Origin of the sequence: Microtetraspora sp. NBRC 13810 (assembly GCF_030268685.1) — a bacterium.
Lineage (GTDB): Bacteria > Actinomycetota > Actinomycetes > Streptosporangiales > Streptosporangiaceae > BSRQ01.
In genome coordinates this window covers 113,445-170,491 of record NZ_BSRQ01000001.1, presented here as the reverse complement: position 1 = coordinate 170,491, position 57,047 = coordinate 113,445, and the positions used below count along the sequence as shown (strand labels likewise).

Sequence of the window (57,047 nt, the reverse complement as noted above, 5' to 3'; positions counted from 1 at the left end):
ACCAGCTCCCCCACGAGTCGATCCTCTACGTGGCGGACACGGCGCGGCAGCCGTACGGGCCGCGCCGTATCGCCGAGGTCCGGGCCTTCGCGCTTGAGGTGATGGACCATCTCGTCGAGCACGACGTGAAGATGCTGGTCATCGCCTGCAACAGCGCGAGCGCGGCGGTGCTGCGGGACGCGCGGGAGCGTTACGGCGTGCCCGTGGTCGAGGTGATCCAGCCGGCCACCCGGCGGGCCGTGCAGGCCACCCGCAACGGGCGGGTGGGCGTCATCGCGACGCGCGCCACGATCGAGTCGATGGCCTACGACGACGCGTTCGCCGCCGCGCCGCACGTGAGCCTGACCGGGGTGGCGGCGCCGAGGCTGGTGGAGTTCGTCGAGCGGGGGGAGACCTCGGGCGACGAGCTCATCGAGGTGATCCGTGAGTATCTGCGGCCCGTCCAGGAGGCGGGCTGCGACACGCTCATCCTCGGCTGTACCCATTATCCCCTGCTGACCGCGGCCATCTCCTATGTGGCGGGCGACGCGCTGACCCTGGTGTCCAGCGCGGAGGAGACGGCCAAGGACGTTTATCGCGTCCTCCACGACCGCGGCCTGGAAGGCGACGGCGCGAACCCCCGCCATCGCTTCCGCGCCACCGGAGAGGCCACGCTCTTCCGGCGGCTGGGACGCAGGTTCCTGGGACCGGAGATCGAGGCGGTCGAGTTCGCCGAGCTCGGCCCGCTCGTCGTCCGGGAGGACGTTTCGGGTAACGGAGCGCTGCGCGCTCCCTCTTAGGAGGCCGCCTCATGAAACTGACGATCGTCGGGTGTTCCGGGAGCTACCCCGGCCCCGAAAGCCCCGCCTCCTGCTACCTGCTGGAGGCCGAGGGCTTCAGGCTCCTGCTCGACCTGGGCAACGGCGCCCTCGGTGCGCTGCAACGGCACGTCGACCTGGCCGAGGTGGACGCCGTCTGCCTGTCCCACCTGCACGCCGACCACTGCCTGGACCTGTGCCCCTACCACGTGGTCCGGACCTACTCCCCGCGGGCGCCCTTCCCACGCCTGCCCGTCCACGCGCCGAAGGACGCCCCGCGCAGGCTCGCCGCCGCCTACGGCATGCCGGAGGAGCCCGGCCTGGAGACCGCCTTCGAGTTCAACGCGCTCACCCCCGGCGTCCGGCGGATCGGCCCGTTCGAGGTGACGGCCGCGCTGATGAACCACCCGGTGGAGACGTACGGCTTCCGCGTCTCCTACGGCGGTCACTCCGTCGCCTACTCCGCCGACACCGGGGAGTCGGCCGAGTTGGTGAAACTCGCCGCCGACGCCGACCTGCTGCTGTGCGAGGCGTCCTTCCTGGACGAGCCCGGCCTGCCCACCGGGCTGCACCTGAACGGGCGGCAGGCGGCCGAGCACGCCGCCGGGGCGGGCGTGGGCACGCTGGTGCTCACCCATCTCGTGCCGTGGAACGCCCAGGACCGGATCCTGGAGGACGCCGGTCGGGGCGGTTTCGCCGGCCGTACCGAGCTGGCACGTAGCGGCGCGGTGTATCCCCTAGGGTGAACATCATGGCGCGTGCAGACGGACGTACTCCGGACCGGCTTCGGCCGGTGACCATCACCCGTAACTGGCTGGCCCACGCCGAGGGGTCCGTGCTGGTCGAATTCGGCGGCACGAAGGTGCTCTGCGCCGCCTCGGTACAGGACAGCGTGCCGCGCTGGCGCAAGGGCAGCGGGCTCGGCTGGGTCACCGCCGAGTACTCCATGCTGCCGCGCTCCACCAACACCCGTTCCGACCGCGAGTCGGTCCGGGGCAAGATCGGCGGCAGGACGCACGAGATCTCCCGGCTGATCGGCCGCTCGCTGCGCGCCTGCGTCGACTACAAGGCGCTCGGCGAGAATTCGATCATTCTCGACTGCGACGTGCTCCAGGCCGACGGCGGCACCCGCACGGCCGCGATCACCGGCGCCTACGTCGCGCTGGCCGACGCGATCGGCTGGATGCGCAAGCGGCGCATGTGCCCCGGCGACCCGCTGGTGGGCTCGGTCGCCGCCGTGTCGGTGGGCGTGGTCGGCACCACTCCCTTGCTCGACCTCTGCTACACCGAGGACGTCGCGGCCGAGACGGACATGAACGTGGTGATGACCGGGGGCGGCGAGTTCGTCGAGGTGCAGGGCACGGCGGAGGGCGCGCCGTTCGACCGGGCCCTGCTCAACCAGCTCCTCGACCTGGCCACCGCCGGCTGCGCCGAGCTGGCCGAGCTGCAGCGCAAGGCCCTGGCGTGAGCCGTCTCGTCCTCGCCACCCGCAACGCCGGGAAGATCGTCGAGCTGCGGCGCATCCTCGCCGCCGCCGGGCTGGCGGTGGAGCTCGCCGGCATGGAGGAGTTCCCGGAGATCGGCGACGTCCCCGAGACCGGCCTCACCTTCGCCGAGAACGCGCTGATCAAAGCACGGGCGATCGCCTCGGCGACCGGGCTGCCCGCCGTGGCCGACGACTCCGGGCTGTGCGTCGACGCGCTGAACGGCATGCCCGGCGTGTTCTCCGCCCGCTGGTCCGGCCGGCACGGCGACGACGAGGCCAACCTCAACCTGCTGCTCGCGCAGGTCGCCGACGTGCCCGCCGGGCACAGGGGAGCCCACTTCGCCTGCGCCGCCGCGCTCGCCCTGCCCTCCGGCGAGGAGCGGGTGGTGGAGGGCGCGCTGCACGGCGTGATCGTGGACAAGCCCCGGGGCGCCGGCGGGTTCGGCTACGACCCGATCTTCGTGCCGGAGGGCGGCATCCGCACCACGGCGGAGCTGACCTCCGCGGAGAAGGACGCGATCAGCCACCGCGGGCGGGCGTTCCGCGCGCTCGCGCCGGTCGTCGCGGAGCTGCTGTAACCATCGTGTAAGAAGTTCGCCACCCGTCCGGGCGTAAGGTCCAAGCGTGAGAGGCAACATGGCGCCGGCGCGCGTTCCCGGGCGGATCGTCCCGCCGGCAGGCGTCCCCGGCTGGGCGGCGGCGCTGGCGGGACTGGTCTCCGCGGCGGTGGCGCTGGGCATCGCCCAGCTGGTCGCGGGTGTCATCGACGGCGCGACGTTCCCGGTCATCGCGGTCGGCGAGTCGCTGATCGACCTGTCACCCGGCCCGCTCAAGGAGTGGGCGATCGCCACCTTCGGCACGAACGACAAGGCCGTCCTCGTCGGCGGCGTCTTCGTGGTCCTGGCCGTCGCCGCGGGCGCGCTCGGCGTGCTGGCCGTGCGAAGGCTCCGCCCCGCCGTCGCCGCGTTCGGCGCCATCGGCGTCGTCGGGCTGGTCGCGGTGCTGAGCCGCCCCGGCGCGCAGGCGGTCGACGTGCTGCCGACCGTGGTGGGCATCGGCGCGGGCGTGTGGACCCTGTCGTGGCTGACCCGCCGCATGCTGCGCGCCGTGCCGTACGAGTCGCCGCTTCCGGCGGACCCGGAGAGCGAGACCGAGACCGGCACCGGCACCGGCACCGGCACCGACACGGGCACGGGCACGGGCACCGGCGATGTGGAGCGGCCGGTGGTGATGCGGGCGGGCGCGGAGCTGCGTGCCTTCGACCGGCGGGCGCTGCTCACCGGCGTGGCCGGCGGAGTCGTCGTCGCCGGGGCCGGCGCGCTGGCCGGTCAGATGCTGGCCGGGCGCAAGGAGGTGGCGGCGGCCAGGAGCACGATCAAGCTGCCCGCCCCGAGGACGCCCGCGAAGCCGCTGCCCGCCGGGGTGGACCTGCGGATCAGGGGGCTGTCGCCGTTCGTCACCCCCAATGCCGACTTCTACCGGGTGGACACGGCGCTCATCGTCCCCCAGGTGGACCCCGCGAGCTGGACGCTGAAGATCCACGGCCTGGTGGACAGGCCGATCGAGATCTCCTACGCCGACCTGGTCAGGATGCCGCTGACCGAGGCCGACGTCACCCTGACCTGCGTGTCCAACGAGGTCGGCGGCCCCTACGTGGGCAACGCGCGCTGGCTGGGCGTGCGGATGGCCGACGTGCTGCGCGGCGCCGGCCTGCGGTCCGGTGCCGACATGCTGCTCAGCACCTCCGCCGACGGCTTCACCTGCGGCACGCCGATGGACGTCGTGATGGACGGCCGCGACGCGCTGTTCGCGATCGCGATGAACGGCGAGGCCCTCTCGCCGGACCACGGTTTCCCGGTGCGCCAGGTGGTGCCCGGCCTGTACGGGTACGTGTCGGCGACCAAGTGGGTCACGGACATCAAGGTGACCCGTTTCGACCAGGACATCGCCTACTGGACCCCGCGCGGCTGGGCGGAGCGGGGGCCGATCAAGACGCAGTCCCGGATCGACGTGCCGCAGTCCGGCGCCTCGCTGCCGCCCGGCCGTACCAAGATCGCCGGGGTGGCCTGGGCGCAACATCGCGGCGTCGACGCGGTCGAGGTGCGGGTCGGCGACGGCGACTGGCGGCTGGCCACCCTCGCCGAGACGCCCGGCCCGGACACCTGGCGCCAGTGGTCGATCGACTGGGACCTGCCGCGCGGCGAGCAGACGATCGAGGTCCGCGCCACGGACGCGACCGGCCACACGCAGACCGCCGCCCTCGCCCCGCCCGCGCCCGACGGCGCCACCGGCTATCACACGATCCTCGTCAAGGTCGGCTGACCGCCTGTCGGGCCGTCCCCCGTGTCAGGGTTTGGGGCGTAACGCAATTCCACGCGAACATGGCACGAATCTCTGATGCTAGTGTGACCGATTTGGTTAGATGGTGGTAGATCATTCTTTGATATGTGTTTGGGCGTGGAAGGAACGCGATGGGGGAGATCCACCCCTTGCTGCCGGATGATCTGAAGCGTGTAGGCGACTTCGAGATCATCGGCCGGGTGGGGGAGAGCGCACGTGGCGTCGTCCATCTCGGACAACGCTCCGGCGACGAGCAGGGTTATGCGGTCAAGCTGTTCCCGGCCGAGCCGGGAGCGACCCCGGAGAGACGGGAGGCGATCTCCCGCAGGTTCCTCGCGTCCAAACGCGTGTCGACCTCCTACGCGGTCCGCGTCCTGTCCGCCGGGTGGGAGGGCGATCGGCCCTACCTCGTGCGCGAGCACGTCGAAGGCCGGTCCTTGCACGAGGCGGTGGCCGCCGACGGGCCGCTGACCGGCGACCTGCTGGAACGCGTCGCGGTGGGCACCCTCACGGCGCTCACCTCGATCCGGCTCGCCGGGGTCACCCACCAGGGGTTCACCCCGCACAACGTGCTGCTCGGCCCCGGCGGCCCGAGGGTCAGCGACATCGGGCTCGGCATGGGCATGCTGCACCCCGAGTACCGCTCGCCGGAACAGGTCAGGGACGAACCCAGCGGCCCGGGCACCGACGTCTTCTCCTGGGCCGCCACGATGGTCTACGCCGCCACCGGCCGCGCCCCCTTCGGCGCGGACGCCACGGCGATCGTGGACGAGGCCCCCGACCTGGGCGCCATCGCCCCGCCGTTTCGCAAGGTCGTCGCCGCCTGCCTGGCCAAGGACATCTCCGAACGGCCCACCGCCCAGATGGCCATGCTTCGCCTCCTCGGCGAGGGCACCCCCGACAAACTCGTCGCCTCCTCCACCACCAAGAAGATCCGCACCACCCCCCGCACCCCCCCTCCTCCAGCCACCCCCGCCGCCTCGGCTGCTGACTCGGCCGCTGTCTCGGACGCCGAGGGTGTGGAGCCGTCGTCGGCCGCCGTTTCGGCCGGTGCCGGTAGGTCGTCTGCCGCTGGTGCGGCCGGCGGGGCTGCCGGTTCTGAGGCGGCGGGCACGACCGGGCTCGCCGCCGTGCCCGCTGTTTCTGAGGGGCAGGAGGTCGTGTCTGGGGAGCCGCAGGAGGTTGCCGCTGTGGAGCAAGAGCCGTCCGGCGATGAGGGCTCCGTGCCTGAGGGGTCGGTGCCTGAGGGGTCGGTGTCTGAAGGCGCTGTGCCTGAGGGGTCCGTGTCTGAGGGGTTCGATGACAGTGGAGGGGACGCTGGGGCTGTGCCGGGCGGTGCGGTTGAGGCGGGTGCGGATGCCGGAACCGGTACGAGTGCTGCCGCCGTACCGGGCGCTGGTGCCGGTGCCGGTGCCGTGCCGGGTGCCGATGCAGCCGGGGGTGCGGGTGTCGTGGTGGCCGGTGGTGACGGTGCTGCGGTTGGCGACGCGTCGGAGACCGTTGCCGTTCCCACGGCCAAGCCTGCGCAGGGGGTTGCCGCTTCGGCGGGCGAGGCTGCTCACGGCGAGGCCGGGGCTTCCGGGGAAGGTGTCGAGGGTGGTGCTTCCGGTGGGGCGGTGAAGGAGACTGCGGTCGCCGCCGGTGTCGTCGCTGCGGGTGCCGGGGAGGTCGCGGGTGCCGCTGTCGCCTCCGGAGCGGTGGCAGAGAGTGCGGCTTCCGAGGCGCCGGGTGCTGAGAAGGTGGCGCCGAGCGCGGAAACTGTAAACGCTTCCAGTGAGTCGAACACCGGCGGTGTGCTGGTGACGGGTGCTGGTGGTGACCCGGCGTCAGGTGCTGGTGGTGACCCGGCGTCGGGTGCTGGTGGAAGCGCGGCTGTCGCGGGGGCGTCCGCCGGGGGCTCTGCGGAGTCGCCCGGTGGCGCGGCGATAGCTGGTGGCGCGGCCGTACCCGGTGGCGCGGCTGTACCGGGGACGCCTTCCGGCGGGGTGCCTGGCGGGGGGCTGGGTGGGCCGGTCGGTGGGCCGCACTCCGGCGGTCCGTGGGTTCCGCCTGGTGGTCCGTATCCCGGTTCGCAGCCTGGTGGCCCGCTGCCCGGAGGTCCGTACGCCGGTGGGCCGCACCCCGGTGCGCATCCGGGTGGTCCGTATCCTGGTCCGCATCCCGGCGGGCCGTACCCTGCGGGGCCGCAGGGCGGTGGGCCGTATGCCGGTCCTCCGCATCCCGGTGGTCCGTGGGCTGGGCCGATGGCGCCTGGTGGGCCTGGTGGGCCTGGTGGCTATGGTGGGCCGGGTGTCAACCCTGGGTGGCGCCCGGGGCAGGGGCCGGTGCAGCCTCTTGGCCAGGGGCCCGGGCCGGTTCCGGGGCCGGGACAGGGTCCTGTGCCCGGTCCCGGAACCGGGCCGGGGCAAGGAAGTGTTCCCGAGGCCGTGAAGGGGCGGAAGAACACCGTTTTCGAGGCCGTCAAGGGGCGGAAGAACAAGGGGAAGGCCAAGGGGCCGGACAAGGGTCAGCCCCCGAGCCAGCAGCCGGGCGGGGGCCACGGGCCGGGTCAGGCAATGGCTGCCGCGCATGGCCAGGGGCCGCTCCCAGGCCACGGTCCGGCAGGGCCGGTCCAAGGCCACGGACCGGTTCAGGTGCCGGGACAGGGACATGGACCGGTACAGGGACACGGACCCGTTCAGGGACCGGGACAGGCGCACGCGCCAGGGCAGGGCATGGGGCCCGGGCCCGGCCAAAGTCCTGGGCAGGGCCAAGGACACGGGCAGCCGGGCCAAGGATCGGCACAGGTCCAGGGGCCGGGTCAGCCGGGTCAGGGATCAGCGCAGGTTCAGGTGCCGGGGCCGGGACAGCCGGGTCAGGGGTCGGCGCAGGGTTCGGGGGGTGGGGTTCAGCGTGGGGCTGGGCCGGGTGTTGAGAAGGGGGTGCCGCAGGTTTGGGCGGCGCCGGCGTTGCCTGGGCAAGGAGGCGGGCAGCGGGCCGGGCAGCGGGCCGGGCAGGTGGCCGGGCAGGGGGCCGGGCAGCGGGAGAGTAAGCAGTCGGGTGGTAAGGCGGGGGCTCCGCCGTACGGGGGGCAGGCCGGTGGGGCGGACGGGAAGGCGGCCGGGCCGCGGTTCCCGGTGGGGCTCGCCGCGAGTGTGGGCGTCGTCATCCTGCTGTCCGGCGTGGGACTGTGGGGGGCGGCGCAGTACGTCGGCGGCAGCAAGACCTTCACCCCGGCCGCCGCGCAGGCCAAGGTGACCGACCTGCCGCCGCCGCCCGGCGCGTTGGGCAGCCCGCAGCCGGAGGTGACCGTGCCGTGGAGCACGGCGTCCGGCGGCGACGGCGTGTCACCCCTTGAGCTGCCCACGGAGTCGGCGTCGGCACCCTCGGTACCGGTGCCGACGGTCACCGCCGTGCCGACCCCGCCGCCGTTGCCGCCCCTGCCGCCGGTGCAGACGAGCGCGCCGTCGCGCAAGTCGACCGCCGCGCCGCGCAGGACGGTGACGAAGAAGGCCCCGAAGCCCACGGCCAGGGTCACCACGAAGGCTCCCACGGCGAAGTCCTCGCCCAGGCCGACGCAGAAGCCCACCACGAAGGCTTCTCCCAAGCCCACGCCCAAGCCCACGCCCGCGCAGACGACGCCCAGGCCGTCGCCCAAGCCGACCACGAAGCCGCCCACCAGCGCGGCCAAGCCGCCGACGCCGACCAAGACGGCGGAGAAGTCCAACCCGTACACGGCGACGCAGGTGTGCAACAGCGGCGGCCACGGGTCGGGGTTCTACGTCCAGCGGCAGAGCTCGTTCGGCGGCGGGGTCGTCTACCAGCTCTACAGCACCAGCTCCGGCTACAACTGCGTGGTCACCATGAAGACGTCGAACGTCGGCAAGGCCACCCAGGTCCACGCCTCGCTGGAGGCCCAGAACGGCGGCAGCGACAGTGACAGCGGCGCCTACGAGTACTACGCGGGGCCGGTCATGGTGCAGGCGAAGGGCAAGTGCGTGCGCTACTCGGGTGGCGGCGACGGCGGTTCGACGAGCGCGGGCTGGGGTAACTGCGGCTGAACGGTTTTTACCGGATCGTGGATGGAGGGAGAGTGCCATGTCGGCGCTTCAGGAGCCCGGGCCGTGGAGCGGGAACCCTGAGCTCGACCGGATGATGTCGGTGCTGGGCGAGCAGAATGCGCGATTCGAGAAGGTCGGCAGGGATCTCGCGGAGACGCGTGGCAGAGGTGAGGCCGCGGGCGGGCAGGTGAAGGTCGAGGTGTCGGCCGACGGCGCGCTGCAGGGGCTCACGATCGACCCGCGTGCGATGCGCCTCGGATCGGAGGCGCTCGCGGCGGCCATCATGGAAGCCGCGAAACGGGCCGAGCAGGACGTCGCCAGCCAGGCGGGCCTCCTTATGGAACCGCTGCTCGACGACGGTCTGTGGGACATCCCGTCGGACCGCTGAAAGCGCCCCCGTCCCCGGACGCCCACACGGGTCCGGGGGCAGGGGGTGCCGCCGGCCCCGGTACGCGGCGGCGCTACGGCGGGGCTACGGTGTGGAGGGGCTGGGGGCCTTGGCGGTGCGGGAGCCGTGGATGATGAGCTTGGAGATCATCTCGTCCCAGGTGGGGAACGACGCGTCGTCGAAGTCGCCCTTGAGCAGGTTGTCGCTGACGGTGTAGGAGGTCGAGCCGACCATCCTGCTCATGAAGCCGCCGACGCGGTTGGGGCGGAACACCTTGCCCATCGGGCCGACCTGGGTCAGGTCGTGGATGCCGTTGAAGACGACGTTGGCGGCGAGGCCGCGGGCGAACTGCGCCATGTTCTCACCGGCGCCCGTGACGTCGTTGCCGGTCAGGTCCCTGCGCGCCCGTGGCGCCGAAGACGCTCCACTGGAGGGCCTGCCCGCCGGCGGCGTGGGCGATGCTGTCCAGCGAGTAGTAGAAGCACTTGGTCAGGATCTTCCGCCGCTCCATGCGGAGGAACGTCTTCGCCGCCCAGGCCCGCTGCCGGAAGTACCTCTCGACGATCCGCTTCTGCACCATCCTGGAGATGCCGGCCGTGGCCCAGCCCCACATGACGCTGTACACCATGATCAGCCAGAGCTGGACGGCGAGCACACGCAGCACGTACTGGACCGTGTCCACCACGTGGGCGTAGGAGCGGCAGGCCGCGGCGATGGAGCGGCAGAAGGCGGCGAGGTCGTCGGGGCGGCGGGCGAAGGTGCCGAGCCACATGGCGCGGAACTCCTCGATGCCGGCGCCGGAGTTCTTCCGCCACACCAGGGCGGCGGCGGTGTCCGCGCGGGCGCCGATCCGTTCGAGGGTCGCGGCGAGTTCGTCCCAGGCGTCCGCGGCCTCGCGTAGCAGGCCGGGATCGCCCTCCGGGGAGCGTATGTTCAGCATCGCGGTGACGAACGCCGCGCTGCCGATAGATCCGACCAGTCCGGCGCTCGCCAGCGGGTGCCTGCCGACGAAGGAGGCGACCGCCTTCACTCGACCCTGGCCTTGGTCGTCGGCACGTCGATGGCCGCCTGGTCCGTCTCCATGACCTGGATCATGTCGGCGACGGCCTGCCAGTCGGCGCCCGCGAGGTTCGCCCCGGCCGTCACGAGGTCGTGGCCGATGAGCAGGTAGGCGTCGCGGAGGTCGGAGATGTGTGCCAGGGCCTCCGCCGCGGCCGCCCGGTAGCCCCTGGCTTGTTCACCGTCGTCCGGGTCGCCGTCGTAGAACCGGACGCCGTCCTCGTCGCCGCCCCAGAAGGCTCCCAGCGACGCGAGCCGGTTCGCGACGTTGGTGAGGGCGGCGTCGAGTGCGGCCTTCTCGTCGTGGAAGTCGTCCTTCCGGCTGACGAGGTCGGCCGGGGTCACATCCGTCACGGGCGAGTAGGGCGCTCCTGCGCCGGGCTCTGTGGGGTAGGCCAAGGCCGGACTCCTCCTGGAGAAGGTGATCCTTCAATCCAGCGCAACGTAATGGTCGGATGTTAACCCTGGAGACAGCCTTCGTTAACTCCGATGACCTGATGTCCGATTTGGGGGGAGTTGCCCCACTGGGCGGACGAGGCCGCGTCCGTAACAGGAATTATGTTCTGTCCCGACGCCGGGTTCGGTGGAATTTGACCCAACTGGTGAACAGTACCCAAATGATCTAGACGTCAACCATCACGGCCTGACATCCTTCCTCGCATGCGTATTGTGACGGTTGTTGCTATTGGTGCCTCGCTGTTCGCGCTGGGACTCCCCGTCCACCCGGCCGCCGCGTCCACGGCCGCCGCGGCGCCCACCTTCCAGTTGCCTTTCCCCTGTGGCCAGACGTGGGCGGGCTCGTCGGGGAGCTCGGCCCATGCCTCCAAGTACGAGATCGACTTCAACCAGGGCTCCGGGGACGCCGACCTTGGTGCCCCGGTCGTTGCCGCCGCGGCGGGCAAGGTGATCACGTCCGCGAACCAGGGCAGCCTGAACGGCTTCGGCAACCTGGTCAAGATCCAGCACAGTGGCGGTTTGGTGACCTTCTACGCGCACCTGAACAGCAGGTCCGTGTCGGTCGGCGCCACTGTGAAGCAGGGCCAGCAGATCGGCACGGTGGGCAAGACCACCTCCAAGCACAAGGGCATGGTCGCTCACCTGCACTACGAGGTGCGCACCACCGGTGGCTCCTACCCGGGCAACATCCGGGCCGCCAGCTTCAACGGCGCCGGGTTCAAGTACCCGAGCCAGACCCTGAAGTCGCAGAACTGCGGCGGCGGCGCGGCTCCGGCCAAGCCCGCCAAGCCCGCCGAGCCCTCCCCCGGCGGCTACACGCCGGAGAAGGTGTGCGGCTCGGGCTACAAGAAGGTCGACTCGGCGGCGGTCGGCAGCGCGGCCACCGCCTACCTGCTCTACAACGCCTCCTCGGGCAGCAACTGCGTCGTGACCATGAAGAAGACCTCCGTCGGCACGAAGACCGCCGTCACCGCCTACCTGGAGGTCAAGGGCAAGGCCAGGGCCACCGACTCGGGCAGCTACGCCTACTACGCCGGTCCGGTCCGCGCCCCGGCCAAGCAGACCTGCGTGAAGTGGGGCGGCTCCGCGGGTTCGGCCCGTTACGACGCCCCCGCCTTCGAGCACTGCGGCTGACGCACGCCGGACCGGTGACGCCGTCGGCGGAGACCGGTGATACACCGTTGGACGCGCCGTCCTGGTCCGGGGCGGCGCTCCCACGTCCCCGGTGGCGTGCGGAGGGTTCGGGTTCGGGGGTGATTCAGGGTGAGCTTCCTGGTGACGGCGGGGCGGGGCGTCCTGGCGATCGCGCTGGCCGTGCTGTGGACGGCGGCTCCGGCGACGGCCGAGGCGGAGCCCGCCCGTTGCCGGCCGGCCAAGGGCAGTCTCAAGGTCGCCGAGGGCTGGCCGCAGCAGCGCCTCGGACTGCCGGCCGTCTGGCCGCTGACCAGGGGCGACGGCGTGACCGTAGCGGTGGTCGACAGCGGAGTCGATCCGACGCACCCGCAGATCCGGCTCACCAAGTCCGTCGATCTCACCGGCACCGGGTACAGCGACTGCGTGGGACACGGCACGGCGGTGGCCGGGATCATCGCCGGCCGGCAGATCGCGGGCGTGCCCTACTACGGCGTGGCACCCGGCGTGCGCCTGATCTCGCTCAAGCAGACCAACAGCGAGGACGGTGACGTCCAGCTCCTCGCGGAGGGCATCAAGCGCGCCGCCGACCTCGGCGCCGACGTGATCAACGTGTCCGTGCAGGCCCAGGACAACCCGATCCTGCGCCAGGCGGTGAACTACGCGCTGGCCAAGGACATCGTGATCGTCGCCGCCGCGGGGAACGTGACCAGCGAGGACGGCACCCTTCTGCCCTACTATCCCGCCTCCTACGAGGGCGTGCTCGCCGTGGGGGCCGCCGCGAGCGACGGCAGGCGGGTCGACTCCTCCAGCGCGGGCACCCCGGTCGCCGTGCTCGGTCCGGGCAAGGACATCACCTCCACCTGGACCGGCAGCTCCTACGTATCCGGCCTGGAGGGCACCAGCTTCGCCGCGCCGTACGTCGCCGGCGTCGCCGCGCTGGTGCGCGCCCGCTTCCCCGACCTCGACGAGCAGCAGGTACGGCAGCGCATCATCGCCACCGCCGACGGGACCCTGGGCGCCGGGACCGGGAGCGGCATGGTGAACCCGCTGCTGGCCGTCACCGCGATCCTGCCCTTCGAGCCCGCGGACCAGCCGGTGATCGCGCCGCCGCCGCCCGCTCCGCTCCCGCCCGGCGCGGTGGCCAAGGTCCCTCCGGTGGACCACGAGGCCGTCGGCGCCGCGATCACGGTCGGCGTGCTCGCCCTGTCCGGGGCCGGGCTCGTCCTCGCCGGGCGGGTGGTCCTCCCGCTGGGCAGGCGCAGAGGCTGGCGTCCTGGTCGTCCCACCGTGTCCTCGCAACGAGGCGATGGCGACTTCTGATGCCTATGAGGCATTTGTTGTCATATCGTAGATCGGCGCAGCGGCCCCGAAAGGATGGACCATGCACCCCTTACGGCGGAGCGACCCCCGGCGGATAGCCGACTACGAGCTCCTCGGGCTGCTGGGCGACGGCGACCGGGGCACCACCTACCTCGGCAGGGCGCCGGGCGACCGGCGGGACCTGGTCATCAGGCTGTTCCCCGAGGACCCCGGCCCGCACCCGGCACTCCTGGAACGGCTGCACGCCGCCCGGCGGGTGTCCAGCTCGTACGTGGCGCGGGTGCTGGCCGCGGGAACGCACGGCGGCCGGCCGTACATGGTCCGGGAGTACGTCGAGGGTCGCAGTCTCGCCGAGATCGTGGCGGCCGACGGGCCGCTCACCGGGGACGCGCTGGAACGGGTCGCGGTGGGCGTGCTCACCGCGCTGACCGCCGTCCACCTCGCCGGTCTGGCCCATCGCGCGCTCTCGCCCGGAAACGTGATCCTGGGCGCCGACGGCCCCCGGGTCACCGACGTCGGCGTGGCGGAGGCGGCGGACGAGGTCGGGTACCGCTCGCCGGAACAGCTCGGCGGGCAGCCGCACGGCCCCGGCGGGGACGTGTTCGGCTGGGCCGCCGTGGTCGTCCACGCCGGCACCGGCGCCGCCCCCTTCGGCCACCGGCCGGAGGCCGTGCTGAACGGCAGGCCGGACGCCGGCGCCCTGGAGCAGCCGCTGCGCAGGGTCGTGGTGTCCGCGCTGGAGAAGGCGGCGGACCGGCGTCCGTCCGCCTCGGCCGCGCTGCTGAGGCTGCTCGGCGACCGCACCGCGGACACGCTGGTGGCCGGTGCGCCGAAGCCGGCCAGGGCCGGCAGGAAAGCTCACTCAGGAGAGAGTCACAGAATGCCGCCGATCGAAGGCACCCCCCTCCCGCCCGACGGGCCGACGATGCCGCTCCCGCAGGGCGCTCAGCCCTGGGACCCGCCCGGCGTCCCCACGCCGCCCCGCACACCTCCGCCCGGCCCGCCCCCGTACGGCGGGCCCGAGACCGGCGGCCCGCCCGCGCAGGCGCAGCACGGGCAGCAGGGCCAGGGAGAGCCGGGGCCCGCCGGGCAGGAGGGCTGGGCGCCGCCGCCCGCCCCGATGTCCCAGGAGCACCGGGAGCAGGCGGGTAGGAAGCCGCCGCTGACCATCCAGGGGCGGACGCAGGACGACTCGCCGCGCAAGCCGTTCCCCATCGGGCTGGTGGCGGCCGTCGGGGCGGTGGTCCTGCTGTCCGGCGTGGGACTGTGGGGAGCGGGGCAGTACGCGTCCGGGCCGGTCTCGCTGGAGCCGGCCGCGGCGGGCGCCGGCGCGACCCCCCGCGGGCACGCCGCGGGCGGGGCGGGCGCGGGCGGCACGGCGCTCGGCCCGGCCGACCCGCTGGCCTCCGCGAAGCCGTCGGTGACGGTGCCGTGGGAGGGGAGCACCCCGGAGGGCATCGCCCCCGAGGCGCTGGACCTGCCGACCGAGTGGCCCTCGGAGACGCCCGCCGCGCCGGAGTTCACCATGATCGCGCCACCGACGGCGACGGCCACCGTCGCGCCGCCCACCGTCGCGCCGCCCACCGTCACGGCGTCGGCCGCGGCCCCGCCCACGACGCCGCCCACGACGCCGCAGCCGACCGCGCAGCCCACCCGGACGGTGACCGTCACGCCCACCCCGTCCCCGGCGCAGACGCAGACGCAGCAGGCGACGCCCACCCAGCAGGCGACCCAGCCCCAGCCCGCCCCGCAGCCGTCCCCTCCGGCGCAGACGACCGCCCCGGACCCGGAGCCGCAGGAGACCGCGGACCCGCCCACGCAGGAACCCGAGAAGCCCGCGCCGCCCCGGTCGAACCCCTACACCGCCACCCAGGTCTGCGGCCCGGGGTTCTACGTGCAGCGGTCGGGCGCCTTCACCGGCGGGACGACCTACCAGCTCTACAACGGCAGCACCGGTGAGAACTGCGTGGTCACCATCAAGACCGCCGACGTGGGACGGGCGACCCAGGTGAGCGCCACCCTGGAGGTGCAGGGCGGCGGCAGCCAGACCGACAGCGACGCCTACGAGTACTACGCGGGCCCGGTGATCCTGCCCGCCAAGGGCAAGTGCGTGCGCTTCTCGGGCGGCGTGGGCCGAGAGTCCACCGAGGCCGGCTGGGCCAACTGCGGCTGAGCGGGCTCAAGGCGCCGGGACTCGGTAAGGGTCCCGGCGCCTTCGTCATTCCCCCTCAGGCGGCGTCTGGGGCGCGAGGAGGGCGGTCTGCACGAGCCGCGCCCCGAACCTGCGGTCGACGAAGTGACCCCGGCCGGGCGGCAGCGGCTGCGGGCGGACGTTGCCGAACAGCGCGCCCTCGTCCTTGTTGCCGGAAAGGATGAGCGCCGGGCCGGCCATGTCCTTGAGCCGCTGGATGACCGGGTCGAACATCGCCCTGCCCGCGCCACCCATCGCCCGCCCGAGTACGAGGTGCAGGCCGATGTCGCGGGCCTGGGGGAGCAGTTCGACCAGGGGCTGGAGCGGGTTGGACGTGCCGGACACGAGGTCGTAGTCGTCCACCACGATGTACAGGTCCGAGCCCTGCCACCAACTGCGCGTCCTGAGCTGCTCGGGGGTGAGGTCGGCGGGCGGCAGTCGCTTGAGGAGCGCGGACCGGGTGTCGTTGATCAGGTCGAGCGCCGCCGCGCTGGAGGCCGCGTAACCGATGCGGTGGTCGGTGGCGGCCGTGTCGAGCAGAGCCCGGCGGTAGTCGATCACGATCATCATGGCCTCGCGCGGCGTGTTCCTGGCGACCAGCCCTTCGGTGATGAGCTTCAGGACGTTGGACTTGCCGCTCTCGGTGTCGCCGACCACCACGAAGTGCGGGTCGGTGTCGAAGTTGAGCATGACCGGCGTCAGCGTGGCCTCGTCGATGCCGATCGGGATGTGCTTCGGCCCGGTCGCCGCCACGTCGGGCAGCGTCTCGGCGGGCAGCACGGACGGCAGCAGCCGCACCGCGGGCGCCGGCCGCCCCTGCCACGCCTCGCGCACGCCCTGGACCAGCGCGCGGGTGCCCGCCGAGAGGTCGTCGGCCTTCTGCACCAGGTCGATCCTGGGCAGCGCGGTCAGGAAGTGCAGGCCGTCCCTGGTCAGGCCGCGGCCGGGCACGCCCTCGGGCACCGCGAGCGAGGCCTTGCGGTTCACCTCGGACTCGTAGGCGTCGCCCAGCTTGAGCTCGATCTTGGTGCCGAAGAGGTCGCGGATGCCGGGCCGGAACTCCGACCACTTGTTGGTCGCGGCCACCACGTGGATCCCGTAGCCGAGCCCGCGCGCGGCCAGGTCGGTGATGACCGGCTCCAGCGTCTCGAACTCCTGCCGGATCGTCAGCCAGCCGTCGATCACCAGGAAGACGTCGCCCCAGCCGTCGCCGTCCTCCGCCCCCTCCGCCATCTGCTGCCGGAAGGAGGTGATGGAGTCGATGCCCTGCTCGGCGAACCTGCGTTCGCGCTGCTGGAGCAGGGTGGCCATCTCGGCGACCGTGCGGCGGACCCGGTCCCCGTCGAGCCGGCTGGCGATGCCGCCGACGTGCGGCAGCCGCTCCAGCGAGGCGAGCGAGCCGCCGCCGAAGTCCAGGCAGTAGAACTGCGCCTGCGCCGGCGTGTGCAGCAGCGCCGTGCTGGTGATGAGCGTGCGCAGCAGGGTGCTCTTGCCGCTCTGCGTGCCACCGGCCACGCCCACGTGCCCCGCCGCGCCGGACAGGTCCACCCAGAACGGGTCACGGCGCTGCTCGAAGGGCTTGTCGATGACGCCGATGACGGTGTGCAGCCGGCCGCGTCCCGGCCAGCCGGTGGTGGAGAGTCCCAGCTCGGGGGTGGCCGTCAGCGGCGGTAGGAGGTGGGCGAGGGTGGGCGACTCGGCCAGCGGGGGCAGCCAGATCCGGTGCGCCGGCGGGCCGTGGCCGTTCAGCCGGTTCACCACGATGTCGAGCAGGCTGGTCTGCGGCGTCCCCGGCGTCTCCTCGGCGGCGGTGATCTCCTTCTGCTCGACGGCCTTCGGCTCGACGTAGGCGGTGCCGTACTCCATGACCTCCGCGCGCAGCACCTGCCCGTCGGGGGTGGTGACGTGCCGCGGGTCGGCCTGGTAGGCGCCGGAGACGTAGGCGGCCTTGAACCGGGTCATCCCGGTGGTGTCGAACTTGAGGTAGCCGTTGCCGGGGGCGGAGGGCAGCTCGTAGGCGTCGGCGACGCCGAGCACGACCCGGCTCTCCATGGCGGAGAAGGTGCGCAGGCCGATCCGGTACGACAGGTGGGTGTCCAGGCCGCGCAGCCGGCCCTCCTCCAGGCGCTGGGAGGCCAGCAGGAGGTGCACGCCCAGCGAACGGCCGAGCCGGCCGATCATCACGAACAGCTCGATGAACTCCGGCTTGGCCGACAGCAGCTCGCTGAACTCGTCCAGCACGACGAAGAGCGTGGGCAGCGGCTCCAGGTCCACGCCCTGCTCGCGGGCCCGCTCGTAGTCGCGCAGCGACGCGTAGTTGCCCGCGGCGCGCAGCAGCTCCTGGCGGCGGACCATCTCGCCGTGCAGGGCGTCGTGCATGCGGTCCACGAGGGGGAGCTCGTCCTCCAGGTTCGTGATGACCGCGGAGACGTGCGACAGGGAGTCCAGGCCGAGGAAGGTCGCGCCGCCCTTGAAGTCGACCAGGACGAAGTTCAGGATCTCCGAGGAGTGCGTCATGGCCAGGCCGAGGACGAGCGTGCGGAGCAGCTCGCTCTTGCCCGAACCGGTCGCGCCGATGACCAGCCCGTGCGGCCCCATGCCGCCCTGGGCGGACTCCTTGATGTCCAGCTCGACCGTGCGGCCGTCCGCGCCGAGCCCGATCGGCACCCGCAGCCGGTTACGCCCGGCGCGCGCCCGCCAGGTGACCGCGGGGTCCAGGCGGGTCGGGTCGCCCGCGCCGAGCAGGTCGGTGAGCGAGGTGTTGGCCGTGAGCGCGTCCTGCGTCTCCGTGCCGCCCTTCGCCGTGGAGACGCGCAGCGGGGCGAGCTGCCTGGCCAGGCCGTCGGCCCGCATGTAGTCGAGCGTGTCGGGGTCGCCGAGACGGTTGGCGGACCGCTTGCCGGCATGGTCGATCTTGACCATGTGGAAGCCGTCCGGCCTGACGTCCAGCCGCAGCGTCAGCCGCTCCTCGACCGGCCCGGTGGACTCGGACAGGTCGATGACGGTCACCCCCTGGATCGCGTCCATGCCGAGCTGCGAGTCGTGCGGCACCCGCCCGTTGTCCACGATCAGGATGTGGTACGGCAGGCCGTCCGCCGAGGCGCCGGGCTTGAACCTCGCCCGCTCCTTCAGCTCCTCGCCCACGAGCCGGTCGAGGTCGGCGAGGTTCTCGCTCATCAGCCGGACCTGGCCGGCGGCGTCGGTCAGGTCGGGATGCAGGGCGTGCGGCAGCCACTTGACCCACTCCCACTGGGCCATCCACTCCTTGTCCGCGCACACCATGATCCGCATGTCGTCCGGCGAGTGGAACACCGTGATCTGCGCGATCATCGCCCGGACGAGGTCCCGCACGGCCGTCGGGTCGCCGGTGAGGTGGATCCGCGCGAAGGAGTGCAGCGCGACGGCGACCGGCAGGCCGGACACGGTGGAGTGCGCTCTGACGAACCTGCGCAGCGCGCCGGCCGACAGCGCGTCGAGGTCCTCGACCGGTTTGGAGTCCGGCGGGATCAGCTGGATGGCCAGCTTCTGCACGCCGGTGCCGAGCCGGGCGACGCCGAAGTCGTCGTCCCGTGGCCGGCGCTCCCACAGCCGCGGGCTCATCGCGATCCACCACAGCGAGTCCGGGGCGGGGCTGCTCCACTCCAGCGACTCGCGCTGCTGTCTCGCCGAGCGGCGCACTCTCCTGCGCACCTGGGCGAGATACCGGAAGTAGTCCCTGCGCAGGTTGTTCAGCCGGTTCTTGCGCTCGCCCGCCTGGCGGCCCATCTGGCTCATGGTCATGCCGACCATGGAGAACGCGAAGAGGCCGCTCGACACGTACATGATCGGATTCGCGGTGCCGCCCGCGGTGAACATGAGTCCCATCGCCGCGGCGCCCGCCACCATCGGCAGGTAGGTGAGCACGGCCATGAAACCCTGCGGCTGGACCTCGGGGATCTCCGGTGGCGATTCGAGGAGGATCTCTCCGCGTGGCGGCTTGGGCGAGGGACGCCGCTCGGGGCGCCTGATGATGACAATGCTCAACCTGGAAACGCCCTCCTGGTCACGTGCGGCACTTTCCTATCAGAATGGCCAGCGCCACGCGAACCGCTATGTTCGTCGATGTCCGAAATATCAGTTGGCTTGGGGGGATGACGGTGGGAATGGTGAGGCAAGCGCCTCCTGTCCAGGGATCCGCGCCGCAGGGGGCGTTGCCGCAGGCCGTCCCGTTGCCGGAGCTGTGCCACGTCACGGTCGTCGCGCCGCGCAGACGCGCCGATCTCAGCCTGCCCGGCGACATCCCGCTGCCGCACGTGCTGCCCGGCCTGCTGCGCGCGCTGGGCGAGGCGGACGGGGAGCACACCTCCGGGCCCGGCTGGGTGCTCCAGCGGGTCGGCGGCGCCCCCATGGACCTCAGCCAGAGCCTCGGCGCCCTCGGCGTGCTCGACGGCGAGGTGCTCTACCTCCGCCCGCGCGAGGCCGTCATCCCGCCCGCCATGTACGACGACCTGGCCGACGTCGTCGCCGACGGGGTACGGGACGGGGCCGGGTGGAGCAGGGAGCACACCCGGCTGCTCGGCACCGGGGTGGCGGTCGTCCTGCTCGTCACCGGGGCCGCCGGGCTGCTGCTGAGCGGGCTTCCCGGAGGCCCCGCCGCCGTGGCCGCGGGCGTCTTCGCGCTGCTGCTGCTCGGCGTGGCAGGGGCGCTCTCCCGGGCGATGGGCGACTCCGCGGCGGGCGCCCTCATCGGCTACGCCGCCCTGCCGTACGGCTTCCTCACGGGGCTGTTCGTGCCCGCGGGCGGGGACGTGGCGGGCACGACCGGGCTCGGCGCGCCGCACCTGCTGGCCGCGTTCGCCTGCGGGGCGCTGGTGGCCACGCTGGCCGGGGTGCTCGTCGCGGACGGCGTGCCGGCCTTCCTGGGGACCGCCATCGCCGCGGTGACCGGGGTGGCGGGGAGCGCCGTGGTGATGGTGTCCGGGGCGTCGGGGGCCGGGGTGGCGGCGGTCGCGGTGACGATCCTGCTGGCCCTCAGCCCGGTCATCCCCTCCCTGTCCTTCAAGCTCGCCCGGATGCCGATGCCCGCGCTGCCCACCAACGCGGAGGAGCTGCGCAACGACAACCAGCGCCTGGACAGCAGCGGCATCCTGGAACAGGCCAGGCAGGCGCAGCGCTACGCCACCGGCGTGATCATCGGCATCTCGATGACGGCACTCGTCGCACAGGTGTGCCTGGTGCTGGAGGGCGGGCCGATGGCCCTCAGCATGTCGGCCGTCGTGTCGCTGGTCCTGATCATCCGCACCCGGGTCTTCGCCGGGCTCGGCCAGCGGCTGTGGCTGACCGGCAGCGGGGTGGCCGGGCTCGTCATGCTCGCGGCCAAGCTCGCCTCGGCCGGCGGGATCGTCCCGGTGATCGCCGTGGGCATCGTGCTGTTCTGGGTGGCGATGATCACCCTGGGCCTCAGCATCAAGCCGCCCGCGGGCAACACGTCGCCGTTCTGGGGACGCGCGGCGGACATCATCGACATCACGCTGATCGTGGCGCTCTTCCCGCTGGCGCTCGGCGTGCTCGACCTGTACGCCTGGATCCGCGGCCTCTCCGGCTGACCCTCCCGGCGACCTCGGCCGGGCCATGGCGGGCCCGGCCGCGGTCAGAAGCCGGAGCGCTCCCGGAAGTCCCGCCGGGCGTCGCCGAGCATGTCCCGCAGGCTCGGCCCGTCGCCGATCCGCATGTCCCCCATCATCTCGTCCTTGGCCGCCGCCGCCGCTGCCTCCGCGGCGTGCACGGCGGCCACGATGGCCTCCCCGAGCCGGGCGCTGTCCAGCCGCTCCTTGGCCCGCCGGCTGACGTCCAGTCCGAGCAGGGTGCCGAAGGAGTCCGCGGTCGCCACCACCTCGCCCTCCTCGGCCCCGCCGGTGAACGTCCGCTCGGTCCACGCCGCGACCAGCTCCTCCATCCGCGCGGACGCGGTGGAGAGCTGGGCCATCAGCGTTTCGAGCTCGTGGGCGTCGTCCATGCTCATTCCCCTCGCAGCATCGCCTCGATGTACGGCGCCAGCGGATCGTGCCCGGCGTCCACCCGGCTGCGAGGGTCGATCATCTCCTCCATCGCCTCCGCCAGACGCTCACCCATGGCGGCGCGCGCCGCGCCCACGGCCTCGACGGCGGCTGCGGCGACGGCCGTGTGGTCCAGGTCGCGCATCGCCCGCGGATCGATGGCCACGCCGAGCAGCCGCCCGGCGCCGGTCACCCGGGCGGTCACCCGGCCGGACGCGTCGGAGCCGGTGAACTCCTCGGTGCTGAGCTCGCGCAGCGTCTCGGTGTAGGCGCCCATCCACGCGTCGGCCTCGCGCAGCAGCCCCTCGGCGTCGCCCTCGCGGCCTTCGTTGAAAGCGTCGGTGTGGTTCACATGTGGTCCCCGGCGGAGGGGCCGGTCGCGGGCGCGGCATTCGGCGCCGGCACCCAGTAGTCGCGGATCGTGGAACGTTCCGCCAACTCGGGATCCAGGTCGAGATTGCGCGGCCCCCGCGCCGGATCGCCGCCCCGGTAGAAGGAGGCCCGCAGCTCGTACAGCTTCATCTCCAGCTTGTTGAGGTCGCCTTCATAGGCGTTGTACACGTCGGCGAACTCCTTGATGAGCTTGCCCACGAAGCCCCCGAACGCGCCCGCCTCCGCGATGAACGCGGCCATGCCCATGGGGTGGGCCCGCATCTTCGCCAGCGCCGAGAGGATCGGGGCGGTCGCGGCGTAGACCGTGAAGATCCACAGGTCGTAGTCCACGACCTCCTTGCGCAGATGGTTCATCGTGTCGCTCATGTCGCGGGCGACCGAGCTGAGCTGGGGGAAAAGCTTGTCCTGCACGAATCTTACGTGATAGCCGGTCTGCTGGGCGGCGTGGCCGGTCCAGTGCGGATTGACGTCGTTGAACCAGGTCATCCACACGTCGTTGCTGTTGCCCGCGACCGCGCCGGACAGCTCCTTCCAGGTGTCCCGCCGGGCGATGAACAGCCACGGGTTGCCGACGTTCAGCGTGGCCAGCACGTCAAGCGCGAGCACGACCGCCATCCCGGACAGGCCGAGGGCGCCGCGGATCTGCATCCGCGGCCCGTTCAACGCCTGGAAGAACTGCTTGAAGAACCCCGGGTCGGGCCGGGCGCCGGGAGGCGGCGGCGCGGCCCGTCCGGGCGCGCCGCCCGCCACCCGGGGGTTGCCGACCTGGCCGCCCGGTGAGCCGCCGCCCGGCCCGCCCGCGTTGCCCGGCGGGCCGCCGGTCCAGCCGCCGGGCGGTGGGGGGACCGGCCTCCCGTTCTGCCATACCTGGTACCTGGACGCATCGGGCTCGTACGGCCCCGCGCCGGAGTTCGCCATCACGCTCCTTTCAAGGGCTGCAGACGGCTGACGCCGGTCATGTTGGCGATCTCGCTCGCGTCGTAGTTCTCAGCCGCCCTGACCATGGTCCCGCCGTCGGACCGCAGCGAGTCGCCGAGGATGGCCGCGCTGTCCCCCCAGGTCCGGCTGACGGAGTTGAGCCGGTTGACGTAGGGGAGGCCGACCAGGGGGATGCCGCCCACCGGAGCGAGGTTCCAGCCCTCGAACTCCGGGCTGGAGCCCTTCAGCGCGTGCAGGGCGGTGGCCGAGTCGTCCAGCACGCCGCCGTACATCCTCAGCTTGTCCGTGTGGACCTGATAGCCGGACGGTCCCGCCGACCCCGGCGCCGGTGCGGGGGCCGGGGAGGAGGGCGCGGGGCGGTGCGGAGCCGACGGGGCCGGGGTGGCGAAGGGCAGGCACGGGCCGGGCGGCGGGCACCTCGGGGCGTGCGGGCACGGGCTCAGGATCGGGGGGGCCGGTGCATGGGGCGGGGGGCCGCCCGGCGTGCCGGTCGGGGCAGGCGAGGGCGAAGGGGAGGGCGAGCCTCCTGGCGTCGGTGATCCGGACCCTCCCGGCGAGGGCGAGCCGCCCGGCGTCGGTGAGCCGGGATCCCCCGGGGTGGGGGAGCCGCCCGGGGTCGGGGAGCCGCTCGGCGGCGGGGTGGGCGACCCGCTCGGTTCGGGGGTCCCCGAGCCGGAGGGGGACGGGCTCGGTCCCGCGGTGGGCGAGCCGCCGGGTGTCGGTGTCTGCGTCGTGGACGACGGCACGGGATCGGGCACGCGATCCTACTTATCACCCTCAAATGGGGCTTTGGCGTGCATGAATGGACATTTGTCGAGGTGTAGACATTCATTCACTGGGGCTTCAGGTGCAGGACACTGAGCGATCGGAACCGGTTCACGCCGCGAACGAATCCGGATCGCCGGTGATCACCCGCGTTGCGGTGGTATGCGCCTAGGGCTAGCTTGCTACGCATGTGTCCTAATGATGTTCGTGTGAAGGGATGTGGCCGGTGAGGGAGTTCGGGGACTTCGCGAACATCGACATCGACAAACTGCTCCGCGGGGCGGAGGTCCAGTTCGCCAAGGCCGAGGAGGTCCAGCAGAGCCTCGCCGGGCTCGTCGGCCGCGCCGAGGACGAGGACGGGCTGGTCAGCGTCGAGTACGCCGGAGGCGGGCTGCGCGACCTCACCCTGCACGCCAAGGCGATGCGGCTCAGCTCCGGAGAGCTCGCCGAGAAGATCAAGCAGGTGATCCAGGAGGCGACCGAGGATCTGCAACGCCAGATCAACGAGCTCATGGGCGACGTCTACGGCGAGGAGGACAACCCGATGAAGCTCGTCAACGACCCGGAGGCGGCGCTGGGCCAGATCAAGGAGGCGGAGGCGGCCTACAACCGCACCTTCGAGGACGTGATGGGCGAGCTCGACCGCATCCGCCGCCGCCTCGACCTCTAAGCCTTCTCCTCCTTCGCCCGGTCGGTCTCCTGGCCGTAGAAGGAGCCCTTGTCGTCACCGGTCGGCAGATTGCCGATGAGCACCTGCTTGAAGTCGGGGACCCTCTCGCCGGTCGGCGACGCCGAGTCGTCGAGCCGTCCCTTGAGGAGCTGTGCCAGCAGCATGCCGCCGGTGGTGACGATACCGGCGGCCATGGCGAAGCTCTTCACGTTCTTCCCGGTGATCGTTTTCAGGGTTCCCCGGAACGCCTCGGTGACCACGGACTTGAAGGTGGCCGCCGGTATGGCCCCTCCGGGCACCACCGCCGCCGACATGGCCCCGATCGCGCACTTCAGCAGGACGCCCGCGCCGATGACGCCGACGATGGCGGCGACGAAGGAGAGCAGCGCCAGGCAGTCGAGGGCGCCGCCCATGGCGTCGTTGATGCGCTTGTTGTCGCCGAGCTCGGAGGTGAACTTCTTGGCCACGGCGGCGAACTCGGTGCGGCCCAGCTCCCTCCAGAAGCTCTCCGGCAGCTTCTCGATCTCCTGGACGAAGACGGCGACCTCGTCGAGCATCTCGTTCAGGGCGCGCGAGGACTCCGCGGCGGTCCGGATGTCGCTCGGGCTGGAGAACAGGACGCCGAGCAACGTGAACGCGAACCGGGTGGAGACGGAGATCCACGGTGTGACCGGGGGAGCGCGCCGGCGGACGTGGTCGTCGCCATCGCGGCGGTGTAAAGGGACGTTCCCGTGTCATAGGCGTGCATGTCAGGTTCAGCCCTTTCAGTTCGGCTTGGGGGTGCTGGCCTCGTCGGCCGCCCGCACGACCTTCGCCCCTTGGTTCAACTGCCTGTCCCAGGCCGCGAGGGAGGCCCGGGCGGCATGGAGGTACTGGACCGCCTGGTCGCGGGCGGCCCGGTGCGCGGGGCCGAACGACGCGAGGCCGATGACTCCGAAGCCGGGGAATCCCACGTCGATGTGCTGGGTCGCGTTCTGCGCCCGGTCCACCGCGTCACCGGCGCCCGACTCGACCTTCTTGCCGAGATCGGTCATCGCCTTCCAGTCCGCGTTGCGCCAGCCGCCGGCCACCTGCCCCGCCGCGAGCGTCTGCTCCCGGGTGAGAGGCTTCTGCCGGTCACCGCCGCCCCCGCCGCCCCCGCCGGAGCCCGTGCCGTCTCCCTTGCCCTTGTCGTCCGCGCCGCCCGCGCCGGGACCTCCCGCGCCGGGGCCGCCTCCTCCCGACGGTATCCCGCCACCCCCGCCGGCACCGGCCTCGTCTTCGGCTTTGTCGGCGTCGTCCTTCTTGTCCCCGGCCTTGTCCGGGTCCTCGGCTCCGGGGGCACCGGGCATCCCGGCACCACCCGCCCCTGCCGGGTCCTCGGCGCCGGGATCCTCGGCTCCGGGATCTTCGGCCTCGGGATCGTCGGCACCTCCGGGCATGCCGGGGTCGCCGGGTACACCGGGATCCTCCGCATCGGGATCTTCGGTCTCTGGGTCGCCGGTCCCCGGGTCGCCGGTTCCGGGATCCTCGGTTCCCGGGTCTCCGGCTTCGGGATCCTCGCTTCCCGGGTCTCCGGGCGTTTCCGGATCTTCGGGATCCTCCGGGACCGACGGGTCGCCGGGGTCACCCGAGTCACCCGGATCGTTTGTGTCGGGGTCGTCGGGGTCGTCGGGGTCGTCGGGGTCCGCTGGATCCGCCGGGTCCGCCGGGTCCGCCGGATCTGCGGGGTCTGCCGGATCTGCGGGGTCTGCCGGGTCGTCGGGGTTGCCGCCGGGACTGCCGGGGTTGTCGCCGGGGTCGTTCGGCGGGTCGGTGTCGTCGTCCGGATCGTCGGCCGGAGGCTGCTGGGGCTGTTCGGGGGCCGGGTCCGGTTGCTGGGGCTGGGGTTGTTCGGGGGCCGGTTGCTGGGGGGCGGGGTCGGCCGGCGGGTCCTGCTGGCCGGGCTCGACGGGGGTGGGCGACGTGGTTTCGAGGGGGATGCCGCCCTGGTCGGTGTCCGGCTGGTCGGTACCCCCGCCGTCCTGCCCGCCGGAGGCGTCCTGGCCACCCGAGGTGTCCTGGCCGCCCGAAAGGTCCGTACCGGCGGAGGTGTCGCCGTCGTCCTGGTGGTCGCCGTTGGCGTCGTTCCACGGGGGATCGCCCTTGGCGGCCGTCGGGTCGATCCAGCCCGGCGTGCCGTCCGAGAGGTCCGCGATCTCGGTGGGCTGGTCGGCCCCACCCGAGTCGGCCCCACCCGAGTCGGCCCCACCCGAGTCGGTGCCGCCCGCGTCGGCTCGGCCGGAGTCGGTGCCGCCCGCGTTGGGCCCGGTTCCACCGGTGCCGGTTCCCGGTCCGGAGTCCGCACCCTGCCCGGGGCCGGTGTCGGTCCCGCGCCCCCCGGCATCCGCGCCGGCGGGCGTTCCGGGGGCCGCCGTCGAGGCAGGGTCTGGGGGTACGGCGGGATTCGGGTCGGCCGCTGCCAGGGAGGTGTCCTGGCCGTTGGGCGTGACAGCGCGTCCCTCGTCCATGCTGCCGAGGCCAAGGGCGCCGTAGTCGATGGCGTTCAGCTCCACGCTGCCGCCCGAGGGGGTCCCGCCCCAGTTGAGCAGTTCGTCGATGCTCGGTCGCTCGGCCAAAACCGGGCCTCCGTCCCCCCGCTTTTCGTGACGACAGGGTAGTCCAACTGCGATGATCTACCCTAGTAAGGGAGGAACCACATTATTTCCACACGGAGCGGGACACCGGTCGCTGAGCGTACACATCGCGACTGAAGACGGGCGAAGTATAAGCCGCCTACCTGCATGTTTTCCGATTGGTCGGACAAGCGTTAGCTCTTCGTGATACATACTTGTTAGGTATGTTGCCGTAGCTAGCTACTGTGATATCTGCACACGTATGTGGTACTACTGCCGTTCTGTCCACTTGGACGGCGTCATGGCCACGTAGGTGGCGTCAGGCGCAGTGCTACGGCACAGGAAGCATGGCCTACGTAACGGAGGTGGCCCGTGACTGAGTTCTTCGGTGCGAAACCGGAGCAGATTACCCAGGGAGCGCAGCTCGTTGAGGACACTGCGCAGTATGTGGAAGGTCTCCGCAAGGGTGTCCAGACCCTGACCTCGGAGTTGACCAGCGCGGGCTGGCTGGGCTCGGCTTCGGCCAAGTTCGTGCAGGCCATGGTCAAGTGGGATGAGCAGGCGATGATCGTGCGCCGTGACCTGGAGACGATCGCCAAGAACATGGGCGACAACGTCATCGTCTACCGCGCGACCGAGGCGGACGTCCAGTCCGGCATGAACCGCGTCGACTCGCTCATCAACAGCCCGGTCGCCTAACTAGTCGCTGAGGAGCTGACATGTCGGAGCATGTGAAGGTCAATTTCGGCGCCATGGAGGAGACCCAGATCGGGCTTCTCAACGTCGTCACCGCCATGGACAAGGCGACGGACGACCTCATCACCCAGCTCAAGGTCGTGCTGGGCGACGAGGCATGGCAGGGTGGCGCGGCTGAGTTCTTTGAGCAGCACCGTGTGAAGTGGAACGCGGCCGAGGCCGAGATGGGCCGTCAGCTGGGCGAGGCGGCGAGGGCCCTGGGCGTCGCCAACGAGAACTACCGGGCGGCCGAGGCGCGTAACAAGGCGATCTGGGCCACTCACTAAGGCTCGCAGATCACATGGCCCTCTCGGTCGTCGTTTCCGCGATGGCCGAGATGGCCTGTCTTCGGGGACTCCCTGAGGGAGAGGCATGACCAGCAGAGACGCGATGTACGGCGGCGGCGAGGCCGTCCCGCTGGATCCCGACTGGCCCGGCCTGACCGGCGCGGGCGCGACCTCGGAGTTCGACGCAGGCCGGATGAGAGACGTCGCGGGCCGGCTCCAGAAGTTCGTCGACGCCCTCAACGGCCCGGGCGCCGCGGAGGGCTACACCACGGGGACGCTGGCGAGCCTGCGGGATCACGCCGTCCTCAGCGAGCAGCACCTCGGCACCTGGCAGGCGCCGAGCGCCCTGGCGAAGAGCGTCGGCTCGGGCTCCGGGCCCCGGGAGGACAGGGGTTACGCACTCTCGACGGTCTACGGCATGCTCGCGGCCCGCTGCCAGGATGTCGTCAACGAGCTCTACCGGCAGGCGGACGAGTACGAGCGCGCCCACGCCAAGAGCCACGTGAACTCGTGAGCCGAGGAAGGCCATCGTGAGCAGTGACGAGCGAGTTCTGGTCATCCGCGACCCGAGCGACCAGCCCCAGCCGGGCGACGGCGGCGCGACCCGTGAGCAGATCGAGCAGTGGGTGAACAGCACGGCGCCCTACATGGTGCAGGACGCCGGCTTCGCTTACATGCACGCCACCCAGAAGATCAACGACCTCTGCGACGGCCTGATGGCGCAGGCGTCGGCGCTGAGCGAGTTCTGGGACGGCGACGCCGCGACGGAGACCCAGCAGGTGCTGCGCATGCTGCACGCCACCGGCACCGAGCTGTCCGGCAAGATGGACATGATGTCGTCCGCCCTCGGCCGGCACGCCCAGAGCCTCTTCCAGGCGGGCAACGACCTCGCGACCGCCGAGGACGACGAGGGGGCCCGCAGGGTCTTCCGCGACCTCAACGACAAGATCACCGAGGTCTACCAGCTCTACGTGCCGCAGACCGTCTCCTACGTGCTGCCGAAGCCCCTGCCGCAGGAGTCGTACGACTACCGGACCGCCCAGGGCCCGAACGGGAACGACTTCTACGGCGGCGACCGGCCGACCTTCGCCACCACGTCGTACGAGGGTGGCGGCTCGTCGCCCTGGCCGTCCGGTTCGGACGGCGCCGGATCCGGCGCGGGCTCCGGCGGTACCGGCTCCGGCGCCGGCCCCGGGGCGAACGGCCCGGGGAGCGCCGGCTCGGACGCCTCCGGCACGCAGGACCCCGGCGGCTCCCGTCCGGACGGTCCCGGCTCCGGCGGCCCGGGTGCGGACGGCGGCACGGACGCCCCCGGCTCCGGCGGCCCGGGTGCGGACGGCGCCCAGAACGGGTCCGATCAACCGCTTCCCGGCGGCCAGGACCAGCCCGGCACCGGGGGCGACTCCGGAGATCCGGGCACCGGGCAGGACGGCGGCACGGCCCCGGCGGTGATCGGCGGCGCCGAGCCCGACGCCCCGGCGTCCCCGGGCGACCCGTGGCGCACCGAGGTCGCGAGCGTGCCCGCCACGATCTCCGCCGCCCCCGCCCTCCCGGCGCCCGCGCCGAGCCTGCCCGCCACCGGCGGCGGCCCGGCTCTGAACGGGCAGTCCTTCGGCGCCCCCGGCGTCCTGTGGGGCGGCGGCGGGCCGAACAGCGTGCCGGGGGCCCCGAACGGCGGAGGTACGGGCGTCCCCACCGCGACCGGCGGCCCGAACGGCGCGTCGGGCGGGGTAGCCGCGGCGGCCGCGATGGAACGGGCCGCGGCGGGCGGGTCGATGATGTCACCGCTCCTGCACCCGGGCGGCTCCGCGGGCGAGGCGGAAGAGCAGCAGGAACGCCGCACCTGGCTGAACGAGGACCGCGGCACCTGGAAGCCCGGCCAGACGGGGTCACCTTCCGTCATCCGCTGACCGGTTGGAGAGCTAGGGGGACATGGCATGGCGATCAACCTCGACAAGGATTGGCCCGGCCTGGAGCAGGACGACGCAGGCGGTCCCGACTTCGACCAGGAGGAGATCAGGCGGATCGCGGGCGAGCTGGCGAAGGTGCTGGAGAAGCTGACCACGCCCACGCAGCCGCCGGCGACCCAGTCCGTCTCCGGGATCGGCGTCGACGAGCCGCCGCCGCCGCTGCCGCCGGACGCGGGGTCGCTGCCGGACGTGCGGCTCCAGTGCGCGATCAGCGACGCCCTCGGCGAGTGGATGACGGCCCAGCAGTTCGGCACCGCGATCAGCACCGCCTACTCGGTGCTCATCGGCGAGAACGGGAACAACAGCGGGCTGTACGCGGCCCTCACCCAGCAGTTCGAGGCCGCCAATGACGCCGTGGGCGACATTGCGAGGAACTACAACGGCGCGGAGGTGGTCAACCAGGACGGGACCACCACCATGCAGGTCTGAGGGCCGACGACGTGGCAGAGACGAACTCCCAGCCGCTCGCCTTCAACAGCGGGCCGCTGATGACCGACGCACTCCCGACCACCATGTTCACCAACAACCTGGAGCAGATCAAGAAGTGGCTGGACAACGCCTCGCCGGACACGGTGCGGCGGGCGGGGCAGTACTACGTCGCCGCGCACGACCTGCTCTACCGGACCTCGGCTGAGCTGAAGGCGAAGGCGACGGAGCTGGCGGAGCACCTGGGCGGGCCTGTGGGCGTCACCACCCAGCGGCAGTTGCAAGCCCTGGACGCCAGCATGCGGGAACTCGCCGACAAGATGCGGGACGTCGGGGTGCCGTTGCAGAAGTACGCGGACAACCTGGCGTGGGGCCAGCGGAACCTCGTGGAGAAGCGCTTTGAGGACTCGCGGTCCGACCACGACACCGACTGGGCGGACTGGACCCCCTTCTGGGGGATGTACCGGGCGGAGAAAAGGGCGACCGACCACTTCGAGAAGGTCAACGACGAGATCGTGAGGATCTACGCCGAACTGCCCACCGAGGTCCAGTCCGCGCTGCCGACCCCGGTCGAGATGCCCATGCCCGACTACCGCTCGCCCGGCCTCCCCGACTTCGGCGCGCCCCCGGCTGCCTCGGGCACCGGCCTGCCCGGTGACGGCTCGGACGCCTGGGACCGCTCCGACTTCGCGAACGCCGGCGACCCGTCCGCGTCCGGCCCCGGCTCGCTCGACCCGGACGGCCTGAACCCCGGCGGCCTCAATCCCGGCGGCCTCGATCCGGACGGCCTGAACCCCGGCGGCCTCGACCCGGACGGTCTCAATCCCGGCGGCCAGGATCCGAACGGTCTCGATCCGAACGGCCCGAACCCCGGCGGCCTCAATCCCGGCGGACTGGACCCGAACGGGCTGAACCCCGGCGGCCTGAACCCCGGCGGCCTCGACGCGAACGGCACCTCCCTGCCGGGCATGTCCGGGAAGGGCGTCGACGACACAGCACTGGCCGGCCTGAACGACGCGAACGCCCTGCCGGCCTCCGGCATCCGCGGCGCGGACTTCAACCCCGCCGCTTCCGGCTACGGCGGCTCGCCGTACGGCGGTTCGGGGTACGGCTCCACCGGTTACGCCAGCCCGGGCGTCCTGGGGTCCGGCGGCGGCGGGGCGGGCGGTGGGGTGTCGTCCGGCGGCGTCCTGCGGGCGGCCGACGCCGCCGCGGCGGCCGCGCGCGGCGCGAGCGGCATGGGCGTCGCGCCGTCGTACCTGGCCGGTGCCCCCGCCACGGCCGGCGGCCACGAAGAGCAGCACGAGGAGCACAACAGCACGCTCCTGGAGGACGACGACGTGTGGGGCGGCGGCGGGGACCACATCCCCTCGATAATCTCCAGCCAGACGGCGAAACGCCGGTCCGATGCCTGATCGCCGCGCCGCCGGACAGCCGAATCCGCCCGGCGGCGCCGGCGTGTACGGCGAGCGCGGCACAGGTCCCGGCCTGACGACGAAGAGGGCGGAAATGGCGGAAATGGCGGAGAGGAACGGACAATGAGTGAACCGACCGGCGCCGCGAACGCCTCCTCCCAGACCGGTAATCCCTACCAGGCACTCCAGGGCGGCTACCAGATGCCCGGCATGTCCGGCATCTCGGGCATAGCGGGTATGTCGGGGGTCGCCGGCGAGAAGCCGGACGTCGAATACAGAGAGGGCAAGATCCAGGCTCTCGGCGACAACTACGGCAAGCTGGCGCCCGGGGTGCAGGTCGTCTCCGACCAGACCAAGGGCATCGACATCCCCTTCCCCTCGTTCGGGGTCGTGGGACTCGGGCTCAACGGCGTCCACGCCGAGGCACGGCGCGGCGCGGCGAGCGCGCTCGACGCGGCCAGGGGGGCGCTGGAGTCGTGGCAGCGCGCACTCAGGGCGACCGAGAAGTCCTACGCCGAGGCGGAGGAGAAGAACGGCGGCGGCGACGGAGGTGGGACGGGCGGTGGCAACCCCTTCAACGTCGGGGCTCCCGACCTCTCCGGCCTCAACGGCGGGATGCCGAAGATCGACTCGGCCGGGTTCAAGAACCCGGATCTGAGCGGTCTGGACCCGAACGGTCCCGGCATCAAGGGCCCGGATCTGAGCGGCCTGGATCCCGACGGTCCGGACATCAAGAACCCGGATCTGGACGGCCTGGATCCCGACGGTCCGGACATCAAGAACCCGGATCTGGACGGCCTGGATCCCGACGGTCCGGACATCAAGAACCCGGATCTGGACGGCCTGGACCCGAACGGCCCGGACATCAAGAACCCGGATCTGAGCGGTCTGAACCCGAACGTGCCCGACCCGAACACCAACGTCCCCGGCTTCGACTCGGATGGCCTGAGGACCAGCCTGGACGGGCTGAACGACCGGCTCTCCGGCATGAACGACCCGCTCAAGACCGACCTTTCGGAGTTCGACCCGAGCAAGATGCCGGGGTACGACCCGAGCAAGGTGCCCGGCCTCGACCCGAACAGGATCGGGGCGCCGGGGACGAACGTCCCGGCCTCCTGGACCGGCCAGCCCGGCACCGACACCCTGACCAGGGGCGGCGGTACGGGCGGCGTCATGCCACCGGAAGGGACCGGCGCCCTGAGAGCGGCGAGTGGCGTGAACGGCCTCAACGGCATGCCGATGATGCCGATGATGCCCGGCATGGGCGGCGCCCCGAACGAGGGGCGCGAGAACGAGTCCTCCATCCCCCTGCACGAGCGCGAAGAGGTCTGGATGGACGACGAGGACATCGCCCCGCCCGTGCTCGGCATGGAGGCGTGATCCGGCATGGCCTATGAGAACGACAGGCACCTGTACGAGGCCGCGATCACGGCGAGCGTCGTCGCCGCGGGCGTGCTCAGGGCACCGAAGGCGCTGGAGATCCCGCTGCTGATGGCCACCATGTACTCCGATCCGGGCGCCATGTCGAAGGCGGCCGCGGAGTGGGCCGCTCCGGCCGTCCGCGAGAGGCTCGTCGACCTGAAGAACGTCGTCACGACACTGGTGACCGACGCGGAGAAGAAGAAGGACTGGGGCGGGAAGGACGACGGCAACTTCCAGTTGTTCCGCACGAACTCCGAGACCTTCACCAAGGAGATCGACAAGCTCATCGCCTGCCGGGACGGCGCGGGGCAGTGCCTGGACCAGACCGCGGGCGTCTATCACTGCGGGGCACAGATCTGCTCCGCCGTGGGCGGGTGGATGACCGCCCTGCTCACGCTCAACCTGACCGGCCGGTTCCTGCCGCCGCCGATGCAGACCGCGGTGACGATCGCCACCTACAAGACGCTCAACGCGGTGCACAACGTGCTCAGCGCCATCGTCAAGAAGAAGAAGACGGCCGTCTACGTCGTCCTCGGCATCGTCGGACCGCTGGCTTACTCCCAGATGTCCTCGGCGCGGCTCTTCTGGGGTCTGACGTCCTTCCCGGGTGAGGACAAGGCGGGCGACTTCCAGCAGACCGAGCTGAAGTCCCGGGACGGCCAGCTCACCAACCCCAACCAGCCCAAAACGGACCTCGCAGGCGGACTCGGCGGGCTCGGCGGCGGTGGCATGATGGGCGGCGCTCTCGTCCCCGGCGTGATCTGATCGGGCCGGGCCGGGCCGGGCGCGCGCCCGGCCCGGCCGTGCCGGGGGCGGTCAGTAGCCGCGGTAGCCGGTGCCCGTCTTCATGCCGACGACGCCCGGCACCTCCGAGACCGAGCCGTAGCGGCCGACGGCGTAGGCCACGCCCGCGACGATGTTGTCCACCGGGTGGTAGATGCTGGCGTTGCCCGGCAGGAAGTCCTGCGGGTTGCCGCCGAAGGCGCGGTCGAGCGCGCTGGTGAAGGTGGGGTCGATGGTCTGCATCAGTCCTTTGGACGGATGCCCGGCCGCCGCGTTGGAGTCCCAGGTGTTGATCGCGTTCGGGTTGCCGCCGGACTCGTGCTTGATGATCATGTAGATGTCGTTCGGGTTCATCTTCTCCAGCGGGTACTTCTCCGGGTCGCGCTCGTGCAGGATCCTGATCGCCTCGTCGATCCACTCCTTGAGCCTGCCGGTGGGCGCCGGGCCGCCGCCGGGCGGGGGCGGGCCGCTCGGCCCGTAGCCGCCGAAGCCGCCGCCGCCGTCGGTCTGCTGCGCGGCGCCGCGCGAGTCCTGCCCGTAGCCGGGGACCCGCTCCCAGTCGAGGGGCTTGCTCGGCTCCGGGGTGAACCTGCCCTCGCCGGGCGCGGGGATGTCCCTGAAGGTGATCGCCCGCTCGCTCAGGTGCTTCTTCAGATCCTTGACCGCCTGGGTGACGGCCTCGTCGGCCTTCTTGAGCTGCTCGCGGGCGTCGCTGGTGGCCCGGCCGACCGACGCGCTGATCCCCTGCGCCAGCTGGTCCGCCGTGCTCCTGGGGTTCTCCGCGCAGTAGGTGTTCCAGGTGGAGACGAGGTTGTCCACCAGGGTCCGCACGTTCGTCTCGGCGGCGTCGAGCACGCCGGCCGCCCTGGTGAGCGAGGACGCGCAGGCGTAGAGCGCGTCGTTCAGCGCGTCGCCCGCCTTGCCGTACTTGACCATGTAGTCGCCGAAGGCGTCGGCGGCGGCGCCCTGCCAGGCGGCGTTCACCGTGGTCACCGCGGAGCCGAGCGCGAAGGTGTGCTCCTGGACCTTGTCCGCGGTGCCGGTCCAGCGCTTGACGACCGCGTCGATCGAGCTCTTGCTGCCGTCGACCTTCCCGGCGATGCCGACGAGTTCCTCGCTGCCCGGGACGATGACGGCGAGCGGCCCGCGTTCGCCGCTCCGGTCGGTCATGACCGGCTTCCCGCGTAGGTCTGCTCGGTGGCCCGGTTGACGCCGCGCAGGTTCCCCTCGACGTCGTCCAGCGCGCGCTCGACGCCGCGCAGCTTGGTCGCGACCGCGCCGAGCTCGCTGTCGAGGGTCTTCTCGACGTCGTCGATCGCCTGGGCGAGCGTGCTCGCGTCGGTCAGCCTCCCGAACATGGTGGAGTCCGCGGACGCCGCCGGATGGGCGGCGCCGAGCTCGGTGAAGTCGCCGGCCACTTTCCGCGCGGTCGTGCGGCACTGGTCGAGCGCGTCAAAGTAGATGTCGACGGCCACCTGACTGGTTCCTTCCCGCAGGCAAAACGTGATCGTGATAGGTGTGTCCCCCACGGGTCATCGGGTGACCTGGAGGGGGGAGCGGGCGACCGCCGGGTCGAGGGCCGGTCCCTCGGGGATCAGCCGCAGGATGTTCGGCGGCAGCGGGGCGACCTGGGAGGTGTCGTAGCCCAGCTTGCCGAGGATGTCGGGAGAGGGCAGGGCATAACGCCGGCCCTGCTCGCTGACGAGGTAGTAGTTGCTGATCGAGCCGACCTGACCCTCCGCGGGCAGCAGACCGGCCATCGCCGCGCCGCCCGGCGGGAACACCACCTGGTCGAAGTGCTCGGGGTCGCCGCCCGCCTTCGGCTCGGGGATCGTCATCGTGCTCCCCACGGTCAGCCGCGCCCGCATCGACCCCTTGGCGGTGTCCGCGTAGACCGCGCACAGGGGTGCGGCGGCCGGCGAGGAGACCATCCGCGGCATCGTGGCGGGCAGGCCGCCGCCCGAGATCGTCTGGCGTGAGGGGGAGGCGTTCGCGGTGGCGGCGTCGATCGTGACCGGCAGCACCGGGCTCTTGCCGTACGCCTTCTTGGTGGCCGGGTCCTCCAGGAGCAACCGGGCCTGGGTGAGCGTGATCGGGGCGAGGCCGTCGGAGAGCATCACGTACCAGCGGGCGGGGGCGCCGGCCACCTCCGGCACCGTGAAGACCTGGCCGACCGTGACGGCCCCCCTGCCGCCGGAACCGCCGATCTTCTTGCCGCGGTCCGGCACCGGCGGGCCGGTGAAGTCCCTGCCCTCGGGGATCGAGTTGAGCCAGGCGGCAGGCACCTTCCTGGGCTGGGCGTTCAGCATGCGCACGCCGTCGGCGGTCACCCGCATGCGGGTGTCCGCCCAGAGCAGCCAGGTCTGCCGGCCGTCGTCCACCACCATCCCGTCGCCGCCGACCGGCGTGCCGCCCACCGGCGTCCCGCCCACCAGCGTCACGTACGGCTTGCGCCCGCCGGCGCCGTCGGGACCCTCGGTCACGCATACCGACCACGGCCCGCGCACCAGCTTGTTCCCGGCCGGCAGCGAGTCCGGCGCGCCGGCGATGCCGACGACCGGGCCGCGGGCGTACTTCTCCAGCGACGCGGACGTCACGTCGAGCGTCTTGATGTCGGCGCTGTCCAGCAGCAGCCGGGCGGAGACGTAGTTGGCCACCGGCAGCAGCCTGTTCTGCTGCTGGCTGTAGACGTACGTCGCGCCGGTCTCCGTCTCGACGATCAGCTGGCCGGCATCTGTGATCTTGGTGGCGTTGCCCGGTTTGATCAGTCCCCAGATGCCGAAGCCGGCGAGTATCAGCACGGCGACCAGGGCCCCGGCGAACATGCCGACGTTGTGCCGTCGCATCGGCGACTCCGGCACGTCGGGCTCGCCCTGGAGCAGGGCCATGCCCAGGCGCTGCTGCATCAGCCGGTGCGCCTGGTAGAGGTCCTTCTGGGTCTGCATCCCACCTCTTCCGGTAAAGCTGAGGATCAGCATATTCGCCACATACGTCACAGGGGGCGTCAGTGCGGACATCTCGCGTTCGGTAACTCTGTGCATATGCGGACGATCCGGCGAAGTTCCCTCCGGCCTGCGCCGACGCGCCTACCATCGGCCTTCAGGCCGGTCGCCCGGCGTGGCGAAGGAGGGATGCAGGCTGTTCCGCGATCCGCTTCCAACGGGGAGGAAGGCGCCGTGGACGCTCCCCGAGGGGCGCTACAACCCGGTTGTCACCGCCGACGGCCGCCGCTGGCGCGACTACGAGGACGCCGCCGAAGCGGTGGCCCCCGCGCCGCCCGCCCTCGTCCCCGAACTCGTCCCCGAACCCGTTGCCGAACCCGTCCCCGCTGTCGCCTCCGCCTCCGAGGGGGAACCGGCCGAGGGCGGCGGGCAGGACTGGTTCGACCGTGCGGACCGTCCGCCGCCGCTGGAGGAGGCCAGGCCGTACGGCGTCCCGGGCGGGCTGGCCAGGCCCGACCCGCAGACCCAGCAGGACATCCGGGGCGCGGTCCCGCTGTGCGCCTCGGGGCGGCCCAGGAGGTTCCCCGACCCGCGCGGCACGTGGATCCGGATGATCAACGCCGAGGGGCCGGTGGAGGACCCGTTCCGCGCCACCAACGCGATGGACTGCGCGCTGGCGGTGGTCTCCACCTGGCACGGCGAGCCCGCGGTGGCCGCGCCCAGGCAGCCCGAGTACGACCGGGCGGGCCGGCCGGTGCTCTCCGGCGAGGAGAAGGGGGTGGCCAGGGCCGAGCACTGGCTCGGGCACTCCTTCGGTTACGTCGGGCAGGGCCGCCGGGCCTACGCCCAGGTCGCCCAGCGGCTGCTGGCGGGCGGCCACGGTTCGGCGGCCGTGCTGGTCACCCGGTGGCCGGGCGGCGGCGCGCACGCGTGGAACGCGGTCAACTCCTGCGGCGAGGTGATCTGGATCGACGCCCAGCGCGGGCACATGGCGGTGGAGCCGCAGTACGAGGCGGTGACCGGGGTGTTCTGCGTGGTGATCGACAGGGAGGGACGGGGCCGGTGAAACTGGAACAGGCGCGGGCGGTCGCGGAGGAGTACTTCAACGGGGTACGCCCGCTCGACGAACCCGTCCAGGTCATGCTTTATGGCTTCAAAGGTGGTTATGTCGCCTGGGGTAAGGAGGACGAACCGGACGACCCCGGCGTCCTGCCGGAGACCGCCGGCGGCGGTTGCGTCGTGATCGACTCCACCACCGGCGAGATCGTGATCCGCCCCCTGCTGAACCCGGAGACCGTGGCCGACCAGTGGCCTGGCCGCCACCCCCGCTGACCCCGCGGCCTCCGCTGACCTGTGCGCAGGGGGCGGCCTTCGTCAGTCGGCGGCCAGCGAGCCGACGATCGGGGCGCGGGCCGCCCGCCGCGCCGGGAGCAGCGCGGCCAGCACGCCCGCCAGGCCGGAGAGCACCACGAAGAGCAGCAGGTCGGAGTACGGCACCCGGAAGACCGCCCTGGCCGGCATCGACTGCACGCACGCCCAGCCGAACAGCACGCCGAGCACCACCCCCACCAGCGCCCCGATCAGCCCCAGCACCAGCGCCTCGACGGTCAGCAACTGCCGGAGCTGGCCCCTGGTCAGGCCCAGCGCCCGGAGCAGCGCGGACTCCCGGGTCCGCTCGTGCACCGACAGGGACATCGTGTTCGCGATGCCCAGCAGCGAGATGAGGATCGCCAGGCCCAGCAGGGCCGTCACGACCAGGAGCAGCATGTCCAGCGAGTCGTCCAGCGCGCCCCTGGACTCCGTCTGGCTCGCGACCAGCACGGTCGGGTAGGGCTGGGCCGCCGCCTCCACCGCCCTGCGGGCCGTCGCGGCCGGCACGCCCTCCGCGATGTCCGCGGTGACCTGGGTGTCGTCGGTCGCGCCGAAGTAGTCGTCGTAGGCCGCCGGGGCCACGGTCACCGCCGGCAGCACGGAGAACGCCGGGTCGAAGGTCGCCACCACGGTCAGCGGCACCGTGCCCGCCCGGCCGGTGGCGAGTTCGATCCGGCCGCCCAGCCGCACGCCGAGCCGTTCCGCCGTGGCGTCGGACACCGCCGCCGTGCCGGGCGTGAGCCGGTCGAGCGAGCCCGAGGTGACCGCCGTCTTCAGCGGTCCCACGAAGGCGCCGACCTGGTGGGGCCTTCCGCCGACGTCGGCCTGCGTGGCGCGCAGCTCGACCACGGAGGTCAGCTCCGGGCGCTGCCGCAGGGCCGCGGCGACCTCGCGCGGCACCCCGGCCTCCGCGCCCTGCGCGACGACCACGTAGTCCACCGGGAACCGCTGGTCGAGCTGGTTCGCCACGGTGGCCCGGACGCTCGCCGTGAACACCGACATCAGCGTCATCAGCGTGACCCCGATGGTCAGCGCGATCGTCGTGGTGGCCGACCGCGCCGGGTTGCGGCCCGCGTTGTCCACCGCCAGCCGGCCCGGCACCCGGAAGATCCGGGCCGGCAGCCAGCCGGTGAAGGCGGTCAGCGGCCGGACGATCACCGGTCCGAGGACCAGCACGCCCAGGAAGACCACCGCGCAGCCGGCGGCCGCGACGAAGAGCGCGAACTGGTCGCCGGAGTCCTGGGCGGCTCCCCAGCCCGCCACCGCCGCGCCGGCCGCGAGGAGGACGCCGGCGCTCACCAGCCGGAGCGCGCCCGCCCGGAACGTCCGCTCCGCCATCTGGCCGCGCAGCGCCGTCACCGGCGGCACCCGCGTCGCGGCCCTGGCCGGCAGCAGCGCCGCGCACACGGTCACGACCAGGCCGATGCCGAGTCCGGCGGCGATCGTGCGCGGGGTCAGCGCGACGGCGCCGGTGGGCAGGCCGATCGACGTGGTGGACAGCACGGCGACCGCGCCGCCGCCCAGGCCCAGCCCGGCCAGCAGGCCGAGCGCCGAGGAGACGAGCCCGACCACCGCCGACTCCAGCACGACCGAGCCGAACACCTGCCCCTTTGTCGCCCCGATGCAGCGCAGCAGCGCCATCTCCCTGGACCGCTGGGCGATGAGGATGGTGAACGTGTTGTAGATGACCAGCGCCGCCACCATCATCGCCACCAGCCCGAAGAGCAGCAGCCCGGCGGTCAGGAAGCCGGTGTTCGCGCCGTTGGCGGTAGCGAGCCGGTCCGCGAACCGCCGGCCGGTCAGCACCTCGTGGCCGGGGGCCACCGCCGCGGCCACCGAGTCGCGCAGCCGTTCGGGGCCGACGCCCTCGGCGGCGAGCACGTCGACCTCGCGGAAGCCCTTCCTGCCCGTCATCGTGGTGGCGGTCGCCGTGGTGAAGCCGACCCCGCCGTAGAACGACAGCTCCTGGTCCACGCCCGGGTCGAACAGGCCCACCACGGTGAAGCGGTGCGGTCTGCGGTCCGGGTCCAGCACGGTGATCGTGTCGCCCACGCCGAAGCCGCGGGTCTCGGCGGTGTCCTCGTCCAGCACGGCTTCGCCCGCCGTACGGGGGGACTTGCCGGAGGTGATCGTGGTGCGGTCGAGCGGGCCCTCCGGGATCGAGATGCCGTACGTGGGCCAGTCGCCCACCGCCTTGCCGTCCCTGCCGATCAGCGGCGCGGGACCCCGGACGAGCCCCTCGGCCGCCGCCACGCCGGGCACCTCGCGGACCGCGGCGAGCGTCTCGGCGGACACGCTGGACGGCTCGTCCGCGCCGTCGCCCTTCGGCGGGAGCACCGCGACGTCGATGGTGTCGGCGGCGGCGCCGAACGTGCGGGAGAACCCCGCCTGGATAGTGTCGGTGAGCACGAACGTGCCCGCGATGAAGCCCACGCCGAGCGTGATCGCCAGCGAGGTGAGCAGCAGGCGCAGCCGGTGCGCGCGCAGCCCGGCCAGAGTCGTGCGGAGCACCTCAGCCCTCCAGCTTCAGCAGCAGGTCCAGCACGGACTGCGGGGTGGGCCGGTCCAGCTCGGTGACCAGCGACCCGTCACGCAGGAACACCACCCGGTCGGCGTAGGAGGCGGCCACCGGGTCGTGCGTGACCATCACGATCGTCTGGCCCAGCTCCCGTACGGACGTGCGCAGGAACGACAGCACCTCCGCGCCGCTGCGCGAGTCGAGGTTCCCCGTCGGCTCGTCCGCGAAGATCACCTGTGGTTTGTTGATCAGCGCGCGGGCCACCGCCACCCGCTGCTGCTGGCCGCCGGACAGCTCGGCCGGCCGATGCCGTAGCCGGTCGGCGAGGCCGACGGTCCTGACCACCCGGTCGAAGAGCACCTGGTCGGCCTGGCGTCCGGCGATCTCCAGAGGCAGCCGGATGTTCTGCTCGGCGGTCAGCGTGGGCAGCAGGTTGAACGCCTGGAAGACGAACCCGATCCGCTCCCGGCGCAGCATCGTGAGCTGCCTGTCGGTCAGGCCGGTGAGCTCGACGTCGCCGACGCGCACGGTGCCGCCGGAGACGGTGTCCAGACCGGCGAGGCAGTGCATCAGCGTGGACTTGCCGGACCCGGAGGGACCCATGATCGCGGTGAAGGCCCCGGTGGCGAAGCCCACGTCGACCCCGCGCAGGGCGTGCACGGCCGCGTCGCCCCGGCCGTAGATCTTGGTGAGCCTCTCGGCCACCACGGCGGGCGGCGCCGCCGCGCCGGTGTCGGTCAGGGTCACGTCTTCGCTCCTCACAGCGTCGTCGGATGGCCTGACAAACGCTATGGCCGGCGAAACCGGGGTTCCTGGGCCCTGGGAACGGACTCCTCGTGCGGCTGCGAGCGTAGGCGGGAGGGGGTGGTGCGACCGGAGGGGGAACCCGCGCTCAGCCTTTCGGCCGATCCCGTGGCCCGGGGCCGGGCGTCACCAGTCCAGACTCGTACGCGTGGACCACCACCTGGGCGCGGTCGCGCAGCCCCAGCTTGGCCAGCACCCTGCCCAGATGGGTCTTCACCGTGGCCTCCGCCAGGCGGAGCCGCCCGGCGATCTCGGCGTTGGACAGCCCGCGCGCCACCAGTACCACCACCTCGCGCTCCCTGGCGGTGAGCACGCCGTCGCCGGACGGGCCGGCCGCGGCCTCGGGCAGCTGCGCGGCGAAGCGTTCGAGGAGGCGGCGGGTCGTGCTCGGGGCCACGACGGAGTCGCCGTTGTGCACCGAGCGGATCGCGCTGACCAGGTCGGACGGCGCCACGTCCTTGAGCAGGAACCCCGACGCGCCGGCCTGCAACGCGGTGAAGGCGTAGTCGTCGAGGTCGAACGTCGTCAAGATGAGCACCCTGGGGGCGCCCGGCCGGGCACGGATCAGCCGGGTGGCCTCGACGCCGTCCAGGCGCGGCATCCTGATGTCCATCAGCACGACGTCCACGGCGACCTCGGCCAGGGTCTCGACCGCGGTTTCCCCGTCGGCGGCCTCGGCCACGATCTCGATGTCCGGCTGGGCGCCGAGCACCATGCGGAAACCCGCCCGGAGCAACTCCTGATCGTCGACCAGCATGACGCGAATCACCCGGAACATCCTGCCGGACCGTCGCCGCCGCCGGGCCGCGGCCTCCGCGACACCGGCAGCCGCACCGCCACCTCGAACCCGCCCTCGGCCCGCGGCCCGGCGCGCATGCCGCCGCCGTACATCGCGACCCGCTCCCGCACGCCCACCAGGCCGCGCCCCGGCTCTTCGCCGTCCCTGCCGTCCCGCGCCGTGGCGCCCCGCCCGTCATCGGTCACCCGCAGCGCGACCTCACGCGGGCCGTACGCCAGCTCCACGGTCGCCCGGGCCGCCGGGCCGCCGTGCTTGGCGACGTTGGCCAGCGCCTCCTGCACGATCCGGTAGACGGCGAGCTGCTCGCCGTCGGTGAGGCCGTCGGGTGAACCGGTGATCCGCCACTCCACCGGGGGCCCGGCGGTCCGTGCCGTCAGCCGTTCGAGCTCGGCGAGGCCGGGCTGCGGCGCGTAATCCTCGCCGGCCGGCTCCGCGGCATCCGGCCTGAGCACCGCGACGAGCCGGCGCATCTCGGCCAGCGCCTGCCGCCCGGTCGCCGAGATGGCCTGTACGGCGCGCCTGGCCTGTTCCGGATCGCTGTCCAGCGCGTAGCCGGCGCCGTCGGCCTGGACGATGATCACGCTGACGTCGTGCGCGATGACGTCGTGCAGCTCGCGCGCGATCTTGGCGCGCTCGGCCGCCGCGCCGATCCTGGCCCGCTGGTCGCGCTCGCGCTCGGCGAGCCCTTCCAGGTGGCGGCGGGCGGTGCTGCGGACGCCGCCGCCCCAGACGGCGACCCAGACGGTGACCCAGACGGTGACCCAGACGGCGACGACCAGCGCCGCGCACCCGGCGAGGGTGCCGAACCGGGCGCCGGCGTCCTGGCCGGAGAGCTGGAGTGTCACGTGGACGAGCACGGTGAGCAGGCAGAGCGCGGCGAAGGGCGCCATCCGGGAAAGCCCGGTGGCGAGGGGAGGGCGCCCGTTCCGGGCGCGCGGTCTGCCAGACACCTTTCCACGATACGTAGCCGCTGATCAGTCGCCCTTCCCCCTGGAGGCGGAGTTCGGCGTACGACTCAGGTCGCAGGTGATGGGCGGCTTACGCCCCCCTTACGCCTCTATGGACATCCTTGTGATTGGGAGCGCCCTACGGGGCAGTAAAGGGAGATCTGTGATGGCGGATCACAACGAAGCTGGGTCGCGCGGTGAAGAGGACGCACCGCGCGGCCCGCAGGCCGGGAGCGACGCCGGCCTTCGTTGCGGACGTGGGCCGCGCCGCATCGCCCGGCCCGGACCTCGTTCCGGGCAGGCCGGCGTACGGCACATCGCGACTCCCCGGTCAGTCCCCTGATCACTCCCGGGCCGCCTCGCCCACGGCGGCTCACGGGATGCCCGCCGCTGCGGCGCCCGCTCCTGGCACGGGCGGTGCGGGCACCCGGACCGGCACCCCAGCGGGCGGCTGATCCACCGGGCCCTGCGGCCAGGCGGCCCGGCACGAGCGGCCCCCGGCTGGGGTGCGTCCCCCTTCCCGCGCTACGCCGTCGCCGTGGCGCGCCGATCCGGGAGACAGATGACCCGGCGCCAGGCGTCCTCGGCGAGCATCAGGCCCAAGGCACCGGCACGGGCCGTCACGAACCCGGGCCTGTCGCCGGCGACGGTGAGTGCGCCCGGCCCCCGGCCGCCGGGCGGGACGAGCACCCCGAGACCGGTGGACCGCGCGGGACGGGCGAGGCGGACGGCGACGGCGGCGCCGTCGGCGGAAGTCGGGGTGACGGCGGCAGCCGTGACCGGGGTGACGCGGACGGCGTGCACGGCCGGGGCGGCGTCGGTGTCGTGACCCACGGTGCGAGTCCACGAAGTCGCCGGTCGAGTTTCCCGGCGACTTTAACCCCACAAATCACACTTAAAAGGACATCGCATCACAATAGGGATTTTTTACCGATATCCCGACGGTTAAAACCTGGCCGCATCCCCGGAGGCGCCCGCCCGCCACAGCGGCGGGCGGGATGAGGTGAGAACACTGGTGAGGTCGGCGGGATTCGAACCCGCACTGGACGGCACCTAAAGCCGTTGCCTCTGCCGTTGGGCTACGACCCCTGTCGTTCCCGAATCGGAACGCTACCGATCTTACCTTGTGTCCAACCGTCCGGCACCCGGCCGCCGGTGGCCTCGGCCCCAGGTCGTCGAAGGCCCTTTTAGCGGCTTTCCGGGCGGGCGCGCCCCGGGCCGGAGGTGTTTCCGCCGGGGCCATGCCGTGCACGACGCTTTCTAGGAAAGGCCGAGCTTCTTCTTCAGCGAGGCGACGTGGCCGGTGGCCTTCACGTTGTAGAGGGCCAGATCGACCTTGCCGTCGGCGTCGATGACGAACGTCGAGCGGATCACGCCGACGACGGTCTTGCCGTACATCGTCTTCTCCCCGTACACCGCGTACGCCCGGTGCACCGCGAGATCCTCGTCGGACAGCAGCGGGAAGGTCAGCCCGTCGTGCTCGGCGAACTTCGCCAGCTTGGCGGGCTTGTCCTTGGAGACGCCCAGCACCACGTAGCCCTCGGCGGTCAGCCGGCCGAGATTGTCGCGGAAGTCACATGCCTGCTTGGTGCAGCCAGGGGTCATCGCGGCGGGGTAGAAGTAGAGGATGACCCGCTTGCCACGGTGGTCCGCGAGGGAGACGGTGCCGCCGTCGGCGGTGGGAAGGGAGAATTCCGGTGCGGGATCGCCGTGTTCGAGTCTGGTCACGGTGGTGTCGGCCACGAGTCCTCCTTGAAGGGGCCTGCCGGGAAGGTGTTTCCCGGATCAACTTACCGGCCCGCCCAGCGTGCCGGGTGGTGCCGTCACCTGACAGACTGATCGATGTCAAGGGGCGACGAGAGGAGAGGTATGGCGGACACCGACCCCGATGAGCTGGAGCGCCGTATCGAGCGCACCCGCGCGGAGCTCGCCCGTACGGTCGACGCCATCGCCGACCGGGTCAGCCCCAAGCGGGTCGCCCAGCGTGGCGTGGCCAAGGTCAGGGCCAACGCCGAGCAGCTCTGCCTGTCGGTGAGTGAGACGGTGGCCGACGTGGTGGGCGTGGGCGCGCCCAAGCCGGCCGTGTACGACTCCGCGCCCGACGACGCGTGGAACGACGCCGACCGCTTCAGGGACCCGGCGCGCGATCTCGCGCCCGTGCTGATCGGCGTGGGCGCCGTGCTCATGGTGGGCGCCGCCGTCATGCTGTGGCGTCGCCGCCGCCGCTGACAGGTCCCGACATATAGGTATCTGAGTACGGGGCTACTCATGTGCCCGGCTTCCACTCCGCCGAGCATCTCTTGTGGATGCGAAAAAGGAGAGGGAAGCCGATGAAACGCATGCTGCACATCACCGCGGCGCTGGTGGCGACGGGGGCGCTCACCCTGGCCATGGCCCCCACGGCACTGGCCGCGACGTCCGCCGCCCCGGCGGCCGGTACGGCGCTGCGGAGCGCCGCCGACTTCGAGGACACCTGGGGGCGCTACAGCTCCCGTGACGGCGGGCGGGCCCAGGCCCGCGGAGAGCTCGTGCTGGAAGGCGACGAGGAGGCCAACACCCTGGAGGTGTCCGGCCGGCTCAGCGACCGCACCTCCCGCGACCGGCAGTGCGCCCAGGTCGAGTTCCGCGTGGTGCACATCGACGACGACGAGGACGACTGGCGGACGGTCCGGCGCTACCGGGCCTGCGACGGCGACTCCCGCTCGTTCTCCTGGGACAGGGAGGACGTGCTGGCCGCCGCCCTGCGGGTCTGCGAGGTCCGCGAGGACAGCTCGCGCACCCGCAACTGCGACAGGTGGCGGGTGCTCGACCTCGGCTTCTGACGGCCGGCGAGCGGGGTGGGGAGGAGGGGCCTCCACCCCGTCTTCGCCTGCCGGGGAGGGGGTCCGCGGCCCCGGCTGCACCGGGCGGTGGGGCGCGGGGTGGCCGGGGGAGAAGGCAAAGTCTCGTGCGGGGGCGGGTTTGTGAACGTGCAAAGGGGCGGGGCGGTCGCGGGCGGGGCGGGGGAGTTCGTTGTACCCCTGGCCGGGTGATGACTTCTGTGCAGGACGTCACGGCGGGTGCCGCCCCCGGCGCCGCCCCCGACAAGGAATCCCCCGAGGCGATCCGCCGCCGCAACACCCGGGCGCTGCGGCCCGCCCGCACCCCGGCCGGCGTGGCCGTGGCGCTGGTGCTGGCGGTGACGCTGACGGTCACCGCCGCGGAGACCGTGAGCATGGCGTTCGGGGTGAGGCTCGGCTTCGTCCCCTTCGACCGGCTCACCGCCGCCGCCACCGGGCACGCCTGGTCCGAGCCGCTCGTCCTCGGCACGGCGGGCGCGCTCGCCGCGCTCGGGACGGTCCTGCTGCTGGTCGCCCTGCTCCCCGGCAGGACGAGACTGGTCCCGGTGGAGACCAAGGACCCGCTCATCGTCATCGGGTTCACCCGTTCCGGCCTGCGCCGCAGCCTGCGGGCCGTGGCCGAGTCGGTGAACGGGGTGGACCGGGCCCGGGTGCGGATGGCCGGCGGCCAGATCGAGATCCGCGTGGTGACCGAGGCCGAACGCACCGGCGTGGTGCTGCGCCAGGTGGGCGCGGCGGTGGGAGACCGGCTCGCCGCGCTGGGCGCGCTCGGCGGCGGCGAGGTCGTGGTCCGGCTGCGCCGCAAGGGAGCGTGACCGTGCGCCCCTACGTCGGCAACCGGATCGGCCTGGCGGTCACCGGCGCGGCGGCGCTGGCCACCGGCGTCTACGCGCTGCTGCGCGGGTTCGGCCTGCTCGCCGGCCACACGCCGCAGGACCGCCTGCTCACCCGTGCCCACCAGGACTTCTTCGCCGCCCGCCCGTGGCTGGTCTGGGCGGCGGCGCTGCTACTCGCGCTGGCCGCGCTGGCGGCGGTGCGCTGGCTGCTGAACGCCCTGGGCTGGGGGCGGTGCGGGAGCCGTACCGGGGCCGGGATCGCCATGCTGGGGGTTGGGCTTAAAGAAGTCGAAGGACTCAGCAGGGTGCGGGTCCGGGTCGTGGGCGCCGAACGGCTGCGGATGGGGATCGTGTGCCTGCCGGAGACCGACGTCGGCCGGCTGGTCGCCAAACTCGACGGGACCGTGGCCGGGCGGGTGCGCAAGGCGGTCGGAGACGCCGGGCTCGCGGCCGTGATCCGGGTGCACGTCCGGCCGTCCCTGCGCCGCCGCTGACCCCGGCCGCCCGGCACGGAAGGCCGCCGCCCGGGCCTCCGACTCGGCGCGAGCGGCCCATTCCGCCCACATCTCCGCCCCGGGATCCGCCGCGGACCCCACGGCGGGCCACGGCTGGGTGACCTCACCCGCCGCCTGCCGTACCCGGCCGCGCCCTCCGGCGTCCACACCCCGGCCGCCCGCCGCGTGCGCGGGCCGCCGCCCGGCGGGGCGGCGGGCGCGCAGCGGGCCGAAGGCGAGGGCGGCGGCCAGGCAGGCGAACGGTACGGCGGGCACGACGTAACGATGGTCGAACGCGGCGATCAGCGGCGGCAGCACCAGCAGCACCACCGACGACGCCAGCGGCAGCAGCACGTCACCGCCCAGCGACCGGAACCGCGCCAGCAGCCCGCCCAGCCCGATCAGCAGGATGACGCCGAGGAACGGCCCGCGCAGATAACCCTGCTCCTGGTAGGTGCGCAGCCAGTCGTCGTAGGGGGAGACGAGGATCGTCTCGCCGGAACGGCCCTGGTAGGCGGTGGTGAGTTCGGTGGCGCTCCGGCCCGCGGAGGCGACCTCGTCGGAGAAGGACTCGGCGGAGTCGGGGAAGATGTAGGCGCTCTGCGGCCCTTCCACGGGATAGACCCGGCGGGTCCAGTCGAAGATGTGCGCCACGTCCACCAGGCCGGCCTTCAGCCAGTCCATCGGCTGAGCCTCGATCGCCCTCATCGCGAACGACCCGGCCAGCCCGTCACGGTCCGTGCCGGCCAGCGCGGCGGAGTTCAGGGGGGAGTCGCCGCTCCAGATGTACGTGGGCGGGGCCGGGCGCCGGTCGAGCGGCTCGCGGGGGCACAGCGGGGCCTCCTCGACCGGGGGGCGGATCTTCGTGCAGTCGGCGAAGGTCATCGTGCGCGCCCAGAGGAAGGCGTTGCTGCGGGTCAGCCCGAAGGAGCCGTACTCCGCCCTGAACCACGTCGCGTACGCGCCGAGCACCAGCGCGCCGGCCAGCGCCGCCGCCAGCACCTGCCGCCAACCGGCCCGGCGCAGCAGCATGCACACCAGCGCGACGGCGATCAGCGGCAGCCCGATCGTCCTGGTCACCGTGGCCGCGCCCAGCAGCAGCCCGGCCGTCAGCGCCATCCACACCGCCGGCCGTTCCCGCCACATGAGCAGCGTCACGGCGAGGGCGACCAGGAACGTGAACAGCAGATCCGCCATGATCAGGTGTTCGAGCTGCACCTGGTGCACGTCGAACAGCACCGGGACGGTGGCCAGCGAGGCCGCCCAGCCCGGCAGCCGCGTCCTGCGCCTGACCACCAGGTAGACGCACACGGCGATGCCCATCCCCAGCAGGTGCTGCACCACGGCCACGGCCTCGATGGCGGCCAGCGGCCTGAGCAGCCACAGGAACACCGAGTAGCCGGCGGGACGCGACTCCAGCGGCCGGAGGTCGAGCGAGGCGCCCAGGTAGGCGAAGGAGTCGGCCCAGAACCACAGCGCCGGCCGGTAGCCGAGGACGGCCAGCGCCCGCGGCACCGCGCCGGCGGCGAGCACGAGGAGGAACACCCAGTGCGAGCGGAGAAAAGCCCGCACCGCCACCACGCCCTCCTGGCATCACCGGTTCCGTCAAGTCTGGCAAACCATGGTAGACAACACCGCCGGCGTCGCCGAGACAGTCGCCGATACTCCCAGGGAATCGCCATAAAGCCTGGTGGCAGAGGGTGTCCGGCCGTGACCGGACACCTCCGGTCAGCATTCGATGACGTTGACGGCGAGGCCGCCGCGGCTGGTCTCCTTGTACTTGTCGAGCATGTCGCGGCCGGTGTCGCGCATGGTCTTGATGGCGCGGTCGAGGGAGACGAAGTGGCGGCCGTCGCCGTGCAGGGCGATGCGGGCGGCGGTGATGGCCTTGATGGAGGCCACGGCGTTGCGCTCGATGCACGGGATCTGCACGAGGCCGCCGACGGGGTCGCAGGTGAGCCCGAGGTTGTGCTCGATGCCGATCTCCGCGGCGTTCTCGACCTGCTCGGGAGTGCCGCCGAGCACCTCGGTGAGACCGGCGGCGGCCATCGAGCAGGCCGACCCGACCTCGCCCTGGCAGCCGACCTCGGCCCCGGAGATGGAGGCGTTCTCCTTGATCAGCACGCCCATCGCGCCCGCCGTCAGCAGGAAGCGGACCACGCCGTCGTCGTCGGAGCTCGGGATGAACCGGTCGTAGTAGGTGAGGACGGCGGGGATGATGCCGGCGGCGCCGTTCGTCGGGGCGGTGACGACGCGGCCGCCCGCGGCGTTCTCCTCGTTGACGGCGAGGGCGAAGAGGGTGACCCAGTCCATCGCCTGGAGCGGGTCGCTCGCCGGCGACTCGCTGCGCAGCCGCAGGTGCATCTGGTGCGCCCGGCGCTTCACCTTGAGGCCGCCGGGCAGCACGCCCTCGCGGGTGTAGCCGCGGCGCACGCAGTCGGACATGACGCGCCACAGGTCCAGCAGCCCGGCCCGGATCTCCTGCGCCGAGCGGCCGAACGCCTTCTCGTTCTCCAGCATCAGCCCGCTGACGGACAGCCCGGTGGCCGCGCAGTGCGCGAGCAGCTCGGCGCCGGTGGTGAACGGGTACGGCAGGACGGTGTCGTCCGCCTTGATCCGGTCGACGCCGGTCGCGCTCTCGTCCACGACGAAGCCGCCGCCCACCGAGTAGTAGACCTTCTCCCTGAGCGGCTCGCCGGCCTCGTCGAAGGCGGTGAAACGCATCCCGTTGGGATGGTGCGGCAGGGAGATCTTCCGCTCGAAGACGAGGTCCTGGCCGACCACGAACGGGATCTCCCGCATGCCGTACAAGGAGACCGTGCCGGAGGCGCGCATGGCCGCGAGGCGGTCGTCGACGGTGTCCACGTCCACGAGCTCGGGCTTCTCGCCGGACAGGCCGAGCAGGACCGCCTTGTCGCTGCCGTGCCCCTTGCCGGTCAGGCCGAGCGAGCCGTAGAGCACGGCCTCGACCCTGCCCACCTTCTCCAGCAGGCCGTCGTGGTGCAGGCCGCGGGCGAACCTGTGGGCGGCGGCCATCGGGCCGCCGGTGTGCGAACTTGAGGGTCCGATGCCGACCTTGAAGAGGTCGAAGACGCTGATCGCCATCAGAGGGGCCTTTCGGAACGGAGAGCCCGCCGGCACCGTTGCCGACGGGCTGCGCAGGTCAGGACTCGCCTGAGGTGAGCGCGGTGTACTCCTCGGCGGACAGCAGGTCGGCCGGGTCGCCGTCCACGCGCACCTGGAAGATCCACCCATCGCCGTACGGGTCGCTGTTGAGCAGGGACGGGTCGTCCACCACCGCCTGGTTGACCGCGACGACCTCGCCGCCCACCGGGGCGTAGATGTCGCTCACCGACTTGGTGGACTCCACCTCGCCGACCGAGTCACCGGCCGTGACGACCGCGCCCAGGTCGGGCGGCTGCACGAACACGACGTCGCCCAGGGCCTCGGCCGCGTAGTTGGTGATGCCCACGGTCACCGTGGTGCCGTCGTCGAGACCGGCCACCCACTCGTGCTCTTTGGTGTACTGGAGCTCTTCGGGGATGTCGCTCACTTGTTCCTCCTGTAGAACGGCAGTTCAACAACTTCGACGGCTTCGCGCGCGCCCCGGATGTCCACGGCCAGGCCGTCGACGGGGGCGGTGGTGTCGACGTAGGCCATCGCGATCGGCCTGCCCAGCGACTGCGAGGGCGCGCCGCTGGTCACCTCGCCCACCACGGTGCCATCCTCGCGCAACACCACGGGATAGCCGTGCCTGGGCACCCTGCGCCCGGTCGCGGCCAGGCCGGTCAGGCGGCGCTTCGGCGCGACGTCCCTGACCGGTTCGAGCGCGGCCCTGCCCACGAAGTCGCCCGGCTTGTCGAACTTGACCACCCGGCCGAGGCCGGCGTCGAAGGGGGTCAGCTCCCGGGTCAGCTCGTTGCCGTAGAGCGGCATCCCGGCCTCCAGCCGGAGCGTGTCCCGCGCGGACAGCCCGGCCGGGCGCAGGCCGTACGGCTCGCCCGCCTCGCTGAGCGCCCGCCACAGCGCGACCGCCTCCGCGGCAGGCACGAACAGCTCGAAGCCGTCCTCCCCGGTGTAGCCGGTGCGCGCGATCAGCACCTCGTGCCCGTCGACGACCCCGGGCAGCCCCGCGTAGTACTTCAGACCGGGCAGGTCGGCGCCGGTCAGCCCGGACAGGATGTCCTGCGCCCGCGGCCCCTGCACGGCGATCAGCGCGTAGGCGTCCGACCGGTCCTCCACCACGGCGTCGTACGGCTCCGCGCGCTGGGTCAGCTCCCTGGCGACGAGCGGGTAGTTGGAGGCGTTGGCCACGACCATGAAGGTCTCCTCGGCCAGCCGGTAGACGATGAGGTCGTCGAGCACGCCGCCGTCCTCGGCGCAGATCATCGTGTAGCGGGCGCGGCCGGGCGCGAGGGCGCCCAGGTGCCCGACGAGGGCGTGGTCGAGGGCGTCGGCGGCGGCGGGACCGGTGACGAAGATCTCTCCCATGTGCGAGAGGTCGAACAGGCCGGCCGCACCGCGCACGGCGTTGTGCTCGGCCGACTCACTGCCGTAGCGCAGGGGCATCAGCCAGCCCGCGAAGTCGGTCAGTGTCGCGCCGAGACTCTCGTGCACCTCGCGCAGAGGCGTGGGTCGGGACATGTGGGCACCTCAGACAGGGACGGATGTGAGCATCCTCCCCCTCTGTCACGGGTGCCTGAGAGTTTCGCCCGGTTTTTGCCGGACTTTCACCTTCGGCGAGGCCCAATCGGCCTGCTTTCCAGAGGTCACCTCGCCCGAGCGGTCCTTTGCCTTGAGAGGTTCGCGGGGAGGGCTTGCTCCTTCAGGGGTCCTGACCGGTTGCCAGGACGCTCTCCCGCACGGGATCAGCGGTGTTTCGCGCCAGCCTACCAGTGCGACCCGGGAACGGAAGGTACCGGAACCCGGGCGGAGTAGGGCGAAGGGACCGGCCGGGCGGCCACCGGCGCGATGGTGGCCTCCACCGGGAAATGGCCGAAGACGGTCACGTCGCGCAGGATCGCGAAGTCCCGGAAGGTGACCTCGCCGGTGCCCCAGATCCAGTCGGCCCGGCCCCTCGGCCCGGTGCTCTGGTCGCCGTTTCCGGTCACGTCCTGGGCGCTGACGAACCCGGCGTCGCCGAACGCCCGCCGCTCGGCCGGCCAGAACGGCTGGAAGTTGAGGCTGCCGGCGATCAGTGGTCGATGTTCCAGGTGAGCAGTTTGACCTCGCTCCGCACCGGCGGCGGGGCGGCCGGGAGCGGGGTGCTGACCAGCGCGACGACGGGGGCGAGCAGGGCGAGGGCGCAGCCGCCCACCAGGCCCAGCTCGTAGGTGAGCGGCCCGGCCGCCGTGCCGGGCGTCCCGCGCACCCCGGCCACGGCCAGTATGGCGATCCCGGCCAGCGGCCCGACCAGGTCCGGTGCGCTCAGCGCCGGCTCGTGGAAGCCCTGGTAGGGCAGGACGACCGCGAGGAACCCCAGTCCCGCCCCCAGCCCGGCGACGCCCGCCTCGCGCCCGCCGGCCGCGGCGGCGCGGCCGGCGCCCTCCAGGCCGCGGGCGAGCAGCAGGCCGGCCGCGATCTGCGCCGCGGCCACCGCCGCCAGCACGTGCGGGCCGGTGCTGAGCAGGGCGGCGAGCAGCGCCCCCGCGAACAGGATCGCCGCCGCGGTTCCGGCCGCGCGCCCGGCGAGCGTCGCCGTGTGCCGCGCCTCGCCCGCCGCGACCACCGCGAACAGCGCGCCGAGGACCCCGGCGCCGGCCGCGAGCGCGGACGGCACCCCCGCCTGGGACGCGGAGAACGCCGTGCCGGCCAGGAACGGCACCGTGAGGCCGAGGAACGGGCCGATCAGCCAGGCCCGCGACCCCACCGGCCGGGCCGGCGCCGGCTGCCGCAGCGTCCACCAGGTGAGGGCGAGCGCGGCGGCGCACTCCACGGCGACGACCAGCCACGGGCCCCAGCCGGGACGCCAGACCACGTCCCAGGTGCCGAAGAGCGAGCGCACGCCGACGTCCACGCCCATCCCGCACAGCAGCCCCATCGCGGCGGCCCCGCCCTCGGCCCTGCTCACCGTCGCGACCAGCGCGGCGAGCCCCAGGGCGACCGCAGCCAGCCCCAGCGCCACCGGCGGCGCGGCGAACGCCTGCACCGCGAGCCGTACCGTCACCAGCCCCGCGACCAGCGCCACCATCGCCCCGGCCCCGGCCCCGGCCCCGGCCCCGGCCCCGGCCCCTGACCCGGACCCGGCCCCGGCCCCGGCCGCCCACCGGGCCACCCTTGAGCCGCCGAGCAGCCGTGCACGCCCGGCGAGCCGGGCCGCGGACCACAGCAGGAGCGCGGGGGCGGTGAAGACGGCGCCGGCGAGCAGGGCCTCGCAGGCCGGGCCGGGCGCGGAGCCGATCAGCGGGCCGCTCATCCGCAGCAGCTCCAGCACGATGACCGTGAGCACCGCGGTCAGCGGAGACGCGGATACCGGGGGACGAACATGCATGGGATAGACCTCGGGTCCCAACTTCACCAGGAGGACCGGTTTCAGCGCGCCGCGGTGACCAGGGCCTCGAAGAGGGAGGAGTCGCTTCCGGCTTCGGGATGCCACTGTACGGCGATCGTGAAGGGATGGTCGGGGAGTTCGACCGCTTCGATGGTTCCGTCGTCGGCGAACGCGCCGGCGGCGAGCCCGCCGGCGAGGCGGTCCACGGCCTGGTGATGGTAGTGGGCGGCCTCGTGCGGGCCGATGATCTTGGAGGTGAGGGTGCCGGCGACCGGCCGCACCGGGAGGTGGCCGAAGGTGCCGGGGGCCGGGGAGTGGCCGTCGTGGCCGACCACGTCGGGCAGGTGCTGGTGCAGGGTGCCGCCGAGGGCGACGTTGAGCACCTGGAGGCCGCGGCAGATGCCCAGGAACGGCAGCCGGGCGTCGAGGGCCGCGCGCATCAGCCCGAGTTCGGCGTCGTCGCGGAAGTCCCTGACGTAACCGGTCCGCTCGTGCGGGCGCTCGCCGTACCTGGCCGGGTCGATGTCGCCGCCGCCCGCGACGATCAGGCCGTCGAGGCGCCCGGTCAGCCCGGCGGGCTCGCCGGCGGGCGGCAGGATCACCGGCTGGCCGCCCGCCCGCGCGACGTGCTCGACGTAGGTGTAGGGGAGCAGCGCGGCCGGCTGCTCCCACACCGTGAACCGCGCCGGCTCGACGTAACAGGTGATGCCGATGACGGGGCGGTTCACAGGGGCGTCACGTAGGCGCCGGAGATGCCGCCGTCCACCAGGAACTCCGAGGCCGTGATGAAGGAGGAGTCGTCGGAGGCGAGGAAGGCCACGGCGGCGGCGATCTCGGACGCCTCGGCGAACCTGCCCAGCGGCACGTGCACCAGGCGGCGCTGGGCCCGCTCGGGGTCCTTGGCGAAGAGCTCCTGGAGCAGCGGCGTGTTCACCGGCCCCGGGCACAGGGCGTTGACCCGGACGCCCTCCCGGGCGAACTGCACGCCGAGCTCCCGCGACATGGCCAGCACGCCGCCCTTGGAGGCGGTGTAGGAGATCTGGCTGGTCGCCGAGCCCATCACCGCCACGAACGACGCCACGTTGATGATCGACCCCTTGCCCTGGCGGCGCATGTAGGGGATCGCGTGCTTGCAGCACAGGTAGACGCTGGTGAGGTTCACCTCCTGGACCCGGCGCCAGGCGTCGATGCCGGTGGTCAGGATGGAGTCGTCGTCCGGCGGGGAGATGCCCGCGTTGTTGAACGCGATGTCCACGCTGCCGTAGGTCTCGAACACCGTCTCGTAGACGCCCGCGACCTCTTCCTCGCTGGTCACGTCCGCCTTGAGGTAGAGGCCGCCGACCTCGGCCGCGGACTTGGCCCCGCTGGTCTCGTCGATGTCGACGCACACCACCCGGGCCCCCTCCTCGGCGAAGCGGTGCGCGGTGGCCAGGCCGATGCCGCTGCCGGCCCCGGTGATGACGGCCACGCGTTCCTGCAAGCGCTGCATGTTCACTCCGATGAGATGAAGACGTTCTTGGTCTCGGTGAAGGCGGCGAGCGCGTCCGGGCCGAGCTCGCGGCCGAGCCCGGACTGCTTGAAGCCGCCGAAGGGGGTCCAGTAGCGGACCGAGGAGTGCGAGTTGACCGACAGGTTGCCGGCCTCGACCGCCCTGGCCGTGCGCAGCGCCCGCCCGACGTCCCGGGTCCAGATCGACCCGCTCAGCCCGTACGGCGTGTCGTTGGCGATCCGCACGGCGTCGGCCTCGTCCTCGAACGGCACCACGCTCACCACCGGGCCGAAGATCTCCTGGGTGTACGCGGGGTCGTCCAGCCCGTCCGGGACCAGCACGGTCGGCGGGAACCAGAATCCCGGCCCCGCCGGGCAGCCGCCCTGCGCGTACGGCGTGCCGGTGACGAAGGACGCCACCCTGGACCGATGCTCGGCGCTGATCAGCGGCCCCATCTCGATGGCCGGGTCGAGCGGGTCGCCCACCCGGACCGCCCGCACGGCCGCCACGAGGCGCTCCAGGAACTCGTCGTACACCGAGCGCTGGACGAGGACGCGCGAGCGCGCGCAGCAGTCCTGCCCCGCGTTGTCGAACACGGCGTACGGCGCCGTGGCCGCGGCCTTCGCCAGGTCGGCGTCGGCGAAGACGATGTTGGCGCTCTTGCCGCCGAGCTCCAGGGTGACCCGCTTGACCTGCTCGCCCGCCCTGGCGGCGATCTGCCTGCCCACCTCGGTGGACCCGGTGAACACGATCTTGGCGACGTCCGGGTGGTCGACCAGCCGGGCGCCGGCCACCTCGCCCTCGCCGGGCACGACCTGGAGGACGTTCTCGGGGAGGCCGGCCTCCAGGGCGATCTCCGCCAGCCGGCGGGCGGTCAGCGGCGTCCACTCGGCGGGCTTGACGACCACCGTGTTGCCCGCCGCGAGCGCGGGGGCGACGCCCCAGGTCATGATGGTCATCGGGAAGTTCCACGGCACGATGACGCCGACCACGCCGAGCGGTTCGGCGAAGGTGACGTCCAGGCCGCCGGAGACCGGGATCTGCTTGCCGTGCAGCCGTTCCGGCGCTCCGGCGTAGAAGTCCAGCACGTCGCGGACGTTGCCGGCCTCCCAGCGGGCGTTGCCGATCGTGTGCCCGGCGTTGGCCACCTCCAGCGCGGCGAGCTCGTCCGCGCGGGAGTCCACCAGGGCGGCGAAGCGGCGCAGCAGGCGGGCCCGGTCGCCGGGGCTCACCTCCCGCCAGCCGGGGAACGCCCTCCTGGCACGTTCCACCGCGCGGTCCACCTCGGCGGCGTCCGCCATCTCCACCTCGGCGATCGGTTCCTCCGTCGCCGGATTGATGATCTTCATGTCCCCTCTACATCCGTTCGAAGCCGCGGAACAGCTCCCAGTCGGTGACCGCCGAGTCGAAGGCGGCGAGCTCGACCCGGGCGCTGTGCGCGTAGTGCTCGACGACCTCGTCGCCGAAGGCCGCCTTGGCCGCCGGCGAGCCCTCCCACAGCGCCAGCGCGTCGCGCAGCGTGTGCGGGACCGTCTCGGCCCCGGAGGTGTAGGCGTTGCCCGCGCACGCCTCCGGGAGCTCCAGCTCGTTGTCGATGCCGTGCAGGCCGGCCGCGATCAGCGCGGACACGGCCAGGTAGGGGTTGACGTCCCCGCCCGGCACCCGGTTCTCCACCCGCAGCGACGAGCCGTGCCCGACCAGGCGCAGCGCGCACGTGCGGTTGTCCACCCCCCACCGGACGGCGGTGGGGGCGAAGCTGCCCGGCACGTACCGCTTGTAGGAGTTGATGTTCGGGGCGTAGCAGAGGGTGAACTCGCGCAGGCAGGCGAGCTGGCCGGCGATGAACCGCCGTCCCAGCTCGGACAGCCCGTG

The 57,047-nt window shown here is 72.6% G+C and carries 54 protein-coding genes, 1 tRNA gene, 1 pseudogene and 2 riboswitches (2 of these 58 cut by a window edge); of the genes and pseudogenes, 26 read left to right on the top strand and 30 right to left on the bottom strand.

Annotation, left to right across the window (positions count from 1 at the left end; genetic code table 11):
• From murI to QSK26_RS00760, 8 genes and pseudogenes are all read left to right on the top strand, one after another.
• Positions 1–779, top strand: the 3' portion of a protein-coding gene (gene murI / locus QSK26_RS00800) for a glutamate racemase (RefSeq protein WP_285772955.1). Its footprint begins 70 nt before the window's first position; the window shows 779 of its 849 coding nt (coding positions 71–849); its start codon lies beyond the left edge, outside the window; its stop codon occupies positions 777–779.
• Positions 780–790: 11 nt separating this feature from the next.
• A complete protein-coding gene (locus tag QSK26_RS00795) occupies positions 791–1,543 on the top strand; it encodes an MBL fold metallo-hydrolase (RefSeq protein WP_285772954.1) in 753 nt (250 codons plus the stop codon).
• A 5-nt stretch (positions 1,544–1,548) separates the two neighbouring features.
• Positions 1,549–2,265 (top strand): ribonuclease PH, encoded by a 717-nt coding sequence (gene rph / locus QSK26_RS00790; RefSeq protein ID WP_285772953.1) that lies wholly within the window; start codon positions 1,549–1,551, stop codon positions 2,263–2,265.
• Entirely contained in the window at positions 2,262–2,861 is a 600-nt protein-coding gene (gene rdgB, locus QSK26_RS00785; protein ID WP_285772952.1) for an RdgB/HAM1 family non-canonical purine NTP pyrophosphatase, read from the top strand. Before rph ends, rdgB begins: the two co-directional genes overlap by 4 nt.
• Before the next feature lie 58 nt (positions 2,862–2,919).
• The gene (locus QSK26_RS00780) at positions 2,920–4,605 is read left to right on the top strand and encodes a molybdopterin-dependent oxidoreductase (protein WP_285773515.1); all 1,686 of its coding nucleotides are present in this window, start codon (positions 2,920–2,922) and stop codon (positions 4,603–4,605) included.
• A gap of 149 nt (positions 4,606–4,754) precedes the next feature.
• Positions 4,755–5,435, top strand: a pseudogene (locus QSK26_RS41670) (protein kinase domain-containing protein); the annotation flags it as partial.
• Between the two features lie 2,136 nt (positions 5,436–7,571).
• A complete protein-coding gene (locus QSK26_RS00765; protein WP_285772949.1) occupies positions 7,572–8,663 on the top strand; it encodes a hypothetical protein in 1,092 nt (363 codons plus the stop codon).
• 37 nt (positions 8,664–8,700) lie between these two features.
• A complete protein-coding gene (locus tag QSK26_RS00760; protein WP_285772948.1) occupies positions 8,701–9,051 on the top strand; it encodes a YbaB/EbfC family nucleoid-associated protein in 351 nt (116 codons plus the stop codon).
• Between the two features lie 84 nt (positions 9,052–9,135).
• On the opposite strand, the gene QSK26_RS00755 is transcribed toward QSK26_RS00760, so the two are convergent.
• The 3 genes from QSK26_RS00755 to QSK26_RS00745 are packed head-to-tail and all read right to left on the bottom strand — an operon-like array spanning position 9,136 to position 10,509.
• Positions 9,136–9,408, bottom strand: coding sequence for a hypothetical protein (locus QSK26_RS00755; RefSeq protein ID WP_285772947.1), 273 nt, complete (start codon positions 9,406–9,408; stop codon positions 9,136–9,138).
• 4 nt (positions 9,409–9,412) lie between these two features.
• Positions 9,413–10,081, bottom strand: coding sequence for a WXG100-like domain-containing protein (locus QSK26_RS00750; RefSeq protein WP_285772946.1), 669 nt, complete (start codon positions 10,079–10,081; stop codon positions 9,413–9,415).
• Positions 10,078–10,509, bottom strand: coding sequence for a hypothetical protein (locus tag QSK26_RS00745; protein WP_285772945.1), 432 nt, complete (start codon positions 10,507–10,509; stop codon positions 10,078–10,080). Before QSK26_RS00745 ends, QSK26_RS00750 begins: the two co-directional genes overlap by 4 nt.
• Before the next feature lie 261 nt (positions 10,510–10,770).
• Here QSK26_RS00745 and QSK26_RS00740 point away from each other — a divergent pair, with 261 nt between their 5' ends.
• From QSK26_RS00740 to QSK26_RS00730, 3 genes are all read left to right on the top strand, one after another.
• Positions 10,771–11,700 (top strand): M23 family metallopeptidase, encoded by a 930-nt coding sequence (locus tag QSK26_RS00740; RefSeq protein WP_285772944.1) that lies wholly within the window; start codon positions 10,771–10,773, stop codon positions 11,698–11,700.
• Positions 11,701–11,829: 129 nt separating this feature from the next.
• Positions 11,830–13,020: a S8 family serine peptidase gene (locus QSK26_RS00735; RefSeq protein WP_285772943.1), complete on the top strand. Its 1,191-nt coding sequence runs from the start codon at positions 11,830–11,832 to the stop codon at positions 13,018–13,020.
• Between the two features lie 61 nt (positions 13,021–13,081).
• Complete coding sequence (locus tag QSK26_RS00730) at positions 13,082–15,193, top strand: serine/threonine protein kinase (protein ID WP_285772942.1); 2,112 nt, start codon at positions 13,082–13,084, stop codon at positions 15,191–15,193.
• A gap of 45 nt (positions 15,194–15,238) precedes the next feature.
• On the opposite strand, the gene eccCa is transcribed toward QSK26_RS00730, so the two are convergent.
• Positions 15,239–19,234, bottom strand: coding sequence for a type VII secretion protein EccCa (eccCa, locus tag QSK26_RS00725; RefSeq protein WP_285772941.1), 3,996 nt, complete (start codon positions 19,232–19,234; stop codon positions 15,239–15,241).
• Between the two features lie 119 nt (positions 19,235–19,353).
• Between eccCa and eccD the strand changes: the two genes are divergently transcribed.
• On the top strand, positions 19,354–20,796 hold the full coding sequence (gene eccD, locus QSK26_RS00720; protein WP_285772940.1) for a type VII secretion integral membrane protein EccD: 1,443 nt from the start codon (positions 19,354–19,356) through the stop codon (positions 20,794–20,796).
• Between the two features lie 44 nt (positions 20,797–20,840).
• Here eccD and QSK26_RS00715 read toward each other — a convergent pair whose 3' ends face one another.
• Genes QSK26_RS00715 through QSK26_RS00700 form a run of 4 tightly spaced genes read right to left on the bottom strand, consistent with a single transcriptional unit; the run spans position 20,841 to position 22,838 of the window.
• Entirely contained in the window at positions 20,841–21,206 is a 366-nt protein-coding gene (locus QSK26_RS00715; RefSeq protein ID WP_285772939.1) for a YbaB/EbfC family nucleoid-associated protein, read from the bottom strand.
• A 2-nt stretch (positions 21,207–21,208) separates the two neighbouring features.
• The gene (locus tag QSK26_RS00710) at positions 21,209–21,598 is read right to left on the bottom strand and encodes a YbaB/EbfC family nucleoid-associated protein (protein WP_285772938.1); all 390 of its coding nucleotides are present in this window, start codon (positions 21,596–21,598) and stop codon (positions 21,209–21,211) included.
• The gene (locus QSK26_RS00705; protein WP_285772937.1) at positions 21,595–22,557 is read right to left on the bottom strand and encodes a hypothetical protein; all 963 of its coding nucleotides are present in this window, start codon (positions 22,555–22,557) and stop codon (positions 21,595–21,597) included. The genes QSK26_RS00710 and QSK26_RS00705 overlap by 4 nt, the downstream gene beginning before the upstream one ends.
• Positions 22,557–22,838, bottom strand: a complete 282-nt coding sequence (locus tag QSK26_RS00700; RefSeq protein ID WP_285772936.1) for a hypothetical protein — start codon at positions 22,836–22,838, stop codon at positions 22,557–22,559. Before QSK26_RS00700 ends, QSK26_RS00705 begins: the two co-directional genes overlap by 1 nt.
• A 731-nt stretch (positions 22,839–23,569) precedes the next feature.
• On the opposite strand from QSK26_RS00700, the gene QSK26_RS00695 reads away from it, so the two are divergent.
• Positions 23,570–24,013, top strand: a complete 444-nt coding sequence (locus QSK26_RS00695) for a YbaB/EbfC family nucleoid-associated protein (RefSeq protein WP_285772935.1) — start codon at positions 23,570–23,572, stop codon at positions 24,011–24,013.
• On the opposite strand, the gene QSK26_RS00690 is transcribed toward QSK26_RS00695, so the two are convergent.
• Positions 24,010–24,642 carry a hypothetical protein gene (locus tag QSK26_RS00690; protein ID WP_285772934.1) on the bottom strand — a complete coding sequence of 211 codons (633 nt, stop codon included), beginning with the start codon at positions 24,640–24,642 and terminating at the stop codon, positions 24,010–24,012. The two genes, QSK26_RS00695 and QSK26_RS00690, sit on opposite strands and share 4 nt — an antisense overlap.
• 135 nt (positions 24,643–24,777) lie before the next feature.
• The gene (locus tag QSK26_RS00685; RefSeq protein WP_285772933.1) at positions 24,778–26,610 is read right to left on the bottom strand and encodes an ICP22 family protein; all 1,833 of its coding nucleotides are present in this window, start codon (positions 26,608–26,610) and stop codon (positions 24,778–24,780) included.
• Between the two features lie 369 nt (positions 26,611–26,979).
• Here QSK26_RS00685 and QSK26_RS00680 point away from each other — a divergent pair, with 369 nt between their 5' ends.
• The 8 genes from QSK26_RS00680 to QSK26_RS00645 all read left to right on the top strand — a co-directional run bounded on the left by QSK26_RS00680 (position 26,980) and on the right by QSK26_RS00645 (position 33,627).
• Positions 26,980–27,306: a WXG100 family type VII secretion target gene (locus QSK26_RS00680; RefSeq protein ID WP_285772932.1), complete on the top strand. Its 327-nt coding sequence runs from the start codon at positions 26,980–26,982 to the stop codon at positions 27,304–27,306.
• 20 nt (positions 27,307–27,326) lie between these two features.
• A complete protein-coding gene (locus QSK26_RS00675) occupies positions 27,327–27,629 on the top strand; it encodes a WXG100 family type VII secretion target (protein WP_285772931.1) in 303 nt (100 codons plus the stop codon).
• A gap of 85 nt (positions 27,630–27,714) precedes the next feature.
• Complete coding sequence (locus QSK26_RS00670) at positions 27,715–28,143, top strand: hypothetical protein (protein WP_285772930.1); 429 nt, start codon at positions 27,715–27,717, stop codon at positions 28,141–28,143.
• Between the two features lie 16 nt (positions 28,144–28,159).
• Positions 28,160–29,539: a WXG100 family type VII secretion target gene (locus QSK26_RS00665; protein WP_285772929.1), complete on the top strand. Its 1,380-nt coding sequence runs from the start codon at positions 28,160–28,162 to the stop codon at positions 29,537–29,539.
• 27 nt (positions 29,540–29,566) lie between these two features.
• Positions 29,567–30,028, top strand: a complete 462-nt coding sequence (locus tag QSK26_RS00660; protein ID WP_285772928.1) for a hypothetical protein — start codon at positions 29,567–29,569, stop codon at positions 30,026–30,028.
• 11 nt (positions 30,029–30,039) lie between these two features.
• Positions 30,040–31,440, top strand: a complete 1,401-nt coding sequence (locus QSK26_RS00655) for a hypothetical protein (protein WP_285772927.1) — start codon at positions 30,040–30,042, stop codon at positions 31,438–31,440.
• 123 nt (positions 31,441–31,563) lie between these two features.
• Positions 31,564–32,820: a hypothetical protein gene (locus QSK26_RS00650; RefSeq protein ID WP_285772926.1), complete on the top strand. Its 1,257-nt coding sequence runs from the start codon at positions 31,564–31,566 to the stop codon at positions 32,818–32,820.
• A 6-nt stretch (positions 32,821–32,826) separates the two neighbouring features.
• Positions 32,827–33,627, top strand: a complete 801-nt coding sequence (locus QSK26_RS00645) for a hypothetical protein (protein ID WP_285772925.1) — start codon at positions 32,827–32,829, stop codon at positions 33,625–33,627.
• Positions 33,628–33,678: 51 nt separating this feature from the next.
• Here QSK26_RS00645 and QSK26_RS00640 read toward each other — a convergent pair whose 3' ends face one another.
• From QSK26_RS00640 to eccB, 3 genes are read right to left on the bottom strand one after another with little or no spacing between them, the layout of a single operon-like run.
• A complete protein-coding gene (locus QSK26_RS00640) occupies positions 33,679–34,815 on the bottom strand; it encodes a transglycosylase SLT domain-containing protein (protein WP_285772924.1) in 1,137 nt (378 codons plus the stop codon).
• Positions 34,812–35,120, bottom strand: a complete 309-nt coding sequence (locus QSK26_RS00635; RefSeq protein ID WP_285772923.1) for a hypothetical protein — start codon at positions 35,118–35,120, stop codon at positions 34,812–34,814. Before QSK26_RS00635 ends, QSK26_RS00640 begins: the two co-directional genes overlap by 4 nt.
• Before the next feature lie 57 nt (positions 35,121–35,177).
• On the bottom strand, positions 35,178–36,590 hold the full coding sequence (gene eccB / locus QSK26_RS00630; RefSeq protein ID WP_285772922.1) for a type VII secretion protein EccB: 1,413 nt from the start codon (positions 36,588–36,590) through the stop codon (positions 35,178–35,180).
• Between the two features lie 172 nt (positions 36,591–36,762).
• On the opposite strand from eccB, the gene QSK26_RS00625 reads away from it, so the two are divergent.
• Together QSK26_RS00625 and QSK26_RS00620 are read left to right on the top strand one after the other, a co-directional pair.
• Positions 36,763–37,653: a toxin glutamine deamidase domain-containing protein gene (locus QSK26_RS00625; protein WP_285772921.1), complete on the top strand. Its 891-nt coding sequence runs from the start codon at positions 36,763–36,765 to the stop codon at positions 37,651–37,653.
• Positions 37,650–37,919, top strand: a complete 270-nt coding sequence (locus QSK26_RS00620; RefSeq protein WP_285772920.1) for an SUKH-4 family immunity protein — start codon at positions 37,650–37,652, stop codon at positions 37,917–37,919. The genes QSK26_RS00625 and QSK26_RS00620 overlap by 4 nt, the downstream gene beginning before the upstream one ends.
• A 42-nt stretch (positions 37,920–37,961) precedes the next feature.
• Here the strand turns inward: QSK26_RS00620 and QSK26_RS00615 are convergent, their stop codons facing one another.
• From QSK26_RS00615 to bcp, 7 genes are all read right to left on the bottom strand, one after another.
• Complete coding sequence (locus QSK26_RS00615) at positions 37,962–40,469, bottom strand: ABC transporter permease (protein WP_285772919.1); 2,508 nt, start codon at positions 40,467–40,469, stop codon at positions 37,962–37,964.
• Position 40,470: 1 nt separating this feature from the next.
• Positions 40,471–41,223 (bottom strand): ABC transporter ATP-binding protein, encoded by a 753-nt coding sequence (locus QSK26_RS00610; protein ID WP_285772918.1) that lies wholly within the window; start codon positions 41,221–41,223, stop codon positions 40,471–40,473.
• Between the two features lie 145 nt (positions 41,224–41,368).
• Positions 41,369–42,049 carry a response regulator transcription factor gene (locus tag QSK26_RS00605; RefSeq protein WP_285772917.1) on the bottom strand — a complete coding sequence of 227 codons (681 nt, stop codon included), beginning with the start codon at positions 42,047–42,049 and terminating at the stop codon, positions 41,369–41,371.
• Positions 42,046–43,029: a sensor histidine kinase gene (locus tag QSK26_RS00600; protein ID WP_285772916.1), complete on the bottom strand. Its 984-nt coding sequence runs from the start codon at positions 43,027–43,029 to the stop codon at positions 42,046–42,048. The genes QSK26_RS00605 and QSK26_RS00600 overlap by 4 nt, the downstream gene beginning before the upstream one ends.
• Positions 43,030–43,551: 522 nt before the next feature.
• Positions 43,552–43,860, bottom strand: a complete 309-nt coding sequence (locus QSK26_RS00595) for a hypothetical protein (RefSeq protein ID WP_285772915.1) — start codon at positions 43,858–43,860, stop codon at positions 43,552–43,554.
• Positions 43,861–44,039: 179 nt separating this feature from the next.
• Positions 44,040–44,115, bottom strand: a tRNA-Leu gene (locus QSK26_RS00590).
• A gap of 171 nt (positions 44,116–44,286) precedes the next feature.
• Positions 44,287–44,769: a thioredoxin-dependent thiol peroxidase gene (gene bcp, locus QSK26_RS00585; protein WP_285772914.1), complete on the bottom strand. Its 483-nt coding sequence runs from the start codon at positions 44,767–44,769 to the stop codon at positions 44,287–44,289.
• A gap of 126 nt (positions 44,770–44,895) precedes the next feature.
• Between bcp and QSK26_RS00580 the strand changes: the two genes are divergently transcribed.
• The 3 genes from QSK26_RS00580 (at position 44,896) to QSK26_RS00570 (ending at position 46,681) form a co-directional block, all read left to right on the top strand.
• Positions 44,896–45,255 carry a DUF3618 domain-containing protein gene (locus tag QSK26_RS00580; protein ID WP_285772913.1) on the top strand — a complete coding sequence of 120 codons (360 nt, stop codon included), beginning with the start codon at positions 44,896–44,898 and terminating at the stop codon, positions 45,253–45,255.
• Positions 45,256–45,356: 101 nt separating this feature from the next.
• Positions 45,357–45,848 (top strand): hypothetical protein, encoded by a 492-nt coding sequence (locus tag QSK26_RS00575; protein ID WP_285772912.1) that lies wholly within the window; start codon positions 45,357–45,359, stop codon positions 45,846–45,848.
• Between the two features lie 209 nt (positions 45,849–46,057).
• Complete coding sequence (locus QSK26_RS00570; protein ID WP_285772911.1) at positions 46,058–46,681, top strand: DUF6286 domain-containing protein; 624 nt, start codon at positions 46,058–46,060, stop codon at positions 46,679–46,681.
• 191 nt (positions 46,682–46,872) lie between these two features.
• On the opposite strand, the gene QSK26_RS00565 is transcribed toward QSK26_RS00570, so the two are convergent.
• The 10 genes from QSK26_RS00565 to QSK26_RS00520 form a co-directional block, all read right to left on the bottom strand.
• Complete coding sequence (locus QSK26_RS00565) at positions 46,873–48,768, bottom strand: glycosyltransferase family protein (RefSeq protein ID WP_285772910.1); 1,896 nt, start codon at positions 48,766–48,768, stop codon at positions 46,873–46,875.
• Between the two features lie 156 nt (positions 48,769–48,924).
• Complete coding sequence (locus tag QSK26_RS00560; RefSeq protein ID WP_285772909.1) at positions 48,925–50,301, bottom strand: L-serine ammonia-lyase; 1,377 nt, start codon at positions 50,299–50,301, stop codon at positions 48,925–48,927.
• A 58-nt stretch (positions 50,302–50,359) separates the two neighbouring features.
• Positions 50,360–50,749, bottom strand: a complete 390-nt coding sequence (gcvH, locus tag QSK26_RS00555; protein ID WP_285772908.1) for a glycine cleavage system protein GcvH — start codon at positions 50,747–50,749, stop codon at positions 50,360–50,362.
• Positions 50,746–51,840, bottom strand: coding sequence for a glycine cleavage system aminomethyltransferase GcvT (gene gcvT, locus QSK26_RS00550; protein WP_285772907.1), 1,095 nt, complete (start codon positions 51,838–51,840; stop codon positions 50,746–50,748). The genes gcvH and gcvT overlap by 4 nt, the downstream gene beginning before the upstream one ends.
• A 32-nt stretch (positions 51,841–51,872) precedes the next feature.
• Positions 51,873–51,969: riboswitch (glycine riboswitch) on the bottom strand.
• Positions 51,970–52,067, bottom strand: a riboswitch (glycine riboswitch). It abuts the riboswitch before it with no gap.
• Between the two features lie 18 nt (positions 52,068–52,085).
• Positions 52,086–52,307, bottom strand: a complete 222-nt coding sequence (locus tag QSK26_RS00545) for a hypothetical protein (RefSeq protein WP_285772906.1) — start codon at positions 52,305–52,307, stop codon at positions 52,086–52,088.
• 83 nt (positions 52,308–52,390) lie between these two features.
• Positions 52,391–53,686, bottom strand: coding sequence for a hypothetical protein (locus QSK26_RS00540; RefSeq protein ID WP_285772905.1), 1,296 nt, complete (start codon positions 53,684–53,686; stop codon positions 52,391–52,393).
• Between the two features lie 41 nt (positions 53,687–53,727).
• A complete protein-coding gene (locus tag QSK26_RS00535) occupies positions 53,728–54,414 on the bottom strand; it encodes a gamma-glutamyl-gamma-aminobutyrate hydrolase family protein (protein ID WP_285772904.1) in 687 nt (228 codons plus the stop codon).
• Positions 54,411–55,175, bottom strand: coding sequence for a 3-oxoacyl-ACP reductase (locus tag QSK26_RS00530; protein ID WP_285772903.1), 765 nt, complete (start codon positions 55,173–55,175; stop codon positions 54,411–54,413). The genes QSK26_RS00535 and QSK26_RS00530 overlap by 4 nt, the downstream gene beginning before the upstream one ends.
• 2 nt (positions 55,176–55,177) lie before the next feature.
• Complete coding sequence (locus tag QSK26_RS00525; protein ID WP_285772902.1) at positions 55,178–56,524, bottom strand: aldehyde dehydrogenase family protein; 1,347 nt, start codon at positions 56,522–56,524, stop codon at positions 55,178–55,180.
• 7 nt (positions 56,525–56,531) lie between these two features.
• Positions 56,532–57,047, bottom strand: the 3' end of a protein-coding gene (locus tag QSK26_RS00520) for a glutamine synthetase family protein (protein WP_285773514.1). It continues 831 nt past the right edge of the window; the window shows 516 of its 1,347 coding nt (coding positions 832–1,347); its start codon lies beyond the right edge, outside the window; it ends in the stop codon at positions 56,532–56,534.

Coding starts and splice junctions, on each gene's coding strand:
- QSK26_RS00795 (WP_285772954.1), top strand. CDS start 791: ATGAAACTGACGATCGTCGGGTGTTCCGGGAGCTACCCCGGCCCCGAA.
- rph (WP_285772953.1), top strand. CDS start 1,549: ATGGCGCGTGCAGACGGACGTACTCCGGACCGGCTTCGGCCGGTGACC.
- QSK26_RS00780 (WP_285773515.1), top strand. CDS start 2,920: ATGGCGCCGGCGCGCGTTCCCGGGCGGATCGTCCCGCCGGCAGGCGTC.
- QSK26_RS00760 (WP_285772948.1), top strand. CDS start 8,701: ATGTCGGCGCTTCAGGAGCCCGGGCCGTGGAGCGGGAACCCTGAGCTC.
- QSK26_RS00755 (WP_285772947.1), bottom strand. CDS start 9,408: ATGGCGCAGTTCGCCCGCGGCCTCGCCGCCAACGTCGTCTTCAACGGC.
- QSK26_RS00740 (WP_285772944.1), top strand. CDS start 10,771: ATGCGTATTGTGACGGTTGTTGCTATTGGTGCCTCGCTGTTCGCGCTG.
- QSK26_RS00730 (WP_285772942.1), top strand. CDS start 13,082: ATGCACCCCTTACGGCGGAGCGACCCCCGGCGGATAGCCGACTACGAG.
- eccD (WP_285772940.1), top strand. CDS start 19,354: ATGGTGAGGCAAGCGCCTCCTGTCCAGGGATCCGCGCCGCAGGGGGCG.
- QSK26_RS00715 (WP_285772939.1), bottom strand. CDS start 21,206: ATGGACGACGCCCACGAGCTCGAAACGCTGATGGCCCAGCTCTCCACC.
- QSK26_RS00705 (WP_285772937.1), bottom strand. CDS start 22,557: ATGGCGAACTCCGGCGCGGGGCCGTACGAGCCCGATGCGTCCAGGTAC.
- QSK26_RS00675 (WP_285772931.1), top strand. CDS start 27,327: ATGTCGGAGCATGTGAAGGTCAATTTCGGCGCCATGGAGGAGACCCAG.
- QSK26_RS00670 (WP_285772930.1), top strand. CDS start 27,715: ATGACCAGCAGAGACGCGATGTACGGCGGCGGCGAGGCCGTCCCGCTG.
- QSK26_RS00660 (WP_285772928.1), top strand. CDS start 29,567: ATGGCGATCAACCTCGACAAGGATTGGCCCGGCCTGGAGCAGGACGAC.
- QSK26_RS00650 (WP_285772926.1), top strand. CDS start 31,564: ATGAGTGAACCGACCGGCGCCGCGAACGCCTCCTCCCAGACCGGTAAT.
- QSK26_RS00645 (WP_285772925.1), top strand. CDS start 32,827: ATGGCCTATGAGAACGACAGGCACCTGTACGAGGCCGCGATCACGGCG.
- QSK26_RS00640 (WP_285772924.1), bottom strand. CDS start 34,815: ATGACCGACCGGAGCGGCGAACGCGGGCCGCTCGCCGTCATCGTCCCG.
- eccB (WP_285772922.1), bottom strand. CDS start 36,590: ATGCAGACCCAGAAGGACCTCTACCAGGCGCACCGGCTGATGCAGCAG.
- QSK26_RS00580 (WP_285772913.1), top strand. CDS start 44,896: ATGGCGGACACCGACCCCGATGAGCTGGAGCGCCGTATCGAGCGCACC.
- QSK26_RS00575 (WP_285772912.1), top strand. CDS start 45,357: ATGAAACGCATGCTGCACATCACCGCGGCGCTGGTGGCGACGGGGGCG.
- QSK26_RS00570 (WP_285772911.1), top strand. CDS start 46,058: ATGACTTCTGTGCAGGACGTCACGGCGGGTGCCGCCCCCGGCGCCGCC.
- QSK26_RS00560 (WP_285772909.1), bottom strand. CDS start 50,301: ATGGCGATCAGCGTCTTCGACCTCTTCAAGGTCGGCATCGGACCCTCA.
- gcvT (WP_285772907.1), bottom strand. CDS start 51,840: ATGTCCCGACCCACGCCTCTGCGCGAGGTGCACGAGAGTCTCGGCGCG.
- QSK26_RS00540 (WP_285772905.1), bottom strand. CDS start 53,686: ATGCATGTTCGTCCCCCGGTATCCGCGTCTCCGCTGACCGCGGTGCTC.
- QSK26_RS00530 (WP_285772903.1), bottom strand. CDS start 55,175: ATGCAGCGCTTGCAGGAACGCGTGGCCGTCATCACCGGGGCCGGCAGC.
- QSK26_RS00525 (WP_285772902.1), bottom strand. CDS start 56,524: ATGAAGATCATCAATCCGGCGACGGAGGAACCGATCGCCGAGGTGGAG.